Consider the following 57671-nt stretch of genomic DNA (forward strand, 5'->3'; position numbering starts at 1 on the left):
TAGAATGGTTTTGAGTCATCGTGAATTACCTCCGTATGGTTTGTGTTTTTGTCAACCTTAATTATACGTGGTTTCACGATGGCTTTCTATTTATTTAGCTGTTGCATTTCATTTTACAATGAACCAAAAGATATCGTAATACAAATCTTATTACAAAAATAGATTGACAAACTGTATTAAATCGTTTACATTAATAAAAAATAGAAATACTCAAATAATTAAATTCGCTATCTCAAGCGTTTTTTTAATATCACATTAAAGGAACAGCGTTCCTTTATAAGGAACATACCTTGTTTAAGAGGAGGATATGAATTGGATGTAGTAACAATTGGTGAAACAATGGCTTTATTTTCTACTAATACCAAAATTAAATATACCAATAACTTTACGATGAGAATAGGTGGTGCTGAAAGCAATGTTGCTATAGGGTTAGCCCGATTAAATCATAGAGTAGGATGGATTAGCCGTTTGGGGGATGACGAGTTTGGAAAATATATTCTTTCTGTTATCCGTGGAGAGGGGGTCGATGTCAGCAGAGTACAATTTGATCAAAAAACATCTACTGGAATTTACTTTAAAGAATTAAGAAGGCCAAATGATGTACGGGTTCATTATTATCGAAAGGGATCTGCTGCAAGTGAAATGGATAAAAATGTGCTTGATGAAAGTTACATTTCCCGTGCTAAATTTCTTCATCTTACAGGTATTACACCCGCTTTAAGCAATAATTGTTATGAAATGGTTATGGAAGCAATTTCCATAGCTAAGTCTCATGGAGTTAAAATTGTGTTCGATCCGAACTTAAGAAAACAATTATGGGAAGAGGATAAAGCGAGAGATATTTTATTGCAAATTGCAGCACAGTCAGATCTTTTCCTGCCTGGATTAAAAGAAGGGGAGTTTTTAACTGGATATGAAGAACCCAAAAGAATCTGTGAGTATTTTACAAATTTAGGTATCTCTACAGTGGTAGTAAAAGCAGGAAAAGATGGGGCCTATTTGATGTCGGATGAAAATTTTATGCATATAGAGGGTTATAAAGTAGAGAGTGTAATTGACCCAGTAGGTGCGGGAGACGGCTTTGCTGCAGGATTCCTTTCCGGATTGATTGATAAACTTTCTACAGAAAAAGCTGTTAAAAGAGGTAACTTAATAGGTGCTTTTGTTATAACCCAACATGGAGATGTAGAAGGATTGCCTGATAAGCAGGAAATACATGAATTTTTGTCAGACAAGAGAGAGGACGTTAGCAGATAATATAGTAAGGAGAAAGATCATGGATACATTTGTACAAATTAAAGAAACGGGGATTATCGCTGTCTTAAGAAATCTGGATTCCGGTAATGCGATTGATATAGCCGAAGTCTTAGTTAATAACGGTGTAAGTGTATTAGAAATTACGATGGAGACTCCAAACGCTATTTCCATCATTGAAAATATAAAATCTAAATTTCAAAAGTCAGTGGTAATAGGGGCAGGAACAGTATTAGACCCTGAAACAGCACGTACAGCGATTATCTCAGGAGCGCAGTTTATTTTTTCACCTACAGTAAATGTGGAAACAATTCGGATGACGAAGAGATATGGTTTAGTTAGCATACCAGGTGCTCTAACACCTACAGAAATTTTAAAGGCTTATGAAAATGGTGCAAATGCAGTTAAGGTTTTCCCGATAAAATCTCTAGGAGCAAGTTATTTAAAAGACGTAAAAGGACCATTATCTCATGTACCTCTTGTTCCGACCGGAGGTATTGATGTAAATAACCTTCAGGAATATTTTAGAGCCGGTGCAACAGCAGTTGGTGTAGGTAGCTCACTAGTTAATTTACACCATAAAAATGAGCCTGATTTTCTGCAAAGTATCGAGATGAAGGCAAGGGAATTTGTTCGCCAGTTTAATAATTTTAAAAAAGAAAAGGAGGGGAAGTGATGAGCTTGCAATTGTCAGATGCAGCTAAAAACTATCCTGCTTCTGTCATCCGTAAAATGTTTGAATTAGCAAATGATTATGAAGGAGTGATTAAACTTACAGTTGGAGAACCAGACTTTGAGACCCCTGATCATATCAAAGAAGAAGCTAAAATTGCCATTGATCAAGGGCATACGAAATATACTTCAAATGCAGGCATTGATGAATTAAGAGGGGTTATTACAGAAAGATATTCAGAGAACTTAAAAAGTAAAATAAGTAAAGATCAAGTGATGGTTACTTTTGGCGGAATGGAGGCAATATTATTAGCTTTATACGCCACGGTTAATCCGGGAGATGAATTACTAATCGCTGATCCGGGCTATCCGAATTATATGGGGCAAATCCATATGCTTGGTGCTAAAGCTGTGCCTGTTCCGGTTTTTGAAGAAAATAAATTTAAGTTGCAGGCAAAAGATGTGGAAAATGCAATAACTTCCAATACGAAAGTACTTATATTAAACTCTCCAAGCAACCCTTTAGGAGCAGTGTTGGATGAAAGAGAAATCAGAGAACTCGCAAAAATAGTACAAAAATATAACTTGTATGTCATCTCGGATGAGGTTTATGACAAAATAATATATGATGGAAAACCACACTTTAGTATAGCGGAAATTCCGGAAGTAAGGGATCAGGTGCTAGTGATAAACAGCTTGTCTAAAACATATGCGATGACAGGCTGGAGAGTTGGGTTTGTTATAGGAAATGAAAAAGTGATATCAATAATGCCGAAATTACAAGAAGGAATAGCTTCCTGTGTTCCGGGATTTATACAAAAAGCAGCTATTGAAGCGATTACAGGTCCACAGACTATAATCGAAAATATGGTTAAAGATTATTCGTGGAAGCGCCAACTTGTTTATGATGGATTAAATGATGTACCCGGGATTTCTTGTATGAAAACAGAAGGCGCTTTCTATGCATTTGCAAACATTAAATCATTTTCTAAGTCCTCTGAGGATTTTGCAATAGAATTGCTTGAAAATGCAGGTGTAGCCACCGTTCCTGGTTCAGCTTTTGGTGAAATGGGCGAAGGGTTCTTGAGACTATCGTTTGCAAGCGGGAAAGAAGAATTAGAAGAAGCTATTAGTCGAATCAAAAGTTATATTGTGAAAAACTATTAATTAAAAAATAGTTTACATTGTAAAGAATTTATAATTCAAAAAGATCCCCTTTAATATTTTGTGGTGAAATATTAATCATTTTAAGTTAATTATTGTATGATTAGGGTGAAGTTGATAATCATGTATTTGGAAGGGGATTCAATTGGCAAATATTCAATCAGTAGAACGTTCATTAATTATTTTGGAAAAATTATCGATAAGCCCCAAAGGTATGGGGATAACAGAGTTGGCCAATCAATTGCATGTAGCTAAAAGTACAACACATAGGTTATTGACAACACTTATGAATAGAGGGTTTGTTGTACAAGATGAAGAAACGAAGAATTATACTTTAGGTATGAAAATTATAGAATTATCAAGTTTAATGCTAGAGGATATGAATATAAGGTCCATCGCAAAAAATGATCTTGAGGAGCTGGGTAAACAAATTAATGAAGTAGTCCATTTGTGTATTCAAGAAAATGGAGAAGTTGTTTATATTGATAAATTTGAGAGTGACCAGACAATAAGAATGCATTCACGAATTGGAAAAAGAGGAATGATGCATAGTACTGGTGTGGGCAAGGTGATTTTATCGGGAATGACTGATGAACAGGTGCGAACAATTATCACGGAAAAAGGGATGCCAGCAAAAACACATCGTACTATTACAGACGAAGAAATTTTGTTTAAAAGGTTACATGATATTAGAAAATTGGGGTATGAGATTGATGATATTGAAAATGAAGAAGGTATACGCTGCGTAGCGGCTCCAATATATGATTTTAGCGGTAAAGTAATCGCCGCATTTAGTATTTCAGGTCCTGAAAACAGAATGCAATTAGAACGTATAACATCTGAATTGGTAGAATTAGTGCTTGATACCAGTAAAAAAATATCGATGAAAATGGGATACACTGGGTAAATGTTCTAATTTTATAAATAAACTTGAAGAAAATAAACGTTACTTTAATTTTAGGTTTATTTTTCAAAAGTATGGGTTAGGAGATGACTAATCATAGAATCAATATTATCAAAATTTTCTTATAGGAGGCGGATTATATGAGTGTCTATAAAAAGTTAGAACAAGCAGGTATTCAATTGCCGGAAGCACCTAAACCTGCTGCAGTTTATGTTCCTGCGAAAAGATTTGGAAATCTAGTATATACCTCTGGACAAGACTGTAGAAAGGAGGGGAAACTATTATATGAAGGAAAAGTTGGAAGTGACCTTTCAATAGAGCAAGGATATGAGGCCTCTAAGCAGGCAATGATTAACTGTTTAGCTGTCTTACATGAAGAAGTAGGAGATTTAAACAAGATAAAACAAGTTGTAAAAGTATTGGCTTTTGTCAATTCTGCACCAGGCTTTGTTGAGCAGCCTTATGTTATTAATGGGGCTTCTGAATTATTGGATAAAGTGCTAGGGGAAAAGGGAAAACATGCCAGAAGTGCATTAGCTTCCAATGAATTACCGTTTAACACACCAGTAGAGATTGAAATGATTGTTGAATTGGAAGATTAATGTAACTATTGATTTATTTAATAACTTAAAGATAAAATTTATACACAATTAATAGAACGATGTTCCTTATTGGGGAATGAAGGAGGGTTTCTGATGAAAAAATTTGTGAAAATTTTGTTGTTTGCGTTACTTTCATTTGTCTTAGCTGCATGTGGGGATGAGTCAAGCGAAACTAATGGGGATGAACAAGGTTCAGGAGATACCGGGGAAACTTATGAGTGGAATATAGGCTTTAATACTACAGAAGACTCTGTAAGAGGAGTAGCTGCAGAAACTTTTAAGGAAATTGTAGAGGAAGAAACAGGTGGACGTGTTTCAATAAGCATTTATGCAGGTGAAACACTTGGTTCAGAAGCAGAAATGCTGGAACAAGTTAATTCCGGAGCATTGGCAATGCAATTAGCTGGTGGAGGAGGTATGCAAAATTATATTCCAGAGTATTCTGTGCTAGCCTTACCTTTTATGGTAGAAAACTTCGATGAAGCATATGCTGTTCTTGATGGAGAGATAGGTGACGAATTACAGGGGTTGGCAGAAGAACAAGGTTTTAAAGTTCTTGCTCATACAGACCTTGGATTTGCTCAAATAACAAATAATGTAGGACCAATCAATAAGCCGGAAGATCTGGCTGGAGTTCAAATAAGAAGCCCTGAGGAACCAACCTCCATTGAAGCATTTTCTCAGCTGGGTGCAAGTGTATCCACGATGGCATTTACAGAGGTCTATATGGGTTTACAACAAGGCGTTATTGATGGCCAATTCAACCCTTTGGATGCCATTTATGAAAATAATATTCATGAGGTACAAGATTATTTAACTCTAACAAACCACTTTTATTATCATGTCAATTTTATAATGAACGACGACTTATTTAATAGTTTAGATTCGGAACTGCAGGAAGTTGTGCTAAGTGCAGCGGAAGAAGCTCAACAGGCTTCTAGAGAATATACACAACAAATGGATGAAGAAATGCTGTCTACTTTGGAAGGTGAATTTGAAGAAATAGTTACAGATCCGGAATTGGGAGCTTTTCAAAATGCGATAGACTATGAAGCTTTTCATGAATTTGTAGGTGAAGATATTATTGTGCAAACCCAAGAATTTTTAGATGATTATAGAGGTAATTAAAATCTGGTCACACTTTGGCTGAATATAACTTATTCGGCCAAAGTTGGGTTTCCAATAAGGAGAGGTTTAAAAATGTCATCAAAATTGAGACTGATAACTGATGGGGTATTTAAAGTTTTAACCGGAATATCTAATATACTGTTAGTGATTTTAACATTACTTGTTGCTTTTGAGGTTCTCAGCAGGGCTGTATTTAATGTTTCTTTAATCTTTGTAACCCCTTTAACAGGCGTAGTGTTCCCCTGGATGGTATTTTTGGCTATTATTGGTGCAACTAGAAACAACGAGCATATCTCCGTTAATTTCTTTCTGAATAAACTTCCTTTTAAAGCTAAAAAAGGGGTTAAATTATTCAATAAGTTAGTTATGCTTTTTTTCTCATTATTAATGTTGTTTTCAAGCTATAGATTGTCCCTGGACGTAGCAAATATATTAGAGCCAATCATTAACATTTCAAGGTTCTGGTTATACTTTTCAATGGTTGCTGCGTTTGTTGGTACTTCCATTGTAATAGCTGTACAAATTGTTCAAATTATATTAAATAAAGATAGGGAGGAGGATGAAATCGATGATTTGGTTAATGATTATTAGCTTTTTCCTTCTTATCATATTAGGAACACCAATAGCTTTTGCAATGGGAGCTTCATCCATTGCCTTCATATTAATAGAAGGAATTCCACTTTCTACAGTAGCACAAAGGTTCTTCTCTAATACGCAGTCTTTCGCTTTTTTAGCAGTCCCTTTTTTTGTACTAGCTGGAAACTTAATGGTATACGGCGGAATAGCTCAACGATTAATTAATGTAGCAGACTCTTTAGTGAGAAGGCTGCCGGGTGGATTAGGATGTGTATCAGTTGTAACAAGTATGGGAATGGCAGGTGTTTCCGGTTCATCTGTAGCTGATGCAGCTTCAGTAGGGAGTGTGTTGATACCGGAAATGAAGAAAAAAGGCTATCATGCCTCTTTTTCAGCCGCTATCAATGCATCGAGTTCTGTAGTAGGTATTATTATACCTCCGAGCAGTACAATGATTATTCTTGCCTGGTTAGCAAATCTTTCAGTGGCGGAAATGTTTTTGGCAGGTATTATTCCTGGATTCCTTATAGGTTTTACATACTTGGCTGTTACTATCATTATAGCAATTAGAAGAGGATATCCGAAGGGTGAAAAAACTACTGTTAAGGAAATTGTTTTATCATTTGTAAACGCTCTCTGGGCACTATTGTTACCATTAGTTTTAATAGCTGTAATTGTTCTTGGTGTAGCAACAGCAACTGAAGCGTCTGCAGTAGCCGCAATTTATGCAGCTATTATCGCTTTTTTTGTTTATCGTTCACTAAAATGGAGGGAATTTTTAGCGGCTTTAAGAGATAGTGTGTATTCTACAGCTTCGGTAATGATCATTGTTTGTGCTGCATCTATTTTTACCTGGGTATTAATTAATGAAGGAATCCCACAATTAATTTCCAATGTACTCCTTGGTTCCGGTTTGCCAAATTGGATCCTACTAATAATTATGGTGCTAATTATGTTTGTATTCGGAATGGTTATGGATTTAGTTCCAAACTTATTTATATTCATTCCAATATTTTTCCCTATTATTATAGGTATGGGAATGGACCCAATTCAATTCTCACTAGTTATGTTGGTCACCTTAGCGTTAGGGTTATTTACTCCACCGGTTGGTACAACATTGTTTATCTCTTTGCATTTAGCAAAAGTGGAAATGGAAGATACTATAAAAGATCTGTTACCTTATGGTCTAACGGGAATCGCTGTAGTATTGTTGATCACATTTATACCAGAATTAACATTATGGATTCCAAGCTTATTGTTCTAAGGAGGAGCGTTAATTTATATGATTACACCGTATGTGAAAATCGATTTGAATAAGGTGAAATCCAATATTCAATCTATGATTGAACATCTAAAAAAATACAATATAAGTCACCGGCCACATATAAAGCCTCATAAAAGTGTTGAATTAGCTAAGCTACAACTGGATTCTGGAGCGACAGGAGTTTCCTGCGCTTCCCTATCCGAACTGGAGGTCATGGTTAAAGGGGGTATAAGTAATATCCTTTTAGCTATGCCTTTAATTGGAGATGGAAATAGGGATAAGCTTTATAGTGTTCTAAAAAACTATGATTTTGAATTTATGACAATTGTAGATAGCAAAGCCGGATTAGATGGATTAAGTAGGGTGGGAGAGCGGCTTAATCGTCCCCTGAAAGTTCTTGTAGATGTGGATAGTGGAGGTCATCGAGAAGGTATCCAGTCTGAGGATGTATTGCATTTTGTAAAGGGAGTTATAAATAACTCTTGGTTAACTTTTAAAGGTTTTTTTACTTACTATGGTCATATTTATCAATATGAAAACAGTCTACATTCAAAGCATACGAAAGAAGAAGCTTCTATTCTATTAAGGGAAAAGGAAAAACTAGAGAAAAATGGTATTAAAGTGGATATTTTGTCTGGAGGCTCGACTGTCTCGTCCATGAAAGCAGAGCAACTTGAAGGTATTACAGAATCCAGAGCGGGCAATTATATCTTTTTCGATATGAATGCAGTCCATTTAGGAATAGTTGAGCCTAAACATTGTGCGCTTAAAGTTGTAGCAAAAGTTATAAGCAAGCCCATACCTGGAAAAGCGACTATAGATGCTGGCTCAAAAGCGTTAACCAATGATCAGCCCTTAAAAGGAAATGCATATGGTTATATATATAATAGACCAAATGTGAAAATTACAAAGTTGAATGAAGAACATGGTTTTATTGAATATGACCCTAATGAAGAAGATTTGGAAATTGGTGATGAGGTAGAAATAATTCCCAACCACGCATGTGTTGTTCCGAATTTATTTAACCAAGTATTTTTAGATGATGGGAAAGAATTAAGAACTATGAAAGTGGATGCAAGAGGCAGAAATTATTAAAAGGGAGACTTCCTAATATGATAAACCAAACTAAAAAAAAACCCGTAGACGAATTTGATGAACTAGAGCAAATAAAAATTTTCAAAGAGCTTATTCAAACTCCAAGTGAAAATCCAGGAGATTATGAAGAAAAAATCGCAAAAAAAATTCAAGATATATTAAATGATGAGGGAATTAAAAATAGACTGGTTTATGTTGACCAGCATAGACCAAATGTCTATGCAATATTAGAAGGAGAAAGAGAAGGAAAAACACTACTATATAATGGTCATATTGATACAGTACCGGCAGGAAAAGGTTGGAAGTATGATCCCTTTAGCGCGAACGAAGATGAAAATGAATATATTTATGGAAGAGGTACATCGGATATGAAAGCCGGGGTGGCTTCTATGTTATATGCTGCTGTTTGTTTAAAGAGAACCGGATTTCCGAAAAATGGTAAACTCATTCTGTTTTTTAATGCCGATGAGGAAATTAGTAATTTAGGAATGAAGCAATTTTTAAAAGAGGATATTACTGCGGATTATGCCATAATAAGTGAACCGACTGAGCTGGATATTGCAATTGGACACCGGGGAACAGCGCGATATTATTTGAAAACCAAGGGAACTGCTGGTCATGCATGCTATGTAGATGAGCCAGATAATGCGATTGAGAAAATGAATAGCTTGTTACCCTCATTATTTGAGTGGGGGAGAAAAATAAAAAAGGAAAGAACAAATGATTTTTTAGGGAGTGCATTAAGTAATGTTACCACTGTGCGTGGAGGTACAGCCGGAAACATTATTCCCGATGAGTGTACTGTTGAAATAGACAGAAGGTTACTTCCGGATGAAAAAAAGGAAGATGTATACGATGAGTACAAAGAACTGCTGATAAAAGAAGGAAAAGTGGATTTCGAACTGGAAAACTATACTTTTTTGCCTGCTAGTATAATTGATAAAGATCATAGTTTTGTGAAGTCAATGTATGATATTACAAAAATATATAATGATCAGGTTAAAATTAAGTCATTTGAAGCCACTTGTGAGGCACCGTTTTTCTCAGTAAATAAAGGAATTCCTACCATTATTTTTGGTCCCGGGTCCTTAAGTCAGGCTCATGTTGTCAACGAACGCGTTTACAAAGCTGAAGTGGTCACAGCTGGGAAATTATTTATTGAAATTTGTATGAGTCTATTAAAAAAATAAAGGTTTGATAATATGTCTTTGAATTACTTTTTACGTTGTACTGATTGTAATAAAAGTTTTGATGCAAGGCCTATATATCATTGTCCGTCATGTAGTGGAATAATGGAAGTTGAGTATACAAGGCTAACAGAGCCTTCACAAACAGGAATGAAACAAGCATATATTTTTCACGATGAAAAAACAGAGAATCTTCTTGGAGAAGGGAATACGCCTTTATTACATCTTGAGAAAACCTCTGCTCGATTAAAAGACAATAACGTTTTTGGAAAATGTGAATTTATGAATCCAACAGGTTCTTTTAAAGACAGACCGGTTGCTGCAGGTATAAAAAAAGCTTTAGAGTTTGGTTATAAAAAAGTAATTGTTGCTTCCAGTGGAAATGGGGCTGCATCCGTTGCTGCATATTCCGCTAAATTTGGCTTGAGTTCAACCATTTTAGTTCCGGAAAATACCCCGGACGAGAAAGTAAAACAATCTCAATTTTATGGTGCAAATATTATTAAAGTTAAAGGACCTTATAGTAATAGTTTTAAATTAGCTCTAAATTATAGTAAAGAGGGAGATGTATATAACTTAACTACAACTTTTATTAACCCTTATACATGGGAGGGTGATAAAGGTGTAGCCTATGAAATTGGTCAGCAATTAGAAAAATGGCCAGATTATGTAGTTGTTCCTATCGGTGCAGGACCATTGTTAGTTGGTGTTTATAAAGGTTTTAAGGAATTAAAGAAGGTATATGGAAAAACTGACCCTATTCCAAAGATGGTTGGTATTCAGGCAGAAGGATGTTCACCAATTGCAACAGCTTTTGAACACAATGAAGAATATGTTATTTCCGAACATGCTCCAAGAACCATTGCTGGTGGTATTGGGGACGGATTAAGGGGATATGCCAAAGATGGAACTTTTACGTTGAACATTATCCGAAAATCAAATGGATCCTGTTTAAGTGTTACTGATGAAGAAATTCTAGAAGCACAAGAACATATTGCTAAAGATGAAGGGATATTCGTTGAACCTTCTGGTGCTGCTTCACTTGCCGGATTTGAGAAGTTTTTAAAATTGGAAAATATAAGAAACGCTTCAGTTACACTGTTACTAACGGGGCATGGACTAAAAGACATGAATAATGTTAAGGGAAGTTCTTCCATCCCTATTATTAAGCCTACTATGGAGGAGCTTAACCGACTAATCTAGGAGGGTACTTAACATGTTGGGACAGAACTTAAAAATTCCTACAATTAATGATATTAGAAAAGCAGATATAAGAATTAAAAACAAAACGGATATTTCGACAAAAATTGTTACATCAGAAATTTTAAATATGAAGTATGGCTTTCCCATTTATATTAAACCAGAAGGATTACAACCTACTGGTTCGTTTAAAGTAAGAGGAGCGTTAAATAAGATTTTAAAAGCAATGGAAGAAGGTTTGTTTAATCATTATATTACTGCTTCAGCAGGAAACCATGCTATTGGGTTGGCATATTCAAGCCTTCTTCTTGGTGTGAATTCTTCCGTAGTAGTATCTGAAAAAACTCCCCAAATTAAAATTTCCACCTGTGAGAAATTAGGCGCAGAAGTCATTTTACACGGTGAAAATTACGATGAAGCTTATAAACAAGCAGAAAAAATATCAAATGAAAAGAATTATTATTATATCCACCCTGTTGCAGATTGTGAAATTGTTGCAGGCCAGGGTACGATTGGCTTAGAAATATTAGAGGAGATGCCGGATATAGAACAAGTACTTGTTCCTATAGGTGGAGGTGGCCTAATATCTGGCATCGCAATCGCAATCAAGTCATTAAAGCCAGATACTAAAATAATAGGAGTACAACCAGAGCGTTCTAATGCTTATTATAAAAGCTGGAAAAAAGGAGAACTTGTTAAAATAAAAAATTCGAATACTATTGCCGATGGTCTTTCATTAAAACAGCCTGAAAAGTATCTGTTCAATATGATCAATCATTGGGTAGATGATATTGTAACAGTAAAAGAGGATACAATTGACCAAGCTATAAAAGATTTTTTGTTCTTGGGAAAGTTATTAGTTGAAGGATCAGGGGCGGTCACCTTAGCCAGCATCTTAGAAAATAAAGTGAAAACCGATATAAAGACAGTTTTGATAGGAAGTGGTTCTAATATGGATGAGCAACGAATTAATGAGGTATTAAAAGTAGGGTTTGATGAACTTGGATAAGTATTTATTAAGTGATTACACTACTTATGAACTGCAGGGTTATATTCATAAAAGGGATCCTGTAACCATCATTCCAATCGGTGCACTTGAGCAGCATGGTGCTCATTTACCACTAGATACTGATATGGATCTAGTCGAGAGAGTTGCAAGGTATCTAGCGAAAAACTGTGCACAAGACATATTAATCACACCAACTGTTTGGATGGGCTTTTCTCACCATCATCTGGACTTTTGCGGTACGATCAGTATTAGACAAAAAACCATGGTTTATATTATTACTGACATCGTTGAAAGCTTATTAAATCACAATATAAATAAAATTATACTATTAAATGGTCATGGCGGTAACACTGCTATATTAAAAACTATTTTGGATGAAATCCAATTTAAGTATAAGGATATTTCTATGGTTTATTTTACTTACTGGGATTTACTCAGCGATGAAATAGATGCGGTGAGAAAGTCACCTTTAAATGGAATGGCACATGCGGGAGAATTGGAAACTTCACTAAAATATTATTTTGCTGAAAAAGATGTGAGAAAAGATTCTATTAAAGATGTAATGCTGCCTGCTAATTCGTTTCATAATGTAGATATGTTTGCACCAAATAAAATTAGCGTATATAAACCTTTTAAAAAATATAGTGAAGGTGGCCAAATTGGTAAACCTTCTATAGCAAATAAAGAGACCGGGCAAAAAATTGTAGAAATTCTTTCCAAGGAATTTAATTATTTAGTGAATTTAGTATTTTGATTAAGGAGATGAGGAAATGCGTACTCTTTCTGGGATTATTCCCCCTGTGATAACACCAGTAGATAAAGAAGGAAAATTCGACCATGATGCAGCCAAACAAATAATTGATTATTTAATTGATTCCAAGGTAGATGGTCTTTTCTTTCTGGGAAGCATTGGTGAATTTAGTCAGATGAGCTTAAGAATGAAAGAAGAAGTTACTGAGTTTGTAGTAAATTATGTGGATAAAAGAGTACCTGTACTAATAGGGGTTGGCAGTAATACAATTACTGAATCTATTCATTTAAGTAATTTTGTAGAAAAGGTAGAAGGAGATGGTATTGTAGCTATAAATCCTTACTACTTTAAATTAACTGACTTAGAGCTCTTAAATTATTTTGATTCCATAGCTAATAGTGTTAGCATTCCGATGATGTTATATAATTTTCCGGACAGGACCGGTCAGAATCTTTCTCCTTCTTTAATAAAAACATTGGCAGAGAGAAACTCCAATATCGTTGGAATTAAAGATACAGTCAACAACGTTTCTCATATAAAAGATATTATTTCTCAAGTGAAATCTGAATTTACGCACTTCTCTGTTTTGTGTGGATACGATGAGCATCTAATTAGTACTTTATTTTTTGGGGGAGATGGAGGAATTATTGGTACAGGTAATGTTGCTCCGAAATTATTTGTAGGATTGTACGAGGCTTTTAATTCCAATGATTTAGAAAAAATAAAAATATATAATCGACGGATCATTCAACTGACTAAGATATATAATCAGGATTATCAAATACTATCTGTTATAAAAGAGGGACTTAAGTTCAGAGGTTTTGATATACAAAGTGCTTCCCTGGGACCATACGAAAATGTGGGAAATGAAGGAAAACTTATAATTGAAAAAGCATTAAAAGATATTCCCTAACATAAAAAACGCCTACTTTAAGGGTTGGCGTTTTAGTAAGTGCTACATAGGTGTAAACTTTAACTAGGGTGAGAGTCCAGAAACATGGAAACAGAATTAAGGTGCCAAGCGATCGTGATGGGGTTTTTAATCCTGAAAAATGAAATAGAGGTGAGTGTTATGAACTATGATGTTATTATAATTGGGGCTGGTACTGCAGATATGTCTGCAGGAAAAAAAAGAGGGGAGAAAGTGGCTTTAATTGATGCTCATGATCCACCTCATAGTGAAGCCTCACACCATGGGGATACTCGTATTATTCGTCACGCTTACGGAGAAGGGGGAATCTATGTTTCTATGGCTTTGCGAGCGAATTGTGGCTGGTCTAGAAGAACAGGCTCAAATAAAAGTTTTTTATAATACCGGCATATTAAATATTGATACGAGGGATTCTGATTTTTTACAAAATGTTATCGCTTCTGCTAATAAATTTTCTCTTCCTGTCGAAATTTTATCAGCGAAAGAAGTAAATGAAAGATGGCAAGGCTTTGATTTACATGACAATTTAATTGGTTGTTTTGAAAGTACCTCAGGTGTCTTATTAAGTGAGGAAGCAATAATGGCTTACCGTGAACTTACTCTTAAAAATGACGCAATATTATATAGTGACACAAAAGTAGAGAAAATAGATGTGAAAGATTCAATAGTAGAGGTTAGTTTTAATGATAAAAAAATATCCGCTGATAATATGTTAATTACTGCAGGAAAAGGAACAAATAAGATATTGTCATTATTAAGTTTAGAACTTCCTTTAACACCAATTAGAAAAACTTTTTCTTGGTTCAACTCAAATGAAAACATCTATAATTCTACCGTTTTTCCTGCATGGAGTTATGATGATGGAAATCAAACGTATTACGGTTTTCCGAGTATAGATAATGCAGGGATAAAAATCGGAAGACATGATGGGGACATACCTGTAGATGCAGCAAATCCCTTGGAAGCGTTTGGGTCATATCCAATATATAAACATGATGTATTAAATTTTACACAGAAACACTTTTCTCATCTTGGAATCCATAAATTAGGTAGGGTATGTACGTACACAAACTCACCTGATGGAGATATTATAATCGATCGTTTACCAAGTAATAATAATATTTTTGTTGCTTGTGGCTTTTCTGGTCATAGATTTGAATTTGGCAGTGTAATTGGAGAAATTCTTAGTCAATTAATGTTAGATGGTTTTTCTGCTTTAGATATATCTGCTTTTTCATTGAGTAGGTTTAAGTAGGAGGAAGCAGCATTTTAGAATTGCTTGGAACGAGTCAGCCTGTGCTGGATACTTTTTTAGCATAGCTTCGTGAACAAACCCTAAGAGTATTGCCCAAAAGTGCACTTGGCAAAGCTATTAAATATTGTCGTAACCAGTTGGAGCGTTTGGAAGCAAAGAATGGCCGTCTGGAGATGGATAATAATCGCGCAGAACGATCCATCAATTCATTTATAAGAGGAAGAAAAAATTGGCTGTTTGGCAATACCGCAAGAGGAGCTAGATCCAGTGTGATTTTCTATAGTGTTGTGGAAGCAGCCAAGGGAAATGGATTAAATCCATTCAACTACCTTAGGTATTTGTTTGAGGAACTCCCTACATGAATACTACAGATAAAGAGAAATTAGCTCAGCTTCTGCCATGGTCAACCTCACTCCCAGAGGAATGCTGCATTCGTAATAAATCTAAATAAAGCATAACATTAGCCCACACCTTGAAGTAGGTGTGGACCATTTTACGCTTACACCTTAATTCACATAATTACATAGTTTGATAACCAATATTCTTACCCAAGATGTTCATATGATAGACAGTTGTTTAAACAAATCCTAATATTCAAATAACTATGGGTTGGCTAGAACTGTAGTACATTCAAATTTGTACTTTTATCTGTGTGGCTGCATTTACTCCGGCACGACATCCGAAAAAATGGTTACCGGTCATTGTCATTAGTTAAACTAATACCACTGAACCAGGATGGTATCATTATAAATGTACACCGTACACTTCTTTACTTAAGCTGGGAGTAGTTTAAACTCCCACCATCCTCAGTTTATTAGCTTCTTCAATAAATTTCACAAGCGTCAATGTCTCATTTTTTGAGACGGGGCTTATTCCAGTCTCAAAGAAATGAATAATCTGTTCTAATAGACATGCATAATAAGTTTTTTGGTCTTGATAGATAGGTAGATGTACGGTTCCATCCTCATAATGAAGGAAGGCTTCAAATTTATCATGCCAGTTGTGATCGCCACGAACAATCCCAAATCGTCCATCGTTCCACTCCGTAATGATTACATCAAAATTTTCATTCTTTTGAATGGAGATATCTTTATAATCTGTTCCCATTATTTTAAATAGCATTTCAATCATGTGAATACCGTACCAATAATAATATGGCATTTCATCTACAAAGGGTAATGGTCCGCTTATATAGACACCGTTAGGAACTTCTTTCGTTTTTGGGAAATGTTTTTGTAATGAATCGGCAAATCTTAATGATGAAGAACTCATAACTGGTGTATTATATTTCTCGCTTAGATTGTAAATTTCTTCAGCTTCTTTTAATGATAATGCTAGAGGTTTATCAATAAATACGGGTTTTTTAAAGGGCGCTATTCGCTTGAACAGATCCAGGTGTTTTCTTCCATCAACAGAGGTTATCATAATAGAATCTGATTCAGATACAACTTCTTCTTCTGATGTTGTAATAGTTACATCATATTCATTTTTTAGTAAATGGGTATAACCGTTCACTCTATTAGCACTTAAATCTAGGTCTGGTGATGGACTGGGACTTCCGATTACAATTCTAGCTTGATCGTATAAAGAAGGATTTTCATATAGAAGCTTTGTGAAAATTTCTACATGGGATGTATCTAATCCAATCATTCCTATTTTTAAAGACATACTAATCATCCCCTATTAACAATTTATAAACTTGACGTGGTCTGCCTTTAGACCGGAGCTTTTCGGTGCCTACAATTTCAACGATATTAGCATCCAGCCATGACAAAAGAATTCTATGGGCACTTCGAGATGTAATTGATAATGATGCGGCTAGTTCTTGTGCTGTGAATGTATCCTTACTTTGTCGATGAATAATAGATATTATTTTCCGTAAATAATAAGGGGATACAGATGCTTTTTCAGCCTTTATTTGCCACTCTTGATCTATGATGTTAAGTGGATAGGTAAGTGGTGCTTCTTTTTCAATAGGGCCAATTACACTGCGATCTTCTTTTACTATAAAGCATTTTTCTCCACCAAAATCAATTGCCTGACCAAGGGCAATACGTGCATGGGAACCAGCTTCGTTAGCTGATACTCCAAAGCCTATTCCAACAGATGCTTTTAACCCTTGTTCTCTTTTCAAGTCGGTAATGAGAGGGAAATATTTATACCCTTGTGTCAATCTTTCAAAGGTTCCTCTTGTTGTTACAAACATATATTCATTTCCATTTATAATAGTCATGTATCCCTCGATAATTTCTACAAAATCCAGAATCTTTTTTTGAATATCTAAGTGAAGACGTTGAATGCTTTGTTCGGAAATGCTCCTGCGTTTTAACTCCTCCAGATTATCAATGCGTAGAATCCCAAATACTATTTGCGATTCCAGTTTTCTCCGTTGCTCTGTTGCTAAAAGGGCTCTTTCAAGCGTGACAATAATATCCTCTTTTGTTGGTACAATCCATTCATTGGGGATGCCTTTATCTGTTAATTTTTCGGAGACTATTTTCAAGCCTGTAAGCGCACAATCTGTTTGTTTGTCAACATAACAACGCTCGTGAAAAGACAAAATTTCTTCTGTATTTGCTAATGATAACTTTGAGTTGGATTGGATGCTTGTAATAGATTCATCCAACTCATTATTAATTCGATCAATTTCATAGTGTGACAATGTATCAATTGATAGATTTGAGATAGTTTCCACTTTTTTTTGCAGCTTATATAGAGTACGATATAAGGAAGCTCCTTTTACCGGTATAAAATGTGCTGGAAGGTTCGTTGGGATATGTTCTTTTGAAATGGAATATGGGATATAACCGGAAAATAATAATACCTCACACTTATATTTAAGTTCTTGTGTGAATCGTGGAGCATCATATATATTGTTAGAAGTTTTATAGGTAGGTTTAAAATTGGGAAACATATTGATAGATTGTTTAATTTGTTTATTGATCCAAGTTGGTCCTATTATTCCAATTCTGATCATCGTCTCAACTCCTGTAGAAAATAAGGAAACACCCATATTCAGTGCTTCCTTTTTTATAATCTATTTCAACCATTTTTTTAAATTATTTGAAACAAATTCATCATCATGCAGATGAGGATATTCTTGATAAATCCTGTCAATTTCTTCAGATTGTCCGAGGCTAAGCTTTTCTTTATCCAGTAGACACCAGTTACCTTGAATAAGACCTTGGCGAGCTAATACTTCGTTTATTCCAGCAATACAACCTTTAAAATTATTTTTTACATCAAAGAATGCTGCATTCGTATCAGTTACTTGATGCGACAATGGAAAAAATTTTGATGGATCACCATTGGCTTTAAGCGTTTCTTTAATTTCTTTAAACTGTTCCACTGCCTCTTTAGTCCAAACTGCCCAATGCCCAAGTAATCCGCCCACAATATGTTTGTTTACTATTTTGCCGTTAACATTGATTTCATAATTAGCAATTAGATCTACTATAATATTATCGTCATTTCCGGTATAAAGTGCAATGTTCTCATGACGTTCAGAATGACATACTGCTCTTACTACATCTAATGTACGGTATCGATCGAATGGAGCCATCTTTATGGCATGGACGTTTGGGATATCAGCAAATCTTTTCCAGAAATAGAAGCTAAGTTCTCTTCCTCCAACTGCAGGCTGCAAGTAAAACCCAAAAATCGGAATAATTTCTGATATTTGTTTTGCATGGTTCAATAATTCTTCCTCAGTTAAATGGTTTAATCCGCGAAAGCTTAAGAGGCCTAAATCATAGCCTAAATTTTTGGCAAAGGTTGCTTCATATATAGCTTGTTCTGTATGACCACAAATACCTGCAATCTTGATGAAAGGGTGAGTTAGTTGTTTTTTATCTACTTCTTCAGCAGCTAATGTTAATACTTTTTCGAATAGATTAAACGCTGGATCCCGGATTTCAAACTGAGTGGTATGCACGCCAACTGCAATCCCTCCTGTACCTGCATCCATGTAGTAATTTGTTAATGCCCGTTGACTTCTTTCATCTAATTGTCTATCTTCCGTTAGGGCTAGAGGGTGAGCAGGGATAACCGTACCCTCCATTAACAAGCTATTTATTTCTCCTTTTAACATTTAAAACGCTCCTTGTCTTTCTTGGAAGTGAGTTGGTTTTTCAATAACTTCACCATCGTTCTGTAACCAGACGGCTGTCCATTCAATCATCTCTTGAAGGGTAACACTTGGATAACTAAATAGTTTATGAGCTTTACCTGCATTGTTAAGTAGTGCACTTGGTGCTTCATTGTTTTTAAAAGTTATCTCCTTACCAAATTGTCGACCAAATTCTTCTGCCAACCAGCGAACGGAAATAGTTTCCGGGCCTGTAATATTTAAAATTTCAGGTTCTGTTGAACAATGTAATAGCGAGCGAAGTGCATATTCGTTTGCATCGCCTTGCCAAATCACATTGACATGTCCAGTTGTTAAATCTACCGGCTTTCCTTGAAAAACTTGTTTAGCAATTTCTAATAGCACCCCATATCGCATATCAATAGCATAGTTCAAACGGTATAGAAGAATTGGAGTATTGTTCTTTTTAGAAAAATAGGTGAAAATACGTTCCCTTCCTAAACAAGACTGAGCATATTCCCCAACCGGTTGTGTTGGTGTTCGCTCTGTACAGCCAGCCGTGGTGACATCCACAAAAGGATAGATGTTCCCTGAAGAGAAAACGACAATATTAGAATTGGAATACTTCTCTGCAACACGTCCTGGTAAATAAGTATTCATGCCCCAGGTTGCATGTTCATTACCGGTCGTTCCAAATTTTTTTCCAGCCATAAAGATTACATTTTCAATTTCAGGTAATCCTTGAAGTTCTTCATCGTTTAATAAGTCAGCTGCAATAGTTTCAATTCCACTTGCTTCTAATTCTTCTCGTAAATTGCCCGATGAAAAGCGAGAAACACCTATTACTTTTTTGTCTAACCCTGCGGCATTAATTGCCCGTTTAGCTAGTTTAGCCATAGTTGGTCCCATTTTCCCCCCTACACCCAATAACAAGATGTCCCCTGATATTTTTTTAACATCCTCAATTAAGGAGGAGGAAGGTTTCGTCATTATTTCTTCTAACATTTCTAAATTCTGCATGTAATCACCTCGAAGTTATTTTATAGAAAAATATTTCTAATGTTGTTTATGGCTAATAGGATTAATACTATTAAACCGATAATGGCTATAATATTTTTTAATAACGTATTTTTTAAATCACCCATTATTTTTTCATCATTTGCCACTACCAGTAATGCAATGGCAATAAACGGTACAGCGACGATGGTTATGGCTTGTGCAAAAATGATTAAATTAACTGGAGCCCTACCAAAAATAATGGCAATAATGGAACCAAATAACATGACGGCAATGATAGCTATTTTTACTTTTTTATTTTTTAAATTACTGCCAAAGCCAAGGCTGTCCGAGATCATAGATCCACCAATTGTGGCATTTCCTAATAGAGATGAAAATGCTGCTCCAAATAACCCTAACATAAATAATGTTGTTGCCCATGTACCATATAGTGGTTCTAAAGCTAATCCCATATCTTCTATAGAATTGATTTCAATGCCTGCTGGTCTTAGAATTGCTGCTGCAGCTATCATTACTAAAAAGGAAATAAAACCTAATAGAAAAATCCCCAGGTAAGACTCCTTCACTCCATCTTTAGCCACTTCTCGTGTCCATCCTTTTTCTTGAACAAGATAGGATTGATAACTTGCACCAACGATGGAAAAGCATGTTGCAGTAAAACCTATTACTAAGCCTATTGAACCGTCAGGGATAGTTGGGACTAATCCAGTTGCGATTGATCCTATGGATGGTTTGGCTAAAATAACAGTAACAAAGAATGAAAGTAACATTAGTCCAACTAGTACTAGCATTAATTTTTCTAATACGTTGTAGAAATCTTTTGCAAAGAGAAGAAGTGCACCAAATATAGTAAAGGCTGCCACCCAAAATGCCGGAGTAAATCCAAGAATGGCTGAAGACGCTACACCAATTCCAATGGAATTACCAGCTTGGAAAGATGCTGTTACTAAAAATGCCCCAATCCCTATCATAAGAGATCCCCATCTTCCCCATTTATTTTTAATGACTTGAATGAAACTGATATTAGATGCAATACCTATTCTTGTACTCATTTCTGTGTAAATTCCCATGAAGATAACTGCCACAACTACAAGCCATACTAATTGATATCCGAATCCGGTACCTATAGTGGAGGCTAGGGTTAGGCTGCCTGGTCCTAATACTAAAGCGGAAGTAATAAGTGCTGGGCCAAGCATTTTCAGCAGTCTTCTTAAACCACCTCCTTTGTTAACGTTTTCATTACTTGTCGAATAATTCCTTTCAGGCTGTTGCATATAATCCCTCCTATATTTTAAAGATCAAAAAACTTATTAAATTCATTATATTGGGTTAGGGAAATAAAGAAAATGTCTTTAATGTGTCTTTAAATGGGGGGGGGAGGATATGTATGTAGTGCCGCTGATTATATGCTGAACTTTATTATTTGAACTAATGAAAAGTATGGTGAGTAGTTCAAACAACCTTAAAGTGTATGAACCGATACCAAGCGATGTACCGGCAACCTAATGGCTATAGCGGCGGCTATTGCCTACCAAAGGAGACACCAAGCTGATGTTAGCTAACTTCAAAGGAATTCCCAACAACATAATTTAGGCTATTGTTGATACAAACGCTACCTGTAAGAAGCGCATAGCAGATATGATTTTAGAACGAAACCCTAAAGTAGTGGAGATGGATCTATAGATTGACCATGAAGACCGGTGCCGATAACTTTGGACAGTCAGTTATCCAGGATGTCATTAACCATGTAAAGAGTCACGGCGTTATAATTGTCGTATATGAACCGGTGCAGTAGTAAAATAGGGAATGATGTTTCGAAAAAAATACTTTTAGTAATGGTAGTAATCTATTCGTTAGACTTTAAAACAGGGACACAGTAATATAAATACTTCATTTGGGCAATGGTTTTCACCAAATTTCAATTATTGGAAGAATATGTGAAAACGATGAAATTAGATTACTATTACGAAAAAATTAACGACAGAGTCATTCCTAAAATTATTACTTTTTGCGCAGCTAGAAGAAATTGAAAGTTTACCGCATGGTGGACCATTTTCTCCATTAGCTGCAAATATCTACCTGAATGAGGTGGACTGGGCGTTTGGTGCCATCCGACGCAAAACAGCGGAAGGCAACTGTGAGGCGGTGAACTATCATCGGTTTGCCGATGATATAGTGATTACGGTGAGCGGTCATTCCAGTAAACGGGATGGGCAGATTTAGCCCTTCAGCGACTCTGAGAGAACCTCGAACCTTTGGGAGTGGAAGTTAACGTGGAGAAAACGCGGATGGTTAATACCTTGAAGGGAGAATCATTTGCCTTTCTGGGTTTTGACCGAAGGCGAGTTCCAAACCGAAAAAGAACAAGGTATTTCATCATGATGACACCAAGAAAGAAAGCACGTACGGCACTGAAAGCAAAAATTCGAGAAGTTATTCAAAACGGAGGAGCGAAACCGGCGGAGGATATCGTCAAACAAATCAATCGAATCCTTGCCGGATGGGTCAACTACTTTCGTGTCGGAAACTCCAGTCGTGCTTTCAGTAAAATACGTGACTATACAGAGGTGAAAGTGAGAACCCTGCTTACAAGAAGAAAACGAAGGAGAAAGCGTAGCATCGGATGGCAGAGATGGAGTAATGGCTACCTCTATGGCATACTGGGACTATATTGGGACTGGAAAGTTCGTCCCCTTGGAAATGCCGGGAGATACCAATGAAAGTGTCTACTATTTGATAGGTCTCATAACCCTTTTGATGAAGATTACGGGGTGAGCTGATTGAGGGAAAACCTCACGAGCAGTTCTTATGGGGAAGAGCTGGAGGCGGGTCACAATAGGACACGCGCCAGTTCTTTACCCGACATAAAAGCAATTTAGGATGAGCGTATTTTATATAAAAATCATATCCATCCATAATTAACTGTAAGTAAGAGGCTGATTTAAAATAGTTATAAGTATGAAGAAAAGAGTATAAAAAAATTTTCTTTGATAAATAATTAACAATGGAGTCATTTATAAAGCATGGATGTAGGTCCGTACCGTAGTCAGTAAAGGTGTAGGAAGAATTAGAGGCTACGGGAAGTAAAAAATGGTTTCGATCATCAAAAAACTGATGATCGAAACCATTTGCATATGCTCTAAGCGCACTCCTAAAAAAGCTCCACAACCGCTCCCTGTACCTGCACCACTTTCGCAGCGGCATCATTTCCCCATACACATGCGGTTTCTATAGATTGCCCATCAAGTAATGCCGCGATAAAAGCAGCTGTATGCGTATCACCGGCCCCGATGGTATCAACCAAAGGTGCATTTTTGCCTTTACAAAGTTTTAATGCTCCATTGTCTGCAAATAATGTCCCTTCACTGCCAAGTGTAACAACTACTGGTTTGTTCGTTTTCCTATTCATTAATTTTGCACCAGCTTCTACATCATCCTGTTCACTTAGTGCTAATAATTCATCTCGATTACAATGCAAAATGGTTCTGAGTTCCAAGAGTTCGTTCAAGTGTGCTTTATTCATTTCCCTGACTCGCGGAGATGGATCAAAAATAATATCCGTTTCTTCTTTTTTGTTTTGCAGTTGGTTTAGCAATACTTTTGCGGAATTCCCTTCAAAGGAGTACCCCGATAAATATATATAATCATACGCATGCATGTTTACTTGTTCAAACCAATCTTCCTGCCAGTCATTCTCAATTCCGGGAACAGTCATAAATGTACGTTCTCCATTTTCTTCTACCATACATAAGCACCAACCGTTGTCTCCGTCAATATCACGTAGCATTTGCTCATGCTCATCTAATGCTATCTGTTTTTTTATATGTGCAGCATTTGATCCATTTCCAACCGGGATCATCAAATCATAAGATGCATTTAACTGTTTCAGGATGTTGCCGACATTATATGCACAACCGCCTACAATGACTTCCTGCGTTCCGGCAAATACATCATCTCCAGTTTTTGGAAGTGATGGTATGGTGACAATAACATCAATGACAGCACTGCCTATTACCAGCGCTTTCTTTCCGCTGTTTATTTTTTGAAAACTTGTTTCATGCTCAGTCATGAAATCTCCTCCTGAGACTTATCCGTTTTTCGCAGCACATTCGTGATATAATAAAGCGTTCCACTAATAATGAATGTTATTACCAGGTCGAAACTTGAGCTGGCAAAGAAAGTTAGAAGCAATCCAACGATAACACCAGCAAACCAGCTGACGACTCCGCCCGCATTTACTTTATTGTACTTCGCATCTTCCAGCAGTCTAGGATCATAGCCTTGTTTTCTTCGTAAAAAGATATAGTCAACAAGGAAGATGGAAACCCAGGCAGCCAGACCAATACCGAGAAGACCTAAAAATGCTTCAAAATAGCCAAGGAAATCTCTTGATACTACGAGTACATAAAGCGGAATTAAAATAATGATCATCGCATGTATCGTAATTGCAGTGGAGTCTTTCATTTCCAAATTAAATGTACTCATAATCAATCTGGAAGATTTCAACCCAATGAAACACATAGGTGTGAGACCGCCAAGTGCTGCAAAAAGATAAATGACAGTCATCCACTCAGGCAGAATTTCACTGATTAGCAAAATCGGGTTCTCTGCACTGGATAACTCCGGCGCGGATGTGGCAAGTAAGATTCCTGTGGCAATGATAAAAAATAACGGAATAAATGCACCGATGGTTATATTACCGATGATGGCAGAAGATTTACTGTTTCTGTTTTGGAAGCGGCTATAGTCTGCAGCAGCATTTGTCCAAGTTAAACCTGTCCCAACAACCACAAACGCAAGGGCAGGCAGGAAGCCAGTTAACCAAGGACCGCTGCTCATGGAAAAGAGAGTATTCCAGTCTGTTTCAGGTATGAGCATAGCAAGAACCAGTAAGGTAAGTCCGCCGAAAACATACGTAAAAAATGTTTGAATCGATACAAGCGTATCGTGTGAAAAGAAACTGGATGTAATAACCAAGCCGGCAAAAATGGCTAAGCTAATCACGATTAGTAATGTATTTGTGCTTATTCCGAAAGCACTAAAAAGAGCCAAAAGGGTTAATGTTCCAGTCGAAACGTTTACAGATAACCAGCCAACTTGCCCTCCCCAGCCAATTAGCGCAGGTATATGGTTCCCTTTAAAACCGTATGCAGCTCTGGAAAGCATAAACGTGACTGCCCCGCTATCTCTTCCGGCAAGGCTGGCATAACCGACAAGTGCAAAAGATAATGGTCCAAGAATGACCACAAGGATTGATTGCACGAAGCTTAATCCATATCCTATAATGAGTGCACCGTATACAATACCAAGAATGCCCATGTTAGCAGCAAACCAAATGAAAAATAGATCTTTTGGCTTTCCTGTTTTTTCTTCATCCGTCAGAAATATTTTCTCTTTATTTTCCATGTTCATCCCCCTGATTTTGCTTTTCTTTTTCCAGCATTTCAGCATAATGATGTAACTGCACATCATTATTTTGATCTATGATGTTAATCCAATCCTTCTTGAGTGCTTTATATCCGGATTTTGCTCCACAAATAGCAGTTGCCATAGCGCCAATGGTGTCGGTATCTCCTCCGATGTTTGCACTGAAAATGGCACAATAATGAGGGTCTTTACAAAAATAAGCGATAGCTAATGCGGCTGGAACAGATTCACTTGTTGCAGTGCCACAGCCTATCACATCATAGATCCTTTGTGCAAAGGCTTCTTCATCGCCTTCATACGTTTCGGCAAAATCCATGCCCAGCTTTAGCCGCTCAGGAATAGATGCAGAGAATGTTTCTTCTCCTTCTTTCATAGCAATATCATTAATGCGCATCGTTGATTCCATTATTTCAACCCAGGATTTATCTTCTATTGCCAGGCTAACCGCATGTGCAATCATACTGGCACCGCTGACGGCTACGTCACTGGCATGAGTTGGCCGGCTGACTTTACGCACATAATCTACTAATTCTGTCTGCTGTGTGCTGGAAAAAAGTGTGCCGATCGGAGCGATTCTCATCGCAGCTCCGTTTGTCAACGCTTTCTTTGTATGCACAGAAGGATCTTCCCCAGCCTTAATCGCATTTAAAGCAGCCTTGGAGCTAGGTCCGAGAATATTATTGTCAAAAGCATTTGTGTCGTTTGCCCATGTAATTAAAGCTTCTGCAATAAGTTTGTCAGACGGCTCAAAGTTATTTCTATCGAGTGCATCAAGTATTAGCAATGCCTGAGCTGTATCGTCTGTGAATTGTCCTTTTGAAAAGTTACATGCAACATCATTCTCAGCAGGACCATCCAGGAAAGTAGTAATTCTGCCAAAAAAATCTTTTACCTTGCGCCTGCTCCATAATTCAGATGGCATACCAAATGCATCACCAATCGCTAATCCATATAATGTTCCCAAAATCTTATCTTTCATTAAAATATCCCCCTAACTCGTATACTCATACGTATGAGTAATTTAAAGTATAAAGTGCCCCTTTCATATTGTCAATCTCGTTAGATTAAATTTATCTAAGTAAGTTAGAATGTTAGCCTATCATGCATGAAAGGGGGGGTTACTATAGAAATAGTATGTAAGACTAGATGTATTGAGAAAGTTTGAACTTGAAATTTTGACTATAAATAATTTCGATACGTTCTATTTCAATGTTACTCTCTGTCAGAACGATGCCGGAACTTCTTAATAAAGGTTGTTCTTCTGGCAATTCAAATCGATCACGTATGAGGGGCGTGCTTATTATAGGTTCAATGTTTAAATTTGCATAATGTGGATATATGTTATAGGTTTCCCGCATTAATTTATATAGAGATGTGGAGGAAAAATTATTATCTTCTATATTAGGGAATATTTTCAAAGGTAAATGTGAAGTATCAATGGTCATCCAAGTAGTTGTTTCCTCCGATTTTAATCCTCGTAAACGAACCAGCTTCAAAAAGTGATCGCCATCTTTTGCATAGGTTTCTTTTTCCAATACTTTGGTGATTGGCTTTTGATTTTGCCTGCGGGCTAAATCCGAAAACCCTTGAAAATTCCAAACTGTATCCTTTGTTTCACGAAGCCTAACATAGGTTCCCTTGCCATGAACCTGTTGAACAAGCCCTTCCTTATTGAGTTCAGCTAATGCTTTTCGGATCGTTGTTCTAGTGATTTGATATTTCTTCATGAGTTGCGTTTCAGACGGAAGCATGTCCATTTCCTTGAAAACACCACTAAGAATTTGCGACCTGAGTATACGTTTTAATTGAACATATAGTGGAATAATATCATTTTTATTTAGCATAATGGTCTCCTGTAGTTTACTTTTTCTTCAATTAACTGCTAAATGTATGTACTTTTTCCAGTGTGCAGCAGTTGTTAAAAATTACAGCTATGATTCCAGCTTCTTGCAGTATTTCTATTCACGTGTCTTAGACATAAGTAATCAAATATTCATCCGATACCGCAGCTGAAGAAAAATAAGACTTTAATAATTAAGTATAACATATTTCACTTGAATGCTGGACAGATTAATTCCATCTTTTTGGTAAACTTGATAATCTCTGTGTTGCTTTTGGTTCGTAAATAACCCAGCTGTTTTTTTTACGACTCCACACAAGCGATTCATTATGTCGGATATTCCTACTTATATCGCCGTTTTATTATTGAGGATGATGGGGAAGCAGGGTGTTTTAACGTGGAGGAGGATGGAGCAGGAGCATAATCAAGAGAATTCACTTCACCACGAAATGTTGATGAAGAAGTGGAAAAAATTTGGGACAGTAAGCTAGATATCCATCTAATTTGTTGTTTCACATTAAATGAAATACAAAAGGTGAATTTAGTAATTATCACCAATAATTAAGATGATAAAGTTTGTACCCTTATATTAGTAAGGATTATTAATAATTATTTAGCATTTTGCAATATTTAATATTGACATCATGAAGTTAATTTGCTAAGTTATAAAAAAGCTTAGAAAGAATTGAAACTAAAAATAATAATTATATTTTTTATGGTAGGTGAATTGATGGTTTATTCAACAATATGAAAGCGATTTAATAATATTATAGTGCAGGAGGTAAATAGAGATGATAAAAGCTTTTTATAATGCAAATATTATTATTGGTGAAAATAAAGATGTAATAAACAATGGTAAAGGCTACATTATATTTAACAATGATAATGGTAAAATAATCGAGGTTGGTGAAAACTTTGAAGAGAAAGCAAGTAATCTAGTATACGATGAGACTTTTAATTTAAAAGGAAATTGGGTTTTACCTGGTTTAATAAATGGTCATGTTCATATTATGCGAAATGGGAGTGCACACCCTGATGCGCTAATAAAAAATGAAAGTATGGAAATGATTACGCTTCATGCATTAAAAAATGCTAAGGAGCATTTAAATATAGGTGTAACATCGATTCGAGATTTGGGGTCTACGGGTTTCACAACATTAGCAGTGAGGGATGCTGTTAAAACTGGTTTATTTGAGGCGCCAAATATCTCCAGTTGCGGAACACCTCTCATCATGACTGGAGGTCATTTTAGAACTGGAAAAGAAGTTGATGGTGAAGTTGAGGTTCGAAAAGGAACACGTCAATTATTGAAAGATGGGGTAGATGTAGTGAAATTATTTGCTACAGGAGGGATATATTCTGAAGGTGAAGAACCTGGCTCCCCACAGTTAACTAAAGAAGAGATTCAGGTAGCAGTAGAAGAAGCACATAAAAAAAATATACCAGTTGCATGTCACGCACAAGGTTTGACTGGAATATATAATTGTTTACATGCCGGCGTAGATACTGTTGAGCATGCTATCTATGCAGATGAAAAGGCTTTAGAGTTATTTGTAACACAAGGTACTTTTTTAGTTCCTACTATGGTAGCAATGGTGCGTATAGCTGAAGGTAAAGAATTAGGAATACCGGAGTATGCCGTAGAGAAGGCAAAAATTGTCGTTGAGACCCACTTTAGTATGTTAGAAAAAGCTGTTGAATATGGAGTTAAAATTGCGACTGGAACTGACGCTGGTTCTCCATGCAATCCACCCGAAGACATCTTCAAGGAATTTGAAATAATGAAACAAGCTGGAATGTCAGAATTGGATGTTATAGAAGCATCTACTTCTGTAGCAGCAGATGCTATAAATTTAAAAAACCGTGGAGTTCTTAAAACTGGTGCTTACGCTGACATGTTAGTTGTTAAGTCAAATCCATTGGACGATGTTGAGAATTTAAAAGAACAAAACATGGTAATAAAAAATGGAGAAATTATTAAGAACAACTAAATTTAAAGGAGAATTTAAATGAAAACCTTAAAGTTCAGTATATTTTTTCTTGTTCTAGTTATTTTGCTAAGTGCATGTAATCAAGAATCGGGCGAGGAAGGAAGTAATGGCGGAGGTAATGAAACACTTACTTGGGGATCAGCATCTTTAGGTTCACAGGGCTATGTCATTATTGAAGCTTTAGCCTCTACTGCAAATAATTATGTCGATGATTTTAGAAATTCAACTATTTCAACTGCAGGCGGTGCAGAAAACATCGTATTACTTAACCAGGAAGAAATTCAAATGGGACAGGCTACTAGTGATGTATTATATGCAGCTACAAAAGGAATAGAACCTTTTCAGGAACAAACGGAATTCAGTCAGGTTTTTGCCTATGGTTATTGGTCTCTGCCGATATTAGTGCCAATGGATTCAGATATTCAATCTATTGAAGATCTTAAAGGAAAAAGATTAAATGTTGGTACAACAGGTGGCTCTTCATCTATTATTGCCAATGCGGTTTTAGGAGAAGAAGGGTACGATATTATCGATGAGATAAATTTAGAACACTTAAACTATCAGGAAGCAGCAGATGCTTTAAATGCTGGTCAAATTGATGCTTCTGTTTTATTCCATATGGCTGGTAATTTAGTTGCAGCTCCTTTCCAAGAATTAGCTCAGTCCATGGGTCTTAGACCATTAGAATTTGACAGAAACATTTTAGAAACAGTGACCGAAAATAATGAAGGATTAAGTATTGAAACAGCTTTAGAGGATACATTTGATTTTTATACAGAGGATGTGGAAGCACCTGGGATGACAGGTATGCTTGTAACAAGCCCGGACACTGATGAAGATATAGTTTATGAGTTAGTGAAAGTATTATATGAAAATGAGGAAGAAGTTCGCAATATAAGTCCTGAATTGAATATATTTGAACTAGATTATGCTGTTGAAGGTTTGGTGAAAGAGTATCCAGTTCACCCAGGTGCAGCAAAATACTTTCAAGAAGAAGGTATATGGGAAGATGACATGGTAATTAGTGATGACTAAAAATAAGGAGGAACCCTCCTCCTTATTTTAGAAAGGAGCATACTAGGTGAATAAGAATAGATTTAAATTAAACTTTGGGTTGATTATCACAATAATCGCTGTGATTGCTAGTTTATACCATATATTTTCCACCCAATGGCTGGTTGTTTCACTTGACGAACATAAAGTGCTTCATATCACTTTTGGTTTAGTTATTGTTTACTTGCTTTCTCTTCAGAAAGTAGAAGGAAAAGCAATTCTGTTCAAAAGGATATTAAGAACTGGATTATTAATAATTGCTATTGGCGCTTCAGCTTTTATCTTTATTAACTACGAATCTATATCAACTAATATTGGACTTCCTAGTACTTCGGATACTATTGTTGGGTTTATTTTAGTAGTAATGGTTCTAGAAGCAACACGTAGGGCGTGGGGATTTATTATACCCTCTATTGTACTAATTGCTATGTTATATGGATTCTTCGGTCAATATATGCCAGGCATACTTTATCATTCTGGCCTATCATTTGAACGTTTAATTGCTTATGCAAGTACAAATTTCCAAGGAATTTATGGATCATTTACCGGTATTGGGGCTAGAGAAGTCTTTATGTTTGTTTTATTAGGAACTACACTGCAGGCAGCGGGCGCTACCAACTTTTTTATGAGAATTGCCCAAGGTGTAGGGGGGCGTTTTCGGTCAGGTCCAGCACAGGCTGCTGTGATTTCTAGTGCTTTTATGGGTTCAGTTTCCGGTAATATTTCTACCAATGTTGCAACAACTGGATCCATTACTATTCCAATGATGAACAAGAAAGGTTTGAGTAGAGAATACGCGGGGGCAGTTGAAGCAGTAGCATCTACCGGTGGCCAAATAATGCCGCCTGTAATGGGGGCAGCAGCCTTTCTAATGGCTACAAACCTCGGCGTCTCCTATGCTGAAATTCTTATTGCAGCATTATTGCCAGCTTTAATTTATTACTTATATTTGGCTGTAAGTATACAGGTTAGAGCGGTTAAAGTAAACATTTCAATGAAAAGTGAAGAAAAGGTAAATACTTTGCAGGCTTTAAAAGAAGATGGATATTTAATGATATCTTTAATTGTTTTAGTATTAGCATTATATTTAAGGGTCCCAGTTACCCTGGCTGCACTTTATGCCATTTTATCACTGTTTATACTAGTATGTATTAAAAAGATTATCGTCCATAATAATTTAAAAGTATTTGCTCAAGATATGGGATCGTTCTTGGTAGAATCTTTAAAGTCGGGTGCAATAAATGGGACAAAATTGGGTTTAATGATGGCTAGTTTAGGTATAATGATTGAATTGTTTGTTGTCACTGGCTTTGCCCAAAGAATGTCATTCCAGATGATTGACATAGCTGGAGGCTACTTGCCTCTATTACTGATTTTAGTTGCCATCACGTGTTTAATATTCGGTTTGGGAATGCCTACTACCGGCGCTTATTTAACAGTCGCTTTATTAGCAGCGCCAGCGATGGTTAACTTTGGTATTCCGGCTATGGTTGCGCATTTTTATGTTTTTTATTTTGCATTAATGGCTGCTGTCACTCCACCTGTGGGTATCGGCGCTATTGTCGCAACAGGTATATCGGGTGGTAACTATTTAAAAACAGCATTGCATGCCACTAAGCTTGCACTTCCAGGTTTTCTATTACCAATCTTTTTTGTTTATAGGCCTGAACTATTATTTGTAGATGCAAATTTATTTGAGGCAATTTTTGCAGCTGTTGCAACTTTAGCTGGGTTAATAGCAATTAGTGCCTTAATTGAATGGCATTTTGTGGATAAAATAAGGATTTGGCAGGCATTGCTTCTGTTGATTGCCTCCTCATTATTATTATTTCCTGAAGTTATGACATCACTTATTGGCTTATTGGTGTTTGGTGCAGTGATATTTATTCAGTATAAACAAAAACAAAGTAATATAGGCTTAAGTTCAGTTAATCAGAGCAGTTAATAAGGTAGGTAAATTAAGGGCTCCCAAAAGGTATGATAACCAACTTTTGGTGGTGCCTTTTCTATCTACCTAATTAGAGGAATGGTTACATCTAATTTGAGAATCTCTGATTACCGGGTTCAATTTACTAGTGGAGAAGTTGTTGCTCGGGGGAAGGCCTTGCCTTTGGCCACAGTGGGCATCATGTCCCTATAGTAGAGTCACCAAGTCTTTTGGCTAAAAAAATTCCATCGATTCTACCCATCTTGATTCAAAAAAGATCAAATTAACTGTCTATTGCCTAACAAGCGTTTACTATTAAAGCTAGATATCCATCCATGTAATAACTCCCTTACCCCCAATAGCTGTTCTTTATTTATACTGAAAAAGTAAAACAAGACATGGGAAAGATTGGGGGCGACGAAGCCTCCTTCATGTACGTCTTGATGCAAAAATTTCTACATAGATTCAGTTAAAATGTTATTGTCCTTTGTGTACAAAAGCTCTACTATTCCTCTGCTACACGTGGTAGTGGATTTAGCGACAGAAGCATCTCTAATCCACTCATCTCAGGCAGCCGTTTAATGAAATTTTTCATCTCTTTCTTTGTACCGAAGCTGAAAGCTGGATCGGGGAAGAAGGATTCTTCATCCTGTGCCAATAAGCGTAATATAACCCCCCATCATTTTCTTCCGAGAGCATGGCAACACCCAACTCCTGGTTTTCTGGTGAAAAAACGGTTGTTTCCACTTTTATGTGATGAAGTGTACCCTCGGCAAAACGTACTTTCTTTTCCGAATTCATTGCATCTCCTTTCAAAATTCTTTTGATACAATAGCTTGACTCTAATTCTTGGAAGCTCTATAACCGGCATTATCGGCTTCCACGGTGGAATAAAACCACTGGACGACATTGGTTGGCGGTCAGAATAAGTGCTGCCAGTAACATGATAGATTCCACTTTCACTGCCTTTAATGTCGTAAGCCGCACCCTCGGTTTCATTGGCATCATAGCTTGTAGCATTGACTACCGTGCTGTTTTCTGAAGTGATTGAATTGACAGAGTTGCTTTCCGAAGTAGTGGTATTATCACTGCTGATTGAAGCGCTTGTACTGCTGGCGCTGAATGGATGTAAGTTTTTCTTTTGGTAGTGTCAAACTGATTCCAAGAGACTACGTCTATGCTGAAGAAGGGCATTGTCTTTTCAAAAGAACCACTTCTAAAAAAAGTGCATGATAAGTAGTCCCTCCTAATTTGAGAGAGCGACTATAAAAATGAGTCTGAATTACTAAGAAAAAGAAAGAGAACCTTCGTTTATCTTGCCAATTAAATCCTAAAATTAATCCTCTGTATCAACTCAATGAACAGTTTAACAACTGGTATAGCATAATCAGTATTCCAAGCAAGTGCTGTTACTTTTTTATGTTGCTGTTTAAGGTGGACATATCGTACGTTTTCATGGATGATCTTTTTGGTGGACGCTGGTACAAAAGCAATTCCCAGTTCGGATGCAACCAATGAAACTAAGGTTTGTTGCTCCTGTGCAGTTTGTGTAATATTAGGATAGAATCCTCCCTTATAACAAAGAGAAATCACGGAATTATAGTACCCTTTTCCCGATGATTCTGGTGTCATTATAATTTTTTCGTTAGCAAACTTTTTTATATCCACAGGCTCTTTTTGGTTAGCTAAAGGGTGTAGCTTTGGCAGGCATGCGACAAATGTTTCTTCCCGTACTGGGAAATAGGAAATCTTTTCATTTTCGATTGGGGGGACTAATAAGCCCACATCGATTGATCCATTTAATAAAGATTTAACTTGTTCATCTGTTGTTAATTGTCTAACGTTTAATGTTATATCAGGATATTGAGAGCGAATTTCTTTAATTATCTTAGGTAGCAAATCATACACAACAGATCCTCCAAATCCTATCGTTATAGATCCTGTTTCTCCATTATGTATTTTCTTCACTGCTTTTACATCTCTATCAATCATCGCCAAGGTCTTTTTTGCTGTTTCAAAGAAATGTTTTCCTGCTTCTGTTAATCTTACCTCTCTGTTGGTTCTAAACAATAACTGAACACCGAGTTCTTCCTCCAGTTGTTTAATTTGCTTGCTTAAGGGCGGTTGAGAGATATTTAATTTTTTAGCAGCCATACTGAAGTTAAGATGTGTAGCAACTGTAATAAAATAACGCAGCTGTCGTAGTTCCATATTACCTCCACTATTCCAAAAAGATATAAATTGTTATTAATTATATATTATACATATAATACATTAATTGTTAGTATTAATTCAATGAAAATTTAGCAAATGGAGTGATTATATGATTTTAGAGATAAGCAGTAAAGAGATAGAAAAAAGACAAAAACTATTTTTCGAGAAAATGCAGCAGAAAAATGCAGAGGTAGCTATTTTATTTAGTACCACAGATATATTTTACTTAACCGGATTTCAATTTAGACCTTCTGAAAGACCTATTGCTTTTTTTGTTGATGAATAATCCGAAACGCATTTGTTTGTTCCATTTATGGAAAAATCCCATGCTGAGGAGTATGCGGTTATTGATTATGTTCACCATTATCCCGAATACCCTGGATTAAAACATCCCATGGAATACTTGAAAGAAGTACTTATTACATATGGTTTTCAAACCAAAAAAATGGGAGTAGATGCCAAAGGCTATAGTTCAGCAAAGGGTTATGAGGGACCTGTAATTACTGATCTTGTGAATGTTAAGAAGATAGTTTCGTTAAAGGGTGAAGTTGAAAGAATACGTTATATTAAGTCGTCTGATGAATTAGAATTGATAAAGGAGTCTGCCAGATGGGGAAATTTAGCTCATAATCTACTTGTGAAATATACAAAAGAGGGAACGAGAGAGATGGAAGTAGAGAGTCGAGCAACTTCTGAGGCAACAAAGGCTATGTTTGAAACACTGGGCCATAATTATAGACCTTATGGTAATCCGGCACATGCGTTTTATCGAGGTCAAATAGGGCCACATTCTGCGTTTCCGCATTCTCAAAATCAGAATGCATTATTTAAACGCGGCTATAATGTTGTATCTCAAGCAGCAGCAGATGTTTGGGGCTATAAAAGTGAGTTAGAACGTACGATGTTTATTCAGGAGGTTAGTGAGAAGCAGGAGAAGTTTTTTACCCATATGTTTAATGCACAGGAGATTGCTTTTCAAACAATCAAACCAGGAATTCCTGCTTCAAAAGTAGAAGAAGAAGTGCAACACTACTATAAAGAAAATGGGCTTACCCAATATGTATTACATCACACCGGCCATAATATGGGTTTATTGAACCATGAAGCTCCTTTCTTTGATCTGGGTGATCATACAATCTTAGAACCGGGGATGGTATTTTCCGTGGAACCAGGGCTGTACGTAGAGGGGTTAGGTGCTTTCCGCCATTCTGATACGATTGTCATTACGGACGATGGAATAGAAAAGGTTACGTACTATCCGAGAGATCTGGATAACTTAATCATTGGTTAAGAAGAAATTTCAAAAGGGAGTGAGTAATTTTGAAGTTGGAAAAGGAAAAATTACAGTCAAGTAAGAAAAGACCTTTTCATATGCCGGATTCCTATATTATTCTATTCATTATGTTGATTTTAGCTACTATAGCAACATATATTATTCCGGCAGGTTCCTATGAACGAGGAGGAGAAGGCCTTGTTCCGACTGTAATTCCCGATAGCTATACAACAGTTGAAAGTAATCCTGTAGGACTGATGGATTTTTTTCTCGCTATTCAAAGTGGAATGATGGAAGCAGCCAATATTATTTTTCTCGTTTTAATTATTGGCGGTTCATTTGCAATCATTGAGTCCACAGGAGCGATAAATACTGGTATAATGCGCTTAATTGACAAAACAAGAGACAAGAAAGTAATACTTGTGATTTCTGTATCTAGGTGTCTTACACACTGCAGTAATTGCATTTATTCCCGTTGGGGTAGTGATTGCAAGAGCATTTAATTTGGATGCTATTGTGGGAGTAGCGCTCGTTTACTTAGGTGCTTATTCGGGTTATACGGTAGCTGGGTTAGATCCGATAACGACCGGATTTGGGCAGGAAATTGCTGGATTGCCGGTATTTAGTGCATTATGGTTTCGGTTTATCATTTATCTATTTATCCTTTTATCATCAATATTATATATTCTTTACTATATTAGAAAGATAGAAAATGACCCGAGCAAAAGTATCATGGGAAAGAATCGATTTAGTACGGATTTACAATCAGAATCTGAAGATCAAACCTTGCCATTTACCCGAACAATGAAATTTGTGTTATTGTATTTTGCTGCTTGTTTAACTATATACACAATTGGAGTTTTTCAAGATGGATGGGGTTTAAACGAAATGGCAGCGATTTTTATCATAATTGGAATTGGCACCGCTATTATTGCGAAAATAAATCCAAATGAGTTTGTAAGAAAGTTTGTTAAGGGTGCTCAAGGAATGGTTTATGCTGCTTTAATTGTTGGGCTGGCCAGATCAATTGTAGTTGTTTTAGAGAATGGAATGATTTTAGATAGTGTGGTTCAAAGCATTGCAACGATTATAGAACCCCTTCCTGCTACTATTGGTGCGATAGGAATATATGTGTTTAATCTGTTATTAAATTTGATCATCACATCAGGAAGTGGTCAGGCTGCGATTGTAATGCCAATAATGGCACCGCTTGCAGATATTATAGAAATCCCAAGACAAGTTGCAGTACTAGCCTACAATATGGGTGATGGATTTACAAACACAATTGCACCAACATCAGGTATTCTGATGGCTAGTATAGCTGTTGCAAGGGTTTCATGGGTCAAATGGTTAAAATTCATGCTACCTTTATTATTCATTTGGATGATTATTGGAGGTATAGCGCTTATAATTGCTCTCGCCATTAATTTGGGGCCTTTTTAATTATCCGTACCTGTCTCATTCTAGCTTTTAGGTTTAGATAAGGTAGGGAAAATGAATGAATAAAAAAAGGTTACTTTCCCTAAAGACATGTAAACTTTGATTAAATCCCACCTGCATTAGTAGGTGGGATTTAGCTGTTGTGTATACTTTAAATAAATAAGAGTGATCCGAAAGTGATTTTTTTCAGCTCACTCTCTACTTTTATGTGTCAAATATAACTAGCATTTGAATTTGTTGCCCCAATCGGTGTTTTGGATAATCATTTCCATTTTGATTTCTTTATCGTAGGATGGCGTTACTATGATGGAGATACAATTGTGAATCAATTTACAAGAAGAATCTTATGTAAGGTTCAAATCGGAGAACGATAGTCAACTGCATATTTTTTAACCGTACTCAGGTACATTCATCAAAATTCAGTAAAAGCAGGACTAGTGAGAAATGTATTTGAAAGCAGGTGGACAAGTGTCAACGAATATATTCATAGCGTACAAATGGTGGATATAGATAGGGGGGGATTTATTTTCACCTGATAGGAACAAAGCAATTGAATTATATATCGAATATATGAAACAACCGAATAATGATTAGAGCCTAGAGGATTTTGTCAAAATAAGAAGATCGGACGATGAAGTGAGAGTATTTTTATATCAATTAGGAATTCGGAATATGCGTACACTGCAGCAAATGGATAAAGAAACCAGGGATGCGGTACTTGCAAAATTGAAGTCACTGAATGGCGTATCACAAAGGCAATTATCACGAATAACAGGAATATCTAAGACGGTAATTCAGCGTGCAGGGGGTAGCATATTCGTCCATACAAGAAATGATAAGGGAGCATAGACCACAGAACCAGATTGGACCGGGGAATCTGTCCCTGTGGTTCATTTTAGGGGGATTATAGAGCTAATTCAAGTATAGTCAGTGAATAGCAATATATTACCTGTGAAAAAAAGTCATATTACGTTGAAATATGTCGTTTGTTTTGTTAGTATTAATCTCATATTTATTTTTCTAAAAATTAACCGTATTTATGACAGGAGGAAGAACAGCATGAAAGTAGCAGTTATTGGTCTGGGAACCATGGGGAGTATGGCTGTATGGCAATTGGCGAAGCGTGATATATCGGTAACCGGATTTGAACAATTTGGGATTGGACATGACCGCTCGGCAGTGGGTGGTGAATCCAGGCTGTTTAGAACTGCTTACCGGGAAGGAGCAGAATATGTTCCGTTACTGAGAAGCGCTAGTAATTTATGGAGAGATCTGGAGAAGGAATCCGGGAATAAATTACTCAGCATGACCGGCGGATTAACGATCGGAAAAAAGAATACAGAGAATGTAAATAATGTACTTACCTGTATTAATGATTTTGATATTGATCATGCGCAATATACTGTGGAAGAGGCCCGCAAGCTTTTTCCTCAACATAAGATTGAAGATGATGATGCTGTAATTTTAGATAAGGAGTCCGGATTTCTCAGGCCAGAGCTGGCAGTCGTCTCAGCTGTTAATGAAGCTGCAAAACTGGGCGCTGAGATTAGAAGAAATCAAAAGGTGGAAGCGGTAGAGGATACCGGAGAGAAGGTTATTATTACTGCAAATAGTCAGAAATATGAATTTGATCAGGTAATTGTGGCAAATGGCTCCTGGGTAAGTGAACTATTGCCGGCATACAATCAGGTTGTGAAGCCACGCAGAATTATCATGAGCTGGTTTATACCGGAGGATTTATCTAAATATCAGGTGGATAATTTTCCCATATTTGCCAGAACCACGAAAGAATATGATTATTTTGGGACACCTACATTGGATAATTCGATGGTAAAAATAGCATTAATCGGTTCAGAAGAAGAGATCGATGATCCTGACAGATTAGAGCACAACGTCTCCACCAGTGAAATAAAAAGGCAAAGCCACTTGGTGGAAAAGTATTTTCATGATATAAATCCTGACCCGGTTCGGTTAAGTGTCCATATGGATGCCTATACACCGGATGAACATGCGATTGTTGGCAAACTGGAAGATAGTCAGAATATCGTTGTGATGTCCGGTTATTCGGGTCATGGTTTTAAATTGGCTCCGGTAATGGGAGAAATTGCTTCCGATTTAATCGTGCATGGAAAAACAGCGCATTATATTGAACACTTTAATCCTTCACGGTTTAACCGGAAATAAAACCTGTATAACAGTTAACCGTTGCAGTCTTATTTACAAATCACTCAGAAAAAGAAATGGAGAGAGCAGCAATGAAAAAAATAGTTTATTCTTCTTTTATCATTTTTCTTTTAGTTTTGGCAGCATGTGGTGGTGGGGAGACAGAGGAATCAGGGACTTCGGAAGCGGCAGGCGAATCAATGACACTTCGGGTTGCCGGACAGAATAATGAGGATCATCCCAATACGATCGCTTTAGAGAAAATGGCGGAAACAATCAGTGCGGAAACAGATGGAAGAATCGAGATGGAAATCTTTCCTGCCAACCAATTGGGAGATTATACATTAATGTATGAAGAAATCAGTAAAGGTACCGTGGATATGGGGTTGATTTCCACACCTACGCATTTGGACAGCCGATTGGAAATGAATATTTTACCTTATTTGTTTTCGAATTATGAGGAAGTAAGAGAGCATTTTCAAATGGACACGTTCTTTGGAGAAACATTACAGGAAATTCATAATGAGCAAAACATCCAATTACTCGGGTTTTTTGCAGAGGGCTTTGGCGGAATAGGAACGACCACAGCAATTAATGAACCAACGAATCCGGAAGCTGATAAGGATGTCCTCTTGCGCGTACCGGGAATTGATATTACAACGAACAATGCACAAAATTTAGGATTTAACACGGTGTCTGTTCCATATGCTGATTTGTACCAGGCTTTGCAATCCGGCACTGCTGAAGGGTGAACCGGTGGCCATCCATTGGTGAACTATTTACAGTTTGGAGATATTATTAACCATATTATCAATACAATGATTTTTTTGAAGCCACTCATTTATTGGTGAATAAAGATCTTTTTGAGGGCATGGATGAAACGGATCAGCAAATCATTCAGGAAGCAAGTGATGCATTGACTAATGATAGTTTCGATGTAGCGGAGCAAGATGAAGAGGAATACCGGAATAAAATGGAGGAAGAAGGAATTGAAGTAGTTGAATTTTCGGATGAAGAGATTCAGCAGATGGCGGAATATGCACGGGAACATACTTGGCCTACAGCTGAGGATTCTATTGGTGAAGATTTATTAAATGACCTTCTAGAACATATCCAATAGTATAGGAGGAACAAAATTTGAGTGCAATTGTTAAAAAAACGATGAGATATTTAATCAGTTTGCAGAAAGGGATCATGATTTTATCTGCCATTTTGATTTTAACAGGGTTAGTCAGTACTGTTATTCTACGCTACGTATTCTCCACTGATTTATACGGGTTGGAAGAATTAATTATCATCCCTGCATTTTGGATGTATTTCATAGGTGCCTCCTATGGCACCTATGAAAATAAACATATATCAGCCGATATCACAAAGGTTTATATAAAGAGTGAGAAAGTAAAAGGGTATATTAAATTATTTGGTACGTTGATCAGTTTAATCATTGCGCTGGTCTTTACCTATTGGTCGGGATTGTTTATTGGATGGACAGTGGATAGTGGAGCAACATCCACTGCATGGAACTACCCATTATATATACCGCAAAGCGCTATTTTATTCGGCTTTCTATTAATCACATTATATACTTTTTTGGATCTGATTAAGGAATTCAACTACGTAAAAAAACTGAACAAGTAAGGGGAATATATAATGGGTGTATTTCTATTAATTGCACTTGCGATATTAATTGGATTATTAATCATTGGGGTCCCTGTCGTATTTGCCTTTTTGGGGGCCACACTGTTTTTGGTGATAGCTTTGGGCTATGATCCAAGTTTTTTGCTGCCCTACGGCTATAGCCAATTAAGTTCCTCTGTCCTGCTGGCGATCCCGTTATTCATTATTGCTGGGAAGCTGATGGAATATGGGGGAATTGGTAAAGTAATTATTGAATGGACAGAATTATTGGTTGGGAAAATTAAGGGTGGATTAGGAATTGTATCCGTGGTTGCCTGTGCTATATTCGGTTCTGTTTCCGGAAGTGCAATGGCAGCATTATCCACTGTTGGTTCTATTATGTTTGGCAGATTGGACGAAAGAGGCTATCCAAGAGGCTTTGCTGCCACACTTGTTTCCAATGCTTCTGTACTTGGTCTTCTCATTCCACCTAGCGGCATTATGATTCTTTACGCCTGGTTAAGTAATCAGTCTGTACTGGCGAGTTTTTTGTCTACAGTTGTACCGGGAATCATATTAATGACATTGATGAGTATTTTTAATGTCATTTATTTAAGAAAGGCAGATTTAAAGCCGGCTTTAACAGATCATTCCTATGCTGAATTAAAAGTCAACGAAAGAATGAAGAAGTTTGGCATCAAGACGATGGTTGCATTGCCGGGAATCGTAATGCCCATCATTATACTGGGAGGTATATACGGCGGAATTATGACAACGACAGAAGCTGCTGCCGTTGCAGCACTGTATGCAATTCCGGTTGGCTTATGGATCTATAAAGGGTTGAAAATCAGAGATTTTAAGAAAGTATTTATTGATGCGGCAACGACAACCGGGATTGTAATGGTCATGGTTTTTTCCATTATGATATTAAGCCGGATCTATGTGATGGAGGATATTCCCGGCTTGATCACGAATCTGTTGTTTTCGATAACGGAAAATACTATTATTCTATTACTCATGTTAAACGTATTTATGATAATGATTGGAATGCTCATGGATGATGTGAGTGGTGTGCTATTAACTACACCAATCCTGCTTCCGGTGGTCACGACTTTAGGGGTGGATCCGGTCCACTTTGCAGCTATTTTGGCGGTGAATCTTGGTATGGGAAATGTTACTCCTCCAACCGCGCCGTTATTATATTTTGGCGGGCAATTAGCGAATGCTCCCATTAATGAGATGCTAAAACCAACATTATTAATTATTTTGTTTGCCTGGTTGCCAACCTTATTAATTGTTACGTTTATTCCTGAAATATCCTTATTTTTACCTGAGCTTTTACTGGATTAATGAAATGAAAGGGAGGCTGAAACGTTGTGGATTATGATGTTATTATCATTGGAGCAGGGACTGCGGGTATGTCTGCCGGCTATTACTTATCCGAAAGAGGACAAAAGGTGGCGCTGATTGACGCTTATGATCCCCCGCACAGTGAAGGCGCACACCATGGGGATACGCGGATTATCCGCCATGCTTATGGGGAAGGAGCAAACTATGTTTCCATGGCATTGCGGGCAAGTGAATTATGGGCTGATTTAGAAGAAAAGGCTAATAGAAAAATTTTTTATAATACCGGTGTGTTAAATATAGGAACGAGAGATTCTGACTTCTTAAATAATGTGATCCATACTGCTGAGGAATTTTCCTTGCCGGTAAAGATATTTTCAGCAAGTGAAGTGAATGCAAAATGGAGAGGGTTTCAATTGGATGATCACTTATTGGGCTGTTTTGAAAGTGGTTCAGGCGTTTTGTTGAGTGAGGAGGCAATTAGGGCATATCGGGAACTTGCCCTTCATCATGGAGCGACATTGTACTGGAATACAATGGCAGAGAAAATAGAAGTGACGGAAGCAAACGTGAAGGTAAGTTTTAATGGAGAGCATATTACCGGTAAAAACCTGTTGATTACGACAGGGAAGGGAACAAATAAGGTGCTGTCCTTATTGGATGTGGAACTTCCTTTAACACCAACAAGAAAAACTTTTTCCTGGTTTGATTCAAGTGAAGATCTCTATCATCCCGGTGTTTTTCCTGCTTGGAGTTATGATGACGGTAAGCAAACATTATACGGGTTTCCAAGTATAGAGCAAGCCGGATTGAAAATTGGCCGCCATGATGGTGGTATACCGGTAAACCCGGAAAATGAGCTCGAAGGATTTGGTACACACCCGGAAGATAAAAATGATGTGATGAATTTTGTAAATAAGCATTTTTCCGAGCCGGGAAATCATAAATCAGGGAAGGTCTGCACATATACTAATTCCCCTGATGGCGACTTTATTATCGATCGTTTACCGAGATACAGCAATATTGTAGTTGCATCTGGCTTTTCTGGACACGGCTTTAAATTTGGCAGTGTATTCGGTGAGATCCTCAGTCAAATGATCGTGGATGGTTCACCAGAATTGGATATATCCTCTTTTTCTTTGGCGAGGTTTTAGGGAGGGGCTGTGCCTGGGACTGCGCTAATTGCTCGTCCTAGCGTAAAGCGTTGTCACTCCCCGAATTTTGTCAAACTGTGTCGATTTGAAATTGAAGTCGTAATATTCAGAATCGAATGGGTAGACCCCCGTGCATACATTCTGCTGTTTTGGGGTGTATAATAGATGGTAGGACTATTATACCTTGAACTGGAAAAAGGATGATATTTTATATGAATATACAAGATACGCTGGCGACAGGGGAGCTGGTGAAAGGGCAGGTTGCTGCCGGGAAGGGTGGGCTGGCACGGGAGGTTACTTCCATTGAAGTCATGGAAGTACCGGAAGTCATGAGCTGGGCATCTCCCGGTGTTTTAGTAGTGACGACATTTTATTCCATTAAAGAAGACCGCGACAGGCAAATTGATATTGTGCGTGGGCTAATTGATCTAGAGGCTGCAGGGATTGTGATTAAACTTGGAAGGTTTGTGGAAGTGATTCCGCAGGCGATGAAACAGCTAGCCGATACATATGATTTTCCGATTATTACGATTCCGAAAGATGTTTCCTATATTGAGATCTTGACCCCACTGAATGAAAAGCTGTATAAGGAAAGGCAATGGAAAAAGTCGCAGTCGTTTGCGCCATTACAGGAGATGGAACAGGCTGATTTCTCCTCCCTGCACGATGCATTGGAAAAATTAACGGCAATTGTGCAATCCCCGATTTATCTGGAGGACAGTAATGGGAAATTGCTTTACACGACAAAGCATTTTCTCGGGGATGAGTGGCGGAAGGATTCCCATTTATTTTCCCTGCCGACTCACCCATCCTACGCTGATGTATTGAAGGAATGGCGGGAAAAGTCGGGGGCGGAACCTTATTTCTTTTTTCAACTTCCCGGTTCAAGGAAGAGAATTATATTGCCGCTTTTTTGGGATGGGGAGTTATTTGCATTCCTTCATATTATATTTGTCGTACCTTCCATGTTTCAGCATATGTGTGCCGGGCATATGAGAAAAATCAGCAGCAAATTAAGTCATTTGTTTATGATGGATCAGGTCCAGCGGCAGAAAGTGTATATTGATCATATGGAGCAAATGCAAAAGGTTAGAATGGATTGGGAACATTTCCAGGAACATGAGGTGATCGGCATGATGCACTTCCATGATCATTGGTTGGAGCAGACGGAAGATGCTACCGGGGTCATCGATTATGGAAGTATCATGCAGCAGCATATCAATCAATTGATTGAGCGGCTCCAGGTTGGCCATTTCATTTCATTTGTACGGCGTCAAAATTTTTTTGCGATGATATTCGGGGAAGAAGTGGATCTTACAAAAATCGTAACAAGCCTGCCGGAGTCCGTGAACACATTTAATGAAAAGGAAGGCATGGACCTGCATGTGTCTGTCAGTTTTCCTCTGAACAGGCATATTGACTTTGACAGCCAGCTTCATCATGTGATGAAAACGATGGAAATGGGGCTGAAGTTCAAGCCGGAAAAAAATGTGTATACGTTTGACCAGTTGGGAATGTATGAGATTTTGCTTACACTGACATCCAATGAGTTTGTCACCATGTATGCGGAAAATGTGTTGCACCCATTAAAGGGAGAGGATGCCCTGATGGAAACATTGAAAGTGTATTTGGACGAAAACGGCAATATTTCGCGCGTGTCGGAACTGTTATTTATCCACCGGCGCACATTGAATTACCGCATTGAAAAAATAGAAGAAAGCCTGAATATGGACTTGAAAAACGCAGAACACCGGTTTATTCTGAAGTTCTGTACGACGATGAGAGATTTGTTATAGTCTTTTGTTGAACAGTAATATATCAGTTGTGAAAGATGTGAAATAAATCCCTGTATTTATTTCGCATTTTTTTTATTTCATTAAATGACACAATCTTTATAATGGTAAAAAAGGAGTAGTATCAATGTTAGGAATAATTCGGGTATTATCTACAGAAAATTTACACATATTAAGGGAACATGGAAGAAAGATGGAAAATGATTTTCAGATCCAAACCGTGTCACGCTGTATAGAAGATCAACCGTACGGTATATATGACAGTGCTTCTGAAAAAATCGCAACACCGAAAATTGTGAAGCTGGCACGAAAAATGGCGGATGAGGATGCAGTGGATGCAATTACGATCAGCTGTGCTGCAGATCCGGCGTTGGAGGAAGTGCGGCGGGCGGTGTACATTCCGGTGTTTGGTGCGGGTGTTTGCGGTGCGTACGCTGCAAGTATGGTCGGCAGCCATGTTGCCGTGATTGGGATTGCGGAAGAAGTACCGCCGGCAATGAAGGAGGCACTCGGGAACAAATTTCATTCCTATTCATTTTCCGAACATGTCCGAAAAACGACGGATTTATCCAAACTGGGTGCCAAAGTGGCATTGTGCTTGAAAGCAGAAGAAGCGGTGAAACAGGGGGCTGATGTTATTTTATTTGCCTGTACCGGATTTTCCACGATTCATCTGAAGGAATACTTACGAGACAAGCTGTCAGTTCCCGCTGTTGATTTAGTAGAGGCGCAAGCTGTTGGTTACAGTTTGCTCCGTGGAAATAAAGCGTTTTAAAGGAAAGGGAGACATGACATTATGACATTAAAACAAACGTTAACAGCTTTTGATATGCTGGATGACTCACTCGTGACAGGAGAAAGTGTTGCAGCTGCATTTCATTCTTACTCGCATGTCACGGTTACAACAAAAACCGTAAAAGGAGAGAGTGGGAGTACTGATTTCATAAAGATTGTGATTACAGGAACCGATGGGAAAAAGGCTGGCGGAAATGCCCCCACGCTAGGGATCATCGGCAGGCTGGGCGGCATTGGCGCCAGACCGGGAAGCGTCGGCATGGTATCGGATGCCGATGGGGCGGTAGCTGCCATTACGGCTGCACTGAAACTGGCGGATATGAGTGAAAAAGGAGATTCGTTACCAGGGGATGTAATTATCACTACCCACATTTGCCCGGATGCACCGACACTGCCGCATGAACCGGTGGACTTCATGGATTCCCCGGTGGACATGCCGACGATGAATCAGTACGAAATCGCCCCCGACATGGACGCCATTATTTCCGTCGATACGACAAAAGGGAACCGGGTCATCAACCATAAAGGCATTGCGCTGTCCCCAACGGTAAAAAGCGGTTATATTTTGCGGGTGAATGAGGACTTGCTGCGGATCATGGAAATGACAACCGGCAAGTTTCCGGTAACCTACCCAATTACGATGCAGGATATCACGCCGTATGGAAATGGCGTCTATCATATCAACAGCATTTTGCAGCCGAGTGTTTCGACGGATGTTCCAGTGGTTGGATTAGCGGTTACAGCGGAATCAATTGTTCCGGGGTGCGGCACAGGTGCCAGCCATGAAGTGGATATTGCTTCAGCTGCCAGATTTACCATTGAAGCGGCGAAGGAATTTACGGCAGCGAAATTTTCTTTTTATGATGAGGAAGAGTTCGAGCGATTAACGGAATTATATGGATCGATGAAAATATTGCAAACCGATGGGAAAACAACCCGGTAAGCATTGATAGTGATTTTTTCAGAAAGGAGAATGACGATGCGTTATTTGGATGAAGAAGCAATTAAAGATATTGCCCTTGGAGCTGCCGTGCTTGGTACAGGCGGCGGTGGCGATCCGTATATCGGTGAGCTGATGGCCATCCAGGCGGTGAAACAGCACGGGCCTGTGAAAATGATTGAATTGGAAGAAGTGTCGGACGATGCGCTCGTTGTTCCCATCGGGATGATGGGGGCGCCGACAGTTTTATTTGAAAAAGCACCAGGAAAAGAGGAAGCAAAGAAAGCTTTTGAATTAATGGAAACGTATCTCGGCAAAGAAATATATGCCACCATGCCGATTGAAATCGGCGGGGTGAACTCTCTGCTTCCGGTTGCGATTGCCGCAAGACTGGGACTGCCGATCGTAAACGCGGATGGCATGGGCCGGGCGTTCCCCGAGCTGCAACAGGTTACTTTTTACTTGGACGGAATTACGAACAGCCCGCTCGTGATGGCGGATGAAAGAGGAAATACTTCTATTTTACAAACCATTAATAACTTATGGTCGGAAAGGATTGCCCGGAGTATTACCGTAGAAATGGGCGGTTCCGCTACGGTAGCCCAATATTCCGTTTCCGGGAAACAGGTGAAGGACAGCGGCATTGCCCGAAGTTTAACGTTTGCGGAAGGCATCGGAAAAATTATTCGTCACCGTAAAAAATATAAACTTCATCCGATAGAGGAAGTGCTTGAATTTACAGGCGGCCATGCCCTGTTTCGGGGGAAAGTGGTGGATATTGACCGGAAAACAACGACCGGATTCGCCAGAGGCGTGGCAACGATCGAAGGGATCGAGGACGATAAAGGTAAGAATGTAAACCTGCATTTCCAAAATGAATTTTTACTTGCCGAATCTGATGGCCAGCCTGTCTGTATTACACCTGACTTAATTTGTCTGTTGGATCATGAATCCGGAAGGCCGATTACAACAGAAGGTCTGCGCTACGGTTTGCGTTGTGTTGTGATCGGTATTGCCTGTGACGACAAATGGCGCACCGAAAAAGGAATTGAAACAGTAGGTCCCGGTTACTTTGGGTATGATATGGACTATACGCCGATTGAAAAACTGCTGGAACAGGGAGGTGAGGCGCGATGAGCAACTATCGCATCGGTGTCGATGTAGGCGGCACAAATACAGATGCTGTTCTGCTGGATGAACAGATGAATGTCATTGCCGAAACAAAAAGGAAAACAGAAGCGGATGTCAGTCAGTCGATTGCCCTCAGTTTGAGTGAAGTTGTCAACCAGGTAAATATTCCCAGGGATCAGATTACCCATGCCATGCTGGGAACGACACATTGTACGAATGCCATCGTGGAACGGAAAAACTTAAACAAAGTCGGCATTATCCGGATTGGAGCCCCGGCAAGTTTAGCGGTGGAGCCGTTAATCGGCTTTCCAGAGGATTTGCAGCAATTAATGGGGGATCAGGTTTTCGTCGTACAGGGCGGCCATGAGTTTGACGGAAGGGAAATTGTCCCCCTTGATGAAGACAGTATTGTTGAAGCGGCGGAAAAAATGAAAGAACATGTTGATTCGGTGGCAATTACGTCCATCTTTTCCCCGGTAACCCAAGCCCATGAAAAACGCGCAGTGGAAATTGTACAGGACGTTCTCGGAGCAGCCATTCCCGTTTCCCTGTCCTCCGAAATAGGCAGTGTCGGGTTAATCGAGCGGGAAAATGCAACGATCCTCAACGCTGCAGTTGTCAACGTCGCAAAATCCATGGCGGAAGGGTTTATCGCCGCGGTAAAAGCAGAAGGGATTTCCTGTGAAGTCTACTTCGGCCAAAATGATGGCACATTAATGTCTTTGGATTATGCCATGAAATATCCGATTTACACGATTGCCTGCGGACCGACGAACAGCCTGAGGGGTGCTTCCTATCTCGCAAATATCGAAAATGGCATCGTCCTTGATGTAGGAGGAACCACGGCAGACCTCGGGGTACTTGTTGACACTTTTCCACGCGAGTCTGCACTTGCTGTCGAAATCGGTGAAGTCCGAACCAATTTCCGTATGCCGGATTTGGTTTCCATCGGTTTGGGCGGCGGTACGATCATCCGCGTACAGGAAGACGGCACTTTTGAAATCGGACCGGACAGTGTCGGTTACCGGCTCACCGAAAAAGCGCTCGTGTTCGGCGGCGACACGTTAACGACGACGGACATTGCAGTCGCATTGGGAAAAGCAGACATTGGCGAAAAAAAACATGTGGAACATCTGGATAAAAAATTAGTGGAAAAAATTTATGCAGAAATGGTGGATATGGCGGAAAAAGCAATCGATCAGATGAAGACAAGCCAGGAGCCGGAGCCAGTTATTTTAGTCGGTGGCGGAAGCATCTTATTTCCCAATGAATTAGCAGGTGCTTCCACTGTCATCAAGCCGGAAAACTTTGGCGTAGCTAATGCGATTGGTTCGGCAATCAGCCAGGTTAGCGGGCAGGTCGAGCGCATTTATTCATTGGATCAAACTGGCCGTGCAGAAGCATTGAAAGAAGCGAAACAACTGGCGCTCGATGAAGCGATCGCTGCAGGTGCGGACCCGGCAACGTGCAACATTGTTGATGTTGAGGACGTCCCTTTAGCCTATCTTCCAGGAAATGCTACGAGAATCAGAGTGAAAGCAGCAGGAGATCTAAAGAAGTAATACCCAAGTAATGTATGTATAAATAGAAGGGGGAATATGAAATGGAAGAAAGAGAAGATCTCATACTAAAACCGGTCCCAAAGGAAGATCGTGTTGGCTGGCGAGCACCATTATTTAACGTTCTCGGTACAAATATCGCTATTTCCGCATTAATGGTAGGCGGTACGTTAATTTCCGGATTAACATTTATGGATTTAATTTGGGTATCCATTGTCGGAAATGCTATTCTGATGATCATTATGATTATTCAAGGAAATATTGGCGCCCGAGAAGGAGTAAACACGTATGTCATTGCTAAAGGCCCGTTCGGGGAAATTGGCGGGACATGGGTCATATCCCTCATCCTGGGTATCACCAGTTTCGGCTGGTTCGGGATCCAGGCAGGCGTCGCCGGGTTATCGGTTAGGCAAATCTTCCCGAATGTCAATTTAACTGTAGCTGTCATTGTTATTGGAATTTTAATGGTCGTTGTAGCGTCGCTCGGTTTTAATGTGATGGCGAAATTTAATTATATTGCGCTGCCACCGTTAATTATTTTAATCGTTTGGGCACTTACCCGTTCTCTCGCCGAGGGAGGCGGTATGGAGCCGGTGCTGAATTATGTGCCGGAAAACGCGATCACGCCCATACAGGGAATTGATATTGTTGTCGGCTTAATTATCGTCGGTGCCGTCATTTCCCCTGACTATTTGCGTTACACCAGAGGAATAAAAGATGTTGTCATCGTCGGATTTGTCGCCGTTGCACTGGTAACATTTTTCCAACAGGTCGCTTCCGGAATTATGTCCGTGAATGCACCTACACATGATATTACAGAAGTGCTCAAATCATTAGGTTTCAGCTGGGTTGCTTTTGTTGTGTTAATCCTTGCAGCCTGGTCAACGAATTTGGCCAATGCATACTCAGGCGGTCTGGCACTGAAAAATCTATTCCCAAATATCAAAAGGCTGTATTTAACGCTGATTGCCGGTGGTATTGGCATCATCCTTGCTGCCTTCAATATCATTGATGTATTCACAGGCTTCTTGAGTTTTCTCAGTATGACCGTATCGGCCATCGCCGGTGTGATTTGGGTAGAGTATTATTTTATACAAAAGAAAAAACTGGTGATCAGAAAAGGTGTTAATTGGCTCGCAATCATTGCATGGCTTGGCGGGGTAGCTGTAGCTTACTTTACCACACAGCTTGGTTGGGGAATTCCACCGATTAATTCGATTGTTGTAGCAGGACTGCTTTATTTCATTCTGGAAAAATCATTTGACACAGAAGCGAAGAACAACACGGCATAGAATGGAGTGGTAAAAATGGCAAGAGAAGTATCGATTGGAATTGTACAAATGGAACCCAAGCTTGGGGATGTGGAAGCAAACTTGCAAAAAGCCGAACAATTGATGGAAGAGGCGGCAGATAAAGGGAGCAACATTGTTTGCTTCCCGGAAATTTTCAATACAGGGTACCACCTTGCAGAGTTGAAAGAGAAGACGAATGAACTGGGCTTGGCGTACTTTGAGCGAACCGTTGAAGTACTAAGCAAAGCAGCCAGGAAAAATAATCTTTATGTAATTGCACCTATAGTGGAAAAAAGAGATCTTCATGGCGTTGCCTATAATTCAGCACTGGTATTTGACCGGGAAGGCGGGCTGATGGGAAGTATGGCCAAAACCCATTTATGGGCATTGGAACGTTTCTATTTTAAAGAAGGGTCGGATTTCCCTGTCTTTGATACGGAATACGGAAAAATTGGAATTGCCATTTGCTATGATGCCGGCTTTCCGGAAGTCTCCAGGAGTCTATGCCTGCAGGGAGCGGACATTATCTTTGTTCCGTCTGCTTGGCGGATTGAGGACGAGGACATGTGGGATTTGAATCTCCCGCAGCGTGCACTTGAGAACATATTGTTTACCGTTGGTGTCAACAGCGTCGGCAAGCACGACGGACTGCGTCTATTTGGCAAAAGCAAAGTATGCAACCCACGCGGTAAAGTGTTGAAAGAACTTCAATATGACGAGGAAAAAGTGGAAGTTGTTCGAATAGATCTCGATGATATAACAAAATATAGAACGGAAATTTCCTATCTGCGGGATCGGAAACCGCATATTTATGGAGGGTTGGTGTAGAGTGGGGGGTGCCCCTCTGTGCGCGGGTGCCTGTCACTCCCTGTTTGAATTCATGAATATAAAACAGAAGATTGGGACCTGGTTAAGATACAAATGTAAAAGGTTCATTTCTTACCATGAGAGCGGACTGCCATTGATGTTGGAACAGGGTGGATGAAGCATTATTAATATGGGGGTGTGGAAAGTTATATTGCTGCGCCAGGATCTTCTGCTTATTCCATTTCGAAAGGAGCTCTATTAATGCTCACGAAGCAAGCTGCATCCGATTATTTCAAGGACAATATTCGAGTGAATATTGTATGTCCCTGTTTAATAGATAATAAAATATTGGACGGGGCACCTGTCAGCCGTGAAGAACTCGCCTCTTATGTTCCGATTGGCCGATTTGGCAAGCCCGAGGAGATTGCTCCCCTCTTTGCGTACCTGGCAAGTGAAGAGTCATCCTTTGTAACTGGATCATCATTTACGATAGATGGCGGACAAACTTCCGTATAATTTGGTTAGAGGATGGAACTTTTATCTGAAGTTCTGAATGAAATTAGACATAACAAGCAGATTTTAGTTTGCTTGTTATGCCTTTATTTGATTTTATTAAGGTGTTACGTTTTCTGCGTTCACTATATTATTTTCAGGTCTTTGAAAAATGAAATTATTTCCACTGATTAATCAAACTATCAGACTGAGCATAAAGTTCATCGAAAGCCTTTTGGGAAATTAGATCATTTTCTTGTTGATAGTCAAGTAAATCTTGAAACCCTCCCATATGTCTGACTACTTTTTCACCTTCCTCTTGATTTTCATAATGGCTCACAGCACTCAAGTGAGTCGCTAGAAGACGAACGGCTTCATCAGATTTGAATTCTCCTTCTTCATTGAAGTGCTCTACAAGATCTTTGATTTCAGCTGCATTTGTCGGATCAGGAATCAGATCTTCACAATCATAAATACGCTCCGCTGATACCATCCCATGACTGAATTCTGAATCTAACAACAAGGGGATCAATCCACGTAATGGCTGCTCCATCGATACGAAAATCCCCTCATTAATTTGCTCTACCTCTATACCGTGTGCATTTAGACGATCTCGCACACTCGGCGTCTGCCCATCCTCGTTCGTATACTGATTTTCGTCAATTAAATAGCCACATGGAGCGGGATCCAGTATCATCGTGGGAGGCCGATTGACCGGTGGGGTGACCGGAACGTCACGCATACCATCGAGGTATACCGGTCCTTCATTGTTACTTGCAGCAGTCTCCGTATTAATAATTGCTTGTTGTATGGCAGGTATGTTCTCCTGATAGAAGTCCAGCATCTGACGGAAAGACCACAGCTGCGTATATACACGACGCTGCTGATTTTCAGGAGTAGTCACAAGCGTGTTTTCATCACCTTCTGCTGGGCGTGTCGGCCCCGGACGTCGCCGTGTCTCAACCAATAACCCGACATGGTTTTTCAACCCGGCAGTATTTTGTAGTAATGCCTCCCAGCCATCCGAAGGGGTGAGAGGGTACTGTAAAGGCCACCAACCAGCGTTTGTGGCACTGCCAAATAGTTCACCGCGTGTCATGATATCCTGAGATAATGCCCAAATATCTTCCCCGACGTTGGGACTGCGAGCCCACATCGCCGATAAATCAGATGTGCCTGCAGCTTGGTATTCGTGACCATCTATCACCAAGTCAGGCTGATAATCGCGCATTACTTCCGCCAAAGCAAAAGTTTCAGGGTGTCGCAATAACAAATGATCACGATTAAGATCTTGGCCAGCAGAGTTCTCTCGGCTATTTACTGCACGTCCATCCGGATTTGCAGTTGGGGCAATAAGCACCGTCGTATCCTCTAATACATCAGAGACTCTCTCATCATCGGAAAATGCCAAATCGCGCAGCAACATCAGGCATGCTTCACGTGGTGCTGGCTCAGTTCCATGAATTGTGCAATTAACCAAAACCGAGGGAGAATTAGCAATCTCCTCGGGAGTACTTGGTACAGGGTCGCCTATAATCAACAAATTGAGCGGCCGGCCTTGTGCGGTTTGACCGACTGTTTCAAGGTTTACACGATCACTGTTTTCAGCGATTTCCTGTAGTAACTGTTGTTCTCCATTGTGTGAAGTCCACTCCGCTCCACCATTAATCTCAAATTCAGTTCTGTATTGATCAGGACCGATTGGTTGTTGAGTGTCTGAGACTACCGGATCCGACCACTCACCCGGGATACCAGCGGAAACTGCCCGGACACGCCATTGATACTCTTCCCCAAGAACGAATCCAGAATCGGCGAAAGTGAGTTCATTATTGGTATAGCGGTTGGGGAACCATCGGCCAACCACCTGACCAAGGTCGTCCGGCTCATTGCCGCTCATCAGTGTCCGCTCGATCTCGTATTCAGATGTTTCGTCCAATGGGTCCCAGGTTACCGTGGCAAATCCGTAATCCTGCTCCACATTTACCCCAGTAACCTTATCTGGTTCCTCGGGTGCTGGTAGAAAGCCTTCCGGAGCACGCGGTGCGGACATGCCATCCGTGCCAACTGCAAACCAGGCCCACTCATTAACAGTATCAGAACCGAAGTGGCCCACACCCACACGTCCACTGTTCAGAACGCTGTTGGAAGCCTCAATCATCCAATTATCAGGTTCGTCTTCCCCGTAAAGCCACACTTTAGCGCGCAGCGTATCATTTTCACGTTGCAATACCACTTGGTACCAGCGATCCGCATAGAAGTTATCAAAGGGAACCGATGTGATTGAGTTGAACGCACCTGCCGAATAGCGGTTCAATCGTAGTGATCCATTTGAAATGTCGACGTAATAAGATTCTGTCGCACTCGCATCCCCATTGACATGCAAGTGTAATTGGAATTTTGTATTCGACATCGGAGACGGTGCACGTACCACTCCGGCCACCTCGACATCCCCCGTGACTTCACCAGGTTCATCAAAAGTGACAATTGAACGCGAAGCCGTACTCGGTTCATATACCATTCGGCGTGGCTCGTCATGAATCGTGAACTCTGCTGGGTTCCACTGCGAAGTCCATTCAGCAGGCTGCTCACCTACTGTATGCTCTGAGAAATCAGTCTCATACTGCGCACGTGACGTCTGCTCATATTCAATATTGTTTTTGTTGTTCTGCGCCACCAGTTCTGTCGATGGATTCATGGTCAAAACCATGGATATCATTAGTACAAAAAGTAACATTTTTTCCATCATCTTTTTCCTCATAAAATCCCCCCTCATCAAAAAAAAATTAAACCACCAAAGAAGTTGCCACGTTAAAATATAACAAAGACTTTATAGATTAACCCCCTGTACAAGGTAATACCTTGTACAGGGGGAACTCTCAAACTTTTTATTTCCTGTTGTAAAGTTTATTGCCACTGTAGAATCAATTCATCAGCTTGGTCCATGAGCGTGTTATATGCTTCATCAGAAATAAGAGCATTGTCTTGTTGATGATTAAGCAAATCCTTAAGCCCACCTTCCAAGTGTTTGACGACTTTCTCCGCTTCCGCTTGATTTTCATAATAACTAATAGCTGTTAAGTGAAGCGTTAGGGCGTAGGGAGCTTCCTCATTAGCGAATGCTCCGTCGTCTTCGAATTGTTCAACAATGACTTTTATCTCGGATGCACTGATCGGTTCCTCTAAACCGTCAAGCGCATTATTCAACGATCTTAATGCGTTGTCGACTGTCGTTTGTGTGGCATCTGGATCATCCAGCACGTCTTCGGCTTGCATCAATGCATCCTGCAAGACTTGCCAGCTATCTGCGGTGTAATCCTCCTCATTCAGGTTTTCAGCATAGATGTCATCCACACGATTCTGAAGTTCTGTTTTATCGACTACAGGGTCGGGGTCGAGAATGTCCTCTGGTGGACGGGGTGCTTCTTCACCCCCGGTGCCAACACCGATGAATGCCCACTCATTAACTGCCCCTGAGGTGAAGTGACTCATGCCAACTCGCCCTTGATCAAAGGTATTGTTATAAGTCTGTACCATCCATTCTTCAGGTTCGTCCTCACCATTTGGCCACATCTTCGCTTGCAGCATCTCTCCTTCACGCTGTAGCACCACTCTATACCAAGTATCCTCTTCCACAGTAAAAGGTAATTCTGTACCTGCGAGGGCTCTGTGTTGTCCGTCCTGGTAACTAGCAATTCTTACTTGGTTGGGGCGACTACCAGCACTTGGGCTTCGGGCATCGAGGTAATAGGCGTTTTCGCTGTCACCATCATCAGAAATATGGAATGCAATCTGGAATAGCGTGTCTCCAGCCTCCGATGCACGTACTAAACCTGACACTTCAACGTCACCTTGGACGTGTCCCTCTTCACCGACTTCATCCCAGGTCAGCGCCCGACGATTACCATTATTATTGACAAAGTGATGCAACCGCCTAGGGTCATCTTTTACTGTCCAATCGCTGTCATGCCAATACTGTGTCCACCCTGCAGGTTGCTCACCTGACTCGTTGATGGAGAAATCAGTAGCGTATTGCGCCGGTGGTGATGGCTCAGGTGGCAATGGCGGTGGTTCCACAGAACCAGGGTCACTGCAGTCGTTTAATCGCTTTCCATTGACCTCGGTGGATGAGGACTGCTCGTCTAGCAATAAGGGAATTACTGTCATCATCGGCTGAGCCATACTGACGAAAACACCATGCTCACTGACCTCCTCAGTCTCCAGTGAAAACAACTCTATATGCTTTTCAATCTGTTCAGCTTGAACACTGTTGATGAGATATCCGCAAGAATGTGGATGGAAAATATCCTCTTCAGCTGGTGTGTCCCAATCTGCACCGCCGAAATAGAACGGGTCGGATTGAGCTTCTCCCGCAGCTTCTTTACGGAGCGAAGCCTCTGTCACTACTGTGGTAACATCCTCCCGACGCTCTCGGTGGAACTCCAGTACTTCATGAACAGCGTGTATTTGCAGCTCAACACGCGCCTCCGGTGTGGCGTTGAACGTCTCAATCAGCATTGCTACGCTATGACGCAAACCTAACATATTGCGCATGATTGTCTGATCTCCACCACCTGCGCCTCCGGGTGAGCCGTACACGTCAGTGTCATAACCGGCATCCTCAATTGCTGGAAACACGTAATCCTCGATCATCTCTACATTCAGGTCACGCAGCTGTTCATCTACATTAAGGTTCCGTGGCCACGACAATTCTAGGCGTGGAACCTGGTCAGGATTATTTGGAGTGCTTGGACCTTCATGCGCGTCAATGGTAATGTCGGGTGTAAATTCTTGCAACACTTGTGCCATCACCTGAGTTTCGGTTGCCATCAGGTTAATATGATCGCGGTTGGGGTCAATACCGAGGGAATTGGCACGTATATCTGCTTCTATCCCGTCTGGATTGGCCGATGGAATAAACAACACTGTTGTCTCACTCAACTGGTCAAGGAGGGCTGGGTCGTCGGTGAACGCCAAATCTCGCAATAACTGTAATGCCATCTCTCGACCTGCTGGTTCGTTACCATGCTGTGAACCGATGATCAGAATACTGCTATCCTCTGAAATGTTCTCGTCTGACGGTGGCTCAGGGTAGCCCATTCGTACCAGATGTATAGGCCGGCCTTCCACCGACTCGCCAACTGTGGAATAAGTCATTCGTTCTGATGCATTAGAAACTGCATCCAAAAAAGTCAATTCCTCGTTATGTGTGGTTCTGCTCTCACCTTCACGATCCTCAAATCCGGTCGTTGGTGGGTCAAGACTGTCACCACTGACTTTTGTTTCCAGTCCGGCAAGTGGGACCATAGCCAGCAAGAACAAC

Annotated in this window: 50 protein-coding genes and 3 pseudogenes (1 of these 53 running past the window's edge); 40 read left to right on the forward strand and 13 right to left on the reverse strand. The window is 39.2% G+C overall.

The window, feature by feature from the left end; translation table 11 throughout:
* The first annotated feature begins 312 nt into the window (after positions 1 to 312).
* From ACDX78_RS11600 to ACDX78_RS11680, 17 genes and pseudogenes are all read left to right on the forward strand, one after another.
* Complete coding sequence (locus ACDX78_RS11600) at positions 313 to 1257, forward strand: sugar kinase (protein WP_486028037.1); 945 nt, start codon at positions 313 to 315, stop codon at positions 1255 to 1257.
* A gap of 19 nt (positions 1258 to 1276) precedes the next feature.
* Positions 1277 to 1930, forward strand: coding sequence for a bifunctional 4-hydroxy-2-oxoglutarate aldolase/2-dehydro-3-deoxy-phosphogluconate aldolase (locus ACDX78_RS11605; protein WP_486028039.1), 654 nt, complete (start codon positions 1277 to 1279; stop codon positions 1928 to 1930).
* Positions 1930 to 3093 carry a pyridoxal phosphate-dependent aminotransferase gene (locus ACDX78_RS11610; RefSeq protein WP_486028041.1) on the forward strand — a complete coding sequence of 388 codons (1164 nt, stop codon included), beginning with the start codon at positions 1930 to 1932 and terminating at the stop codon, positions 3091 to 3093. Before ACDX78_RS11605 ends, ACDX78_RS11610 begins: the two co-directional genes overlap by 1 nt.
* Positions 3094 to 3235: 142 nt before the next feature.
* Positions 3236 to 3997 carry an IclR family transcriptional regulator gene (locus ACDX78_RS11615; RefSeq protein WP_486028043.1) on the forward strand — a complete coding sequence of 254 codons (762 nt, stop codon included), beginning with the start codon at positions 3236 to 3238 and terminating at the stop codon, positions 3995 to 3997.
* Positions 3998 to 4134: 137 nt separating this feature from the next.
* Positions 4135 to 4596: a RidA family protein gene (locus tag ACDX78_RS11620; RefSeq protein WP_486028045.1), complete on the forward strand. Its 462-nt coding sequence runs from the start codon at positions 4135 to 4137 to the stop codon at positions 4594 to 4596.
* 93 nt (positions 4597 to 4689) lie between these two features.
* Positions 4690 to 5724, forward strand: coding sequence for a TRAP transporter substrate-binding protein (locus tag ACDX78_RS11625; protein ID WP_486028047.1), 1035 nt, complete (start codon positions 4690 to 4692; stop codon positions 5722 to 5724).
* A gap of 72 nt (positions 5725 to 5796) precedes the next feature.
* Positions 5797 to 6315: a TRAP transporter small permease gene (locus ACDX78_RS11630; RefSeq protein WP_486028049.1), complete on the forward strand. Its 519-nt coding sequence runs from the start codon at positions 5797 to 5799 to the stop codon at positions 6313 to 6315.
* Complete coding sequence (locus tag ACDX78_RS11635; RefSeq protein WP_486028051.1) at positions 6293 to 7564, forward strand: TRAP transporter large permease; 1272 nt, start codon at positions 6293 to 6295, stop codon at positions 7562 to 7564. The genes ACDX78_RS11630 and ACDX78_RS11635 overlap by 23 nt, the downstream gene beginning before the upstream one ends.
* Positions 7565 to 7582: 18 nt before the next feature.
* A complete protein-coding gene (locus tag ACDX78_RS11640) occupies positions 7583 to 8659 on the forward strand; it encodes an alanine racemase (protein ID WP_486028053.1) in 1077 nt (358 codons plus the stop codon).
* A 17-nt stretch (positions 8660 to 8676) separates the two neighbouring features.
* Positions 8677 to 9849: a M20 family metallopeptidase gene (locus ACDX78_RS11645; protein ID WP_486028055.1), complete on the forward strand. Its 1173-nt coding sequence runs from the start codon at positions 8677 to 8679 to the stop codon at positions 9847 to 9849.
* 147 nt (positions 9850 to 9996) lie between these two features.
* A complete protein-coding gene (gene thrC, locus ACDX78_RS11650; protein WP_486028057.1) occupies positions 9997 to 11049 on the forward strand; it encodes a threonine synthase in 1053 nt (350 codons plus the stop codon).
* A 13-nt stretch (positions 11050 to 11062) separates the two neighbouring features.
* Positions 11063 to 12055 (forward strand): threonine/serine dehydratase family protein, encoded by a 993-nt coding sequence (locus ACDX78_RS11655; protein WP_486028058.1) that lies wholly within the window; start codon positions 11063 to 11065, stop codon positions 12053 to 12055.
* Positions 12048 to 12809, forward strand: a complete 762-nt coding sequence (locus tag ACDX78_RS11660; protein ID WP_486028060.1) for a creatininase family protein — start codon at positions 12048 to 12050, stop codon at positions 12807 to 12809. Before ACDX78_RS11655 ends, ACDX78_RS11660 begins: the two co-directional genes overlap by 8 nt.
* Before the next feature lie 16 nt (positions 12810 to 12825).
* The gene (locus tag ACDX78_RS11665; protein WP_486028062.1) at positions 12826 to 13719 is read left to right on the forward strand and encodes a dihydrodipicolinate synthase family protein; all 894 of its coding nucleotides are present in this window, start codon (positions 12826 to 12828) and stop codon (positions 13717 to 13719) included.
* A gap of 84 nt (positions 13720 to 13803) precedes the next feature.
* Entirely contained in the window at positions 13804 to 14118 is a 315-nt protein-coding gene (locus ACDX78_RS11670; protein ID WP_486028064.1) for a hypothetical protein, read from the forward strand.
* Positions 14048 to 14992, forward strand: coding sequence for an N-methyl-L-tryptophan oxidase (gene solA / locus ACDX78_RS11675; protein ID WP_486028066.1), 945 nt, complete (start codon positions 14048 to 14050; stop codon positions 14990 to 14992). The genes ACDX78_RS11670 and solA (ACDX78_RS11675) overlap by 71 nt, the downstream gene beginning before the upstream one ends.
* Positions 14993 to 15024: 32 nt before the next feature.
* Positions 15025 to 15443: pseudogene (locus tag ACDX78_RS11680) on the forward strand (IS66 family transposase); the annotation flags it as partial.
* Between the two features lie 338 nt (positions 15444 to 15781).
* Here the strand turns inward: ACDX78_RS11680 and ACDX78_RS11685 are convergent.
* Genes ACDX78_RS11685 through ACDX78_RS11705 form a run of 5 tightly spaced genes read right to left on the reverse strand, consistent with a single transcriptional unit; the run spans position 15782 to position 21370 of the window.
* Positions 15782 to 16660 carry a Gfo/Idh/MocA family oxidoreductase gene (locus ACDX78_RS11685; RefSeq protein ID WP_486028068.1) on the reverse strand — a complete coding sequence of 293 codons (879 nt, stop codon included), beginning with the start codon at positions 16658 to 16660 and terminating at the stop codon, positions 15782 to 15784.
* A 1-nt stretch (position 16661) separates the two neighbouring features.
* On the reverse strand, positions 16662 to 17969 hold the full coding sequence (locus tag ACDX78_RS11690; RefSeq protein ID WP_486028069.1) for a hypothetical protein: 1308 nt from the start codon (positions 17967 to 17969) through the stop codon (positions 16662 to 16664).
* A 60-nt stretch (positions 17970 to 18029) separates the two neighbouring features.
* On the reverse strand, positions 18030 to 19082 hold the full coding sequence (locus ACDX78_RS11695; protein WP_486028071.1) for a dihydrodipicolinate synthase family protein: 1053 nt from the start codon (positions 19080 to 19082) through the stop codon (positions 18030 to 18032).
* The gene (locus tag ACDX78_RS11700; protein ID WP_486028073.1) at positions 19083 to 20099 is read right to left on the reverse strand and encodes an NAD-dependent epimerase/dehydratase family protein; all 1017 of its coding nucleotides are present in this window, start codon (positions 20097 to 20099) and stop codon (positions 19083 to 19085) included. It abuts the gene before it with no gap.
* A 20-nt stretch (positions 20100 to 20119) separates the two neighbouring features.
* Positions 20120 to 21370, reverse strand: a complete 1251-nt coding sequence (locus ACDX78_RS11705) for an Nramp family divalent metal transporter (RefSeq protein WP_486028075.1) — start codon at positions 21368 to 21370, stop codon at positions 20120 to 20122.
* Between the two features lie 607 nt (positions 21371 to 21977).
* Between ACDX78_RS11705 and ACDX78_RS11710 the strand changes: the two are divergent.
* A pseudogene (locus tag ACDX78_RS11710) lies at positions 21978 to 22813 on the forward strand (DUF4372 domain-containing protein); the annotation flags it as partial.
* 434 nt (positions 22814 to 23247) lie between these two features.
* On the opposite strand, the gene ACDX78_RS11715 reads toward ACDX78_RS11710, so the two are convergent.
* The 4 genes from ACDX78_RS11715 to ACDX78_RS11730 all read right to left on the reverse strand — a co-directional run bounded on the left by ACDX78_RS11715 (position 23248) and on the right by ACDX78_RS11730 (position 27367).
* Positions 23248 to 24165, reverse strand: coding sequence for a PfkB family carbohydrate kinase (locus ACDX78_RS11715; protein ID WP_486028077.1), 918 nt, complete (start codon positions 24163 to 24165; stop codon positions 23248 to 23250).
* On the reverse strand, positions 24162 to 25502 hold the full coding sequence (locus ACDX78_RS11720) for a purine-cytosine permease family protein (protein ID WP_486028079.1): 1341 nt from the start codon (positions 25500 to 25502) through the stop codon (positions 24162 to 24164). Before ACDX78_RS11720 ends, ACDX78_RS11715 begins: the two co-directional genes overlap by 4 nt.
* Positions 25492 to 26502 carry an ADP-ribosylglycohydrolase family protein gene (locus ACDX78_RS11725; protein WP_486028081.1) on the reverse strand — a complete coding sequence of 337 codons (1011 nt, stop codon included), beginning with the start codon at positions 26500 to 26502 and terminating at the stop codon, positions 25492 to 25494. Before ACDX78_RS11725 ends, ACDX78_RS11720 begins: the two co-directional genes overlap by 11 nt.
* Positions 26503 to 26665: 163 nt before the next feature.
* Entirely contained in the window at positions 26666 to 27367 is a 702-nt protein-coding gene (locus tag ACDX78_RS11730) for a GntR family transcriptional regulator (protein WP_486028083.1), read from the reverse strand.
* 787 nt (positions 27368 to 28154) lie between these two features.
* On the opposite strand from ACDX78_RS11730, the gene ACDX78_RS11735 reads away from it, so the two are divergent.
* From ACDX78_RS11735 to ACDX78_RS11745, 3 genes are read left to right on the forward strand one after another with little or no spacing between them, the layout of a single operon-like run.
* Positions 28155 to 29354 carry a metal-dependent hydrolase family protein gene (locus ACDX78_RS11735; protein ID WP_486028085.1) on the forward strand — a complete coding sequence of 400 codons (1200 nt, stop codon included), beginning with the start codon at positions 28155 to 28157 and terminating at the stop codon, positions 29352 to 29354.
* An 18-nt stretch (positions 29355 to 29372) separates the two neighbouring features.
* Positions 29373 to 30389 carry a TAXI family TRAP transporter solute-binding subunit gene (locus ACDX78_RS11740; RefSeq protein WP_486028087.1) on the forward strand — a complete coding sequence of 339 codons (1017 nt, stop codon included), beginning with the start codon at positions 29373 to 29375 and terminating at the stop codon, positions 30387 to 30389.
* A gap of 46 nt (positions 30390 to 30435) precedes the next feature.
* Positions 30436 to 32352: a TRAP transporter permease gene (locus tag ACDX78_RS11745; protein WP_486028089.1), complete on the forward strand. Its 1917-nt coding sequence runs from the start codon at positions 30436 to 30438 to the stop codon at positions 32350 to 32352.
* Between the two features lie 573 nt (positions 32353 to 32925).
* Here the strand turns inward: ACDX78_RS11745 and ACDX78_RS11750 are convergent.
* A complete protein-coding gene (locus ACDX78_RS11750) occupies positions 32926 to 33135 on the reverse strand; it encodes a hypothetical protein (RefSeq protein ID WP_486028091.1) in 210 nt (69 codons plus the stop codon).
* A 522-nt stretch (positions 33136 to 33657) separates the two neighbouring features.
* On the reverse strand, positions 33658 to 34545 hold the full coding sequence (locus ACDX78_RS11755) for a LysR family transcriptional regulator (protein ID WP_486028093.1): 888 nt from the start codon (positions 34543 to 34545) through the stop codon (positions 33658 to 33660).
* A 112-nt stretch (positions 34546 to 34657) separates the two neighbouring features.
* Between ACDX78_RS11755 and ACDX78_RS11760 the strand changes: the two genes are divergently transcribed.
* The 19 genes and pseudogenes from ACDX78_RS11760 to ACDX78_RS11850 all read left to right on the forward strand — a co-directional run bounded on the left by ACDX78_RS11760 (position 34658) and on the right by ACDX78_RS11850 (position 52375).
* Positions 34658 to 34834 (forward strand): aminopeptidase P family N-terminal domain-containing protein, encoded by a 177-nt coding sequence (locus ACDX78_RS11760; RefSeq protein ID WP_486028094.1) that lies wholly within the window; start codon positions 34658 to 34660, stop codon positions 34832 to 34834.
* A 27-nt stretch (positions 34835 to 34861) separates the two neighbouring features.
* Complete coding sequence (locus ACDX78_RS11765) at positions 34862 to 35839, forward strand: M24 family metallopeptidase (RefSeq protein ID WP_486028096.1); 978 nt, start codon at positions 34862 to 34864, stop codon at positions 35837 to 35839.
* Positions 35840 to 35868: 29 nt separating this feature from the next.
* Positions 35869 to 36324, forward strand: coding sequence for a hypothetical protein (locus ACDX78_RS11770; RefSeq protein ID WP_486028097.1), 456 nt, complete (start codon positions 35869 to 35871; stop codon positions 36322 to 36324).
* A gap of 1 nt (position 36325) precedes the next feature.
* On the forward strand, positions 36326 to 37264 hold the full coding sequence (locus ACDX78_RS11775) for a Na+/H+ antiporter NhaC family protein (RefSeq protein WP_486028098.1): 939 nt from the start codon (positions 36326 to 36328) through the stop codon (positions 37262 to 37264).
* A gap of 669 nt (positions 37265 to 37933) precedes the next feature.
* Positions 37934 to 38110, forward strand: coding sequence for a hypothetical protein (locus ACDX78_RS11780; protein WP_486028099.1), 177 nt, complete (start codon positions 37934 to 37936; stop codon positions 38108 to 38110).
* Positions 38111 to 38320: 210 nt separating this feature from the next.
* A complete protein-coding gene (gene solA, locus ACDX78_RS11785; protein WP_486028101.1) occupies positions 38321 to 39445 on the forward strand; it encodes an N-methyl-L-tryptophan oxidase in 1125 nt (374 codons plus the stop codon).
* Positions 39446 to 39516: 71 nt separating this feature from the next.
* On the forward strand, positions 39517 to 40176 hold the full coding sequence (dctP, locus tag ACDX78_RS11790; RefSeq protein WP_486028103.1) for a TRAP transporter substrate-binding protein DctP: 660 nt from the start codon (positions 39517 to 39519) through the stop codon (positions 40174 to 40176).
* 74 nt (positions 40177 to 40250) lie between these two features.
* Positions 40251 to 40544 (forward strand): annotated as a pseudogene (locus ACDX78_RS11795) (hypothetical protein); the annotation flags it as partial.
* Between the two features lie 17 nt (positions 40545 to 40561).
* The gene (locus ACDX78_RS11800; RefSeq protein WP_486028105.1) at positions 40562 to 41062 is read left to right on the forward strand and encodes a TRAP transporter small permease; all 501 of its coding nucleotides are present in this window, start codon (positions 40562 to 40564) and stop codon (positions 41060 to 41062) included.
* 12 nt (positions 41063 to 41074) lie between these two features.
* Entirely contained in the window at positions 41075 to 42391 is a 1317-nt protein-coding gene (locus ACDX78_RS11805) for a TRAP transporter large permease (protein WP_486028107.1), read from the forward strand.
* 26 nt (positions 42392 to 42417) lie between these two features.
* Positions 42418 to 43542, forward strand: a complete 1125-nt coding sequence (gene solA / locus ACDX78_RS11810) for an N-methyl-L-tryptophan oxidase (RefSeq protein WP_486028109.1) — start codon at positions 42418 to 42420, stop codon at positions 43540 to 43542.
* Positions 43543 to 43754: 212 nt separating this feature from the next.
* Positions 43755 to 45338, forward strand: coding sequence for a PucR family transcriptional regulator (locus ACDX78_RS11815; RefSeq protein ID WP_486028110.1), 1584 nt, complete (start codon positions 43755 to 43757; stop codon positions 45336 to 45338).
* 124 nt (positions 45339 to 45462) lie between these two features.
* Positions 45463 to 46110 carry an aspartate/glutamate racemase family protein gene (locus ACDX78_RS11820; protein WP_486028112.1) on the forward strand — a complete coding sequence of 216 codons (648 nt, stop codon included), beginning with the start codon at positions 45463 to 45465 and terminating at the stop codon, positions 46108 to 46110.
* Positions 46111 to 46131: 21 nt separating this feature from the next.
* A complete protein-coding gene (locus ACDX78_RS11825; RefSeq protein ID WP_486028113.1) occupies positions 46132 to 47073 on the forward strand; it encodes a DUF1177 domain-containing protein in 942 nt (313 codons plus the stop codon).
* 36 nt (positions 47074 to 47109) lie between these two features.
* A complete protein-coding gene (locus ACDX78_RS11830; RefSeq protein ID WP_486028115.1) occupies positions 47110 to 48207 on the forward strand; it encodes an S-methyl thiohydantoin desulfurase family protein in 1098 nt (365 codons plus the stop codon).
* The gene (locus ACDX78_RS11835; RefSeq protein ID WP_486028117.1) at positions 48204 to 49763 is read left to right on the forward strand and encodes a hydantoinase/oxoprolinase N-terminal domain-containing protein; all 1560 of its coding nucleotides are present in this window, start codon (positions 48204 to 48206) and stop codon (positions 49761 to 49763) included. Before ACDX78_RS11830 ends, ACDX78_RS11835 begins: the two co-directional genes overlap by 4 nt.
* 41 nt (positions 49764 to 49804) lie before the next feature.
* Positions 49805 to 51052: a cytosine permease gene (locus ACDX78_RS11840; RefSeq protein ID WP_486028119.1), complete on the forward strand. Its 1248-nt coding sequence runs from the start codon at positions 49805 to 49807 to the stop codon at positions 51050 to 51052.
* Positions 51053 to 51067: 15 nt separating this feature from the next.
* On the forward strand, positions 51068 to 51880 hold the full coding sequence (locus ACDX78_RS11845; RefSeq protein WP_486028121.1) for a nitrilase-related carbon-nitrogen hydrolase: 813 nt from the start codon (positions 51068 to 51070) through the stop codon (positions 51878 to 51880).
* Between the two features lie 177 nt (positions 51881 to 52057).
* Positions 52058 to 52375 carry an SDR family NAD(P)-dependent oxidoreductase gene (locus ACDX78_RS11850; protein WP_486028122.1) on the forward strand — a complete coding sequence of 106 codons (318 nt, stop codon included), beginning with the start codon at positions 52058 to 52060 and terminating at the stop codon, positions 52373 to 52375.
* 154 nt (positions 52376 to 52529) lie between these two features.
* Here the strand turns inward: ACDX78_RS11850 and ACDX78_RS11855 are convergent, their stop codons facing one another.
* Together ACDX78_RS11855 and ACDX78_RS11860 are read right to left on the reverse strand one after the other, a co-directional pair.
* Positions 52530 to 54464: a M14 family metallopeptidase gene (locus tag ACDX78_RS11855; RefSeq protein WP_486028124.1), complete on the reverse strand. Its 1935-nt coding sequence runs from the start codon at positions 54462 to 54464 to the stop codon at positions 52530 to 52532.
* Between the two features lie 791 nt (positions 54465 to 55255).
* Positions 55256 to 57671, reverse strand: the 3' portion of a protein-coding gene (locus ACDX78_RS11860; RefSeq protein WP_486028126.1) for a M14 family zinc carboxypeptidase. The gene runs 41 nt beyond the window's last position; only the last 2416 of its 2457 coding nucleotides appear in the window; the start codon falls outside the window, past its right edge — the gene reads right to left on this strand; its stop codon occupies positions 55256 to 55258.

It is taken from the genome of Virgibacillus oceani (assembly GCF_041521345.1).
Classification (GTDB): Bacteria; Bacillota; Bacilli; order Bacillales; family Amphibacillaceae; genus Virgibacillus_N; species Virgibacillus_N oceani_A.

What these genes read in the sequence shown, in the direction of transcription:
- ACDX78_RS11830 (WP_486028115.1), top strand. Translation starts at nt 47,110, where the DNA reads ATGCGTTATTTGGATGAAGAAGCAATTAAAGATATTGCCCTTGGAGCT.
- ACDX78_RS11840 (WP_486028119.1), top strand. Translation starts at nt 49,805, where the DNA reads ATGGAAGAAAGAGAAGATCTCATACTAAAACCGGTCCCAAAGGAAGAT.
- ACDX78_RS11620 (WP_486028045.1), top strand. Translation starts at nt 4,135, where the DNA reads ATGAGTGTCTATAAAAAGTTAGAACAAGCAGGTATTCAATTGCCGGAA.
- ACDX78_RS11720 (WP_486028079.1), bottom strand. Translation starts at nt 25,502, where the DNA reads ATGGAAAATAAAGAGAAAATATTTCTGACGGATGAAGAAAAAACAGGA.
- ACDX78_RS11640 (WP_486028053.1), top strand. Translation starts at nt 7,583, where the DNA reads ATGATTACACCGTATGTGAAAATCGATTTGAATAAGGTGAAATCCAAT.
- ACDX78_RS11750 (WP_486028091.1), bottom strand. Translation starts at nt 33,135, where the DNA reads ATGAATTCGGAAAAGAAAGTACGTTTTGCCGAGGGTACACTTCATCAC.
- ACDX78_RS11760 (WP_486028094.1), top strand. Translation starts at nt 34,658, where the DNA reads ATGATTTTAGAGATAAGCAGTAAAGAGATAGAAAAAAGACAAAAACTA.
- solA (WP_486028066.1), top strand. Translation starts at nt 14,048, where the DNA reads ATGTTTCTATGGCTTTGCGAGCGAATTGTGGCTGGTCTAGAAGAACAG.
- ACDX78_RS11670 (WP_486028064.1), top strand. Translation starts at nt 13,804, where the DNA reads ATGGAAACAGAATTAAGGTGCCAAGCGATCGTGATGGGGTTTTTAATC.
- ACDX78_RS11690 (WP_486028069.1), bottom strand. Translation starts at nt 17,969, where the DNA reads ATGATCAGAATTGGAATAATAGGACCAACTTGGATCAATAAACAAATT.
- ACDX78_RS11725 (WP_486028081.1), bottom strand. Translation starts at nt 26,502, where the DNA reads ATGAAAGATAAGATTTTGGGAACATTATATGGATTAGCGATTGGTGAT.
- ACDX78_RS11740 (WP_486028087.1), top strand. Translation starts at nt 29,373, where the DNA reads ATGAAAACCTTAAAGTTCAGTATATTTTTTCTTGTTCTAGTTATTTTG.
- ACDX78_RS11820 (WP_486028112.1), top strand. Translation starts at nt 45,463, where the DNA reads ATGTTAGGAATAATTCGGGTATTATCTACAGAAAATTTACACATATTA.
- dctP (WP_486028103.1), top strand. Translation starts at nt 39,517, where the DNA reads ATGAAAAAAATAGTTTATTCTTCTTTTATCATTTTTCTTTTAGTTTTG.
- ACDX78_RS11765 (WP_486028096.1), top strand. Translation starts at nt 34,862, where the DNA reads ATGGAAAAATCCCATGCTGAGGAGTATGCGGTTATTGATTATGTTCAC.
- ACDX78_RS11655 (WP_486028058.1), top strand. Translation starts at nt 11,063, where the DNA reads ATGTTGGGACAGAACTTAAAAATTCCTACAATTAATGATATTAGAAAA.
- ACDX78_RS11735 (WP_486028085.1), top strand. Translation starts at nt 28,155, where the DNA reads ATGATAAAAGCTTTTTATAATGCAAATATTATTATTGGTGAAAATAAA.
- ACDX78_RS11630 (WP_486028049.1), top strand. Translation starts at nt 5,797, where the DNA reads ATGTCATCAAAATTGAGACTGATAACTGATGGGGTATTTAAAGTTTTA.
- ACDX78_RS11705 (WP_486028075.1), bottom strand. Translation starts at nt 21,370, where the DNA reads ATGCAACAGCCTGAAAGGAATTATTCGACAAGTAATGAAAACGTTAAC.
- ACDX78_RS11685 (WP_486028068.1), bottom strand. Translation starts at nt 16,660, where the DNA reads ATGTCTTTAAAAATAGGAATGATTGGATTAGATACATCCCATGTAGAA.
- ACDX78_RS11730 (WP_486028083.1), bottom strand. Translation starts at nt 27,367, where the DNA reads ATGCTAAATAAAAATGATATTATTCCACTATATGTTCAATTAAAACGT.
- ACDX78_RS11645 (WP_486028055.1), top strand. Translation starts at nt 8,677, where the DNA reads ATGATAAACCAAACTAAAAAAAAACCCGTAGACGAATTTGATGAACTA.
- ACDX78_RS11665 (WP_486028062.1), top strand. Translation starts at nt 12,826, where the DNA reads ATGCGTACTCTTTCTGGGATTATTCCCCCTGTGATAACACCAGTAGAT.
- ACDX78_RS11695 (WP_486028071.1), bottom strand. Translation starts at nt 19,082, where the DNA reads ATGTTAAAAGGAGAAATAAATAGCTTGTTAATGGAGGGTACGGTTATC.
- ACDX78_RS11845 (WP_486028121.1), top strand. Translation starts at nt 51,068, where the DNA reads ATGGCAAGAGAAGTATCGATTGGAATTGTACAAATGGAACCCAAGCTT.
- ACDX78_RS11605 (WP_486028039.1), top strand. Translation starts at nt 1,277, where the DNA reads ATGGATACATTTGTACAAATTAAAGAAACGGGGATTATCGCTGTCTTA.
- ACDX78_RS11635 (WP_486028051.1), top strand. Translation starts at nt 6,293, where the DNA reads ATGATTTGGTTAATGATTATTAGCTTTTTCCTTCTTATCATATTAGGA.
- ACDX78_RS11610 (WP_486028041.1), top strand. Translation starts at nt 1,930, where the DNA reads ATGAGCTTGCAATTGTCAGATGCAGCTAAAAACTATCCTGCTTCTGTC.
- ACDX78_RS11625 (WP_486028047.1), top strand. Translation starts at nt 4,690, where the DNA reads ATGAAAAAATTTGTGAAAATTTTGTTGTTTGCGTTACTTTCATTTGTC.
- ACDX78_RS11715 (WP_486028077.1), bottom strand. Translation starts at nt 24,165, where the DNA reads ATGACTGAGCATGAAACAAGTTTTCAAAAAATAAACAGCGGAAAGAAA.
- solA (WP_486028101.1), top strand. Translation starts at nt 38,321, where the DNA reads ATGAAAGTAGCAGTTATTGGTCTGGGAACCATGGGGAGTATGGCTGTA.
- thrC (WP_486028057.1), top strand. Translation starts at nt 9,997, where the DNA reads ATGAAACAAGCATATATTTTTCACGATGAAAAAACAGAGAATCTTCTT.
- ACDX78_RS11815 (WP_486028110.1), top strand. Translation starts at nt 43,755, where the DNA reads ATGAATATACAAGATACGCTGGCGACAGGGGAGCTGGTGAAAGGGCAG.
- ACDX78_RS11835 (WP_486028117.1), top strand. Translation starts at nt 48,204, where the DNA reads ATGAGCAACTATCGCATCGGTGTCGATGTAGGCGGCACAAATACAGAT.
- ACDX78_RS11825 (WP_486028113.1), top strand. Translation starts at nt 46,132, where the DNA reads ATGACATTAAAACAAACGTTAACAGCTTTTGATATGCTGGATGACTCA.
- ACDX78_RS11755 (WP_486028093.1), bottom strand. Translation starts at nt 34,545, where the DNA reads ATGGAACTACGACAGCTGCGTTATTTTATTACAGTTGCTACACATCTT.
- ACDX78_RS11780 (WP_486028099.1), top strand. Translation starts at nt 37,934, where the DNA reads ATGCGTACACTGCAGCAAATGGATAAAGAAACCAGGGATGCGGTACTT.
- ACDX78_RS11805 (WP_486028107.1), top strand. Translation starts at nt 41,075, where the DNA reads ATGGGTGTATTTCTATTAATTGCACTTGCGATATTAATTGGATTATTA.
- ACDX78_RS11700 (WP_486028073.1), bottom strand. Translation starts at nt 20,099, where the DNA reads ATGCAGAATTTAGAAATGTTAGAAGAAATAATGACGAAACCTTCCTCC.